Here is a 56,711-nt window from a genome sequence, read left to right as displayed (position 1 = left end):
GTGCGCCAGCATTGGCCCGCCCTGATGCGTGGCGAGCGCATCTCGCTGCCGTTCCTGGTTCCGGGGCGGCAGCGCTATTTCCCTGTACAGGTTCGCCGCACTGGCTCCCTGCGCTGGCAGGGGGTGGCCGCGCAGCAGATCGAGGTCAGCCTCGACACCTGGTATGGCAGCATCGCACCGCGCCTGCAGCTGGTCTATGCCGATACCGACCGACGACTGCTGGAGTTCCAGGGCACCAGCAACCTGCGCGATGCACGGGGCCACTATCCGCAGGTGGTGGTTCGATTCGCCGCTGCTGCGCGCGCGAGCAGCGCGAGCGAATGGCAGCAGGCCTGGGCGCAACCGCTCGTTGCCGGCTGCGGCGTGACGCCCGGGTGAAGCAAAACTAACAGCGGCAGCACGCATCCAGTGGGCATTGTGCTGCGTAGAGAGAACACACGACCCCCTTCGAGACCCCTCATGGCCTCTGCAGCGCCCCTCCCCCGTCGCCGTTGGCGCCTGCTGCGCACAGTGCAGCGCTGGGTCGACACCGGCAGTGCTGCAGACAGCGCCGTCGACCGCCCCGGGCGGATCGACTGGCTGCGCGCGGTCCCCTTCGCCTTGATGCATGTGGCGTGCCTGGCGGTGATCTGGGTGGGCGTGTCATGGACCGCAGTGATCGTTGCGGCGGCGCTCTATGCCGTGCGCATGTTCGCGATCACCGCGTTCTACCACCGCTATTTTTCGCATCGCACCTTCCAGGCGTCGCGAGCGGTGCAGTTCGTATTCGCTGTCATCGGGGCCGCCAGCGTGCAACGCGGACCACTGTGGTGGGCCGCGCACCATCGCCACCATCACCGCCACGCCGACCAGCCGCTGGACCCGCACTCGCCGCGTGAAGGCGGCTTCTGGCGCAGCCACATGGGCTGGTTCCTGACCCGCGAGGCCTTCGCCACGGACCTGTCGCGCATCCCCGACCTGGCGCGCTTCCCTGAACTGCGTTGGCTGGATCGCTTCGACACCGCGGTTCCCATACTGCTCGCCGCGGCGCTGTATGCCCTCGGCGCCGCGCTGGAGCGCTGGGCGCCGGGCCTGCACACCTCGGGACCGCAGTTGCTGGTCTGGGGCTTCTTCATTTCCACCATCGTGCTGTTCCATGCCACCGTGACCATCAACTCGCTGGCGCATCGATTCGGCCGCCGCCGTTTCGAGACCCGCGATGACAGCCGCAACAACCTCTGGCTGGCCTTGCTTACCTTTGGCGAAGGCTGGCACAACAACCACCACTTCTTCCCGGGAACCGTCCGCCAGGGCTTCCGCTGGTGGGAGGTGGACCTGACCTGGTACGGCCTGCGCGTGATGGCGGCCCTCGGCCTGGTAAAGGGCCTCAAGCCGATTCCCGAGTGGGTGCTGGCCAAGGCGAGGTACTGACATGCGCATAGCGATCATCGGCTCCGGCATTGCGGGCCTGGCCAGCGCCTGGTGGCTGGACGGCGAACACGAGGTCACGCTGTTCGAGGCCAACGACTATCTGGGTGGCCATACCCATACCCACGACGTGCAGGTGGATGGCCTGCAGATGGCGGTGGACACCGGCTTCATCGTCTTCAATCCGTTGCACTATCCGCTGCTGACGGCATTGTTCGACGAACTGGGCGTGGTGTCCCAACCGACGACGATGAGCTTCTCCCTGCACAGCGAGCGCAGCGGCGTGGAGTACAACGCCACCTCGCTGGACGGCCTCTTCTGCCAACGCCGCAACCTGCTGTCACCCCGGTTCTGGGGCATGCTGGCCGACCTGCGCCGGTTCTACCGGGACGCGCCCCTGCTGCTGGCCGAAGATGAAGGCCCCACCCTGGGCCAGTACCTGCATGCCCAGCGCTACGGCGAGGCATTCATCGAAGAGCATCTGCTGCCGATGGCATCGGCGCTGTGGTCCTCCCCTACCCGCTCGGTGATGGAGTTCCCGGCCCGCTACCTGGCCCAGTTCATGGCCAACCACCAGATGCTGCAGATGACCGGGCGCTCGCCCTGGCGCGTGGTGAGCGGCGGCTCGGCGCGCTATGTCGACGCGTTGCGCGCCCGCTGGCGCGTGCGTGAGCGGCTGCAGTGCCCGGTGCATTCGGTCGAGCGCATGCCGTGGGGCGCGCGCGTGCACAGTGCCGCCGGCGTGGAGGGCTTCGATGAGGTGATCCTGGCGTGTCACAGCGACCAGGCGCTGGCGCTGCTGGGTGACGCAGACCCTGTCGAACGCGAGGTGCTCGCTGCCATCCGCTACCAGCCCAACGAAGCGGTGCTGCACACTGACGCAACGCTGCTGCCGCGCAACCGCAAGGCCTGGGCCGCATGGAACGCGCATGTGCCGCGTGACCCTGCCGCGCCCTGCACGGTCAGTTACTGCATGAACCTGCTGCAGGGCCTGCCCGGTGACACGCCGCTGGTGGTGACGCTCAACCGCAGCGAGGCGATCGACCCGACCAAGGTCCTGCGCACGCTGTGCTACGCCCACCCGGTGCACGACCACGCAGCCGTCCGGGCCCAGCAGCGCTGGCCCGAGCTGCAGGGCCGTCGCCACACCTGGTTTGCGGGCGCGTACTGGGGCTGGGGCTTTCATGAGGATGGAATCCGCAGTGCACGGCGCGTGGTCGATGCGCTGCGTGCCTGCGAGCCACACCGGCTGCTGCCGGCGGCCGGCGAGGTCGCGGCATGAGCGCCAGCGCGCTCTATTTCGGGCAGGTGATGCATCGGCGGCATCACCCGCACCCGCATGCGTTCCGCTACCCGATCGCGCAGCTGCTGCTCGACCTGGACGAGCTCGATACGGTGTTCGCTGGCCGCTGGCTGTGGTCGATCAATCGGCGCAACCTGGCCGAATTCCGCCGCAGCGACTACTTCGGTGATTCCACGCGGCCACTGGCCGATGCAGTACGCGACCATGCCGCGGCCACCCTTGGCTTCCGGCCTGCCGGCCCGGTGCGCCTTCTTACCCACCTGCGCTTTGCCGGGCATGTGTTCAATCCGGTCAGCTTCTACTACTGCTACCAGCCCGATGGCAGCACCCTGGACTGCATCGTGGCCGAAATCACCAACACCCCGTGGAAGGAACGGCATGCCTATGTGCTGCCGGTCTCCACGGCCACCCATGAAGGCGCCTCGCTGCGCTGGCAGTTCGACAAGGGCTTCCACGTCTCACCCTTCATGCCGATGGACTGCTGCTATGACTGGCGCTTCAACCTGCCCGGCGATGACCTGCGCGTGCACATGCAGGTCTGGCGCGACGGTGTCCGCCAGTTCGATGCCACCCAGGCCATGCAGCGCCGCGTACTGGATGGCCCCGGCCTGGCGCGGGTGCTTGCCCGCTATCCGCTGATGACGCTGCAGGTGGTGGCCGCCATCCACTGGCAGGCCTTGCGCCTGTGGCTGAAGCGCAACCCCGTCCACGACCACCCCAACCTTGCCGGGAAACCGCGATGAACTCGATGACTCCTTCGGTCGCGCTGCCGCGCCCCGGCGCACTGGATGCCTTCCTGCGCCGCCGCCTGCTGGCCCAGCTCGCCCCGCTGCGCGAGGGCCGGCTGTGTGTGCGCGACGCGCTCGGCGAAGTCTGGCTTGGCGATGCCCGGGGCGAACTGCATGCCACCGTCACCATCTACGACCCGGCGTTCTACAGGAAGGTCGCCGCGCAAGGCAGCGTCGGCGCAGGCGAGAGCTACATCAACGGTGAATGGCGCTGCGACGATCTGGTCACGCTGATACGGCTGCTGGTACGCAATCGCGATCTTCTCGACAGCATGGAACACGGCCCGGCCCGCGTCGGCGGTTGGCTGCTGCGCGGCTGGAACCGCCTGCGCCGCAACAGCCGTGAAGGCAGCCGCCGCAACATCGCCGCGCACTACGATCTCGGCAACGACTTCTTCGCCCTGTTCCTGTCGCCGGACCTGATGTATTCCTCGGCGCTGTTCTCCGATGAAAGCGAGCCGCTGGAATCGGCCTCGCGGCGCAAGCTGGACCGCATCTGCCAGCAGCTGCGGCTCAGCCCTGGCGATCGCGTGGTGGAGATCGGCACCGGCTGGGGCGGCTTCGCCGTGCATGCCGCTACGCACTATGGCTGCCACGTCACCACCACCACCATTTCCGCCGAACAGCATGCGCTGGCCGCAGAGCGCGTGCAGGCCGCCGGCCTGCAGGACCGGGTCACCCTGCTGATGCAGGACTACCGCGACCTGCAGGGCCAGTTCGACAGGCTGGTCTCGATCGAGATGATCGAAGCCATCGGCGCCGAGTACCTGGACACCTATATGGCGACGTTGCAGCGCCTGCTGAAGCCGGACGGCGTGGCCCTGCTGCAGGCGATCACCATCGAGGATCACCGCTACGAGCAGGCCCGGCGCAGCGTCGACTACATCAAACGCTACGTCTTCCCGGGTAGTTTCATTCCATCGATCAACGCGATCATGGCGGCCAAGACCCGATCCAGTGACCTGCAGCTGATCGCCCAGCAGGATTTCGGGCACTCCTATGCGCTGACCCTGCGCGCCTGGCGCCAGCGCTTCCTGGCGCAGTTGCCCGCGGTGCAGGCACAAGGCTTCGACGCGCGCTTCTGCCGGCTGTGGGAGTTCTACCTGGCGTACTGCGAGGGCGGCTTCCTCGAGCGCTCGATCGGTGTCTCGCACCTGCTGCTGGCGCGCCCCGGCCATCGGCCGATCCAGGATGCGGGCGGTGGGCACTGAGATGCGCCGCTTCTGGGCCAACCTGCTCGGCAACCAACTGGTCTGGCTCAGCGCCGTGGCCGGCGCCGGTCGCGGCTGGCAATGGCCCGCACTGCTGGCTGCGTCGCTGTACATCGGCAGCCAGCTGCTCACTTCGCCGCAGCCGAGGCTGGACCTGCGGCTGCTGGCGTGGGCGCTGGCCTGCGCCTGGCTGGTCGACGCCAGCGCAGCGGCCAGCGGCACGGTGCGTTATGCCGCCGCCGCGTTCGGTTGGGCGCCACCGCCGTGGATCATGGCGCTGTGGGCGGCGTTCGCGATGACGCTGACTACCTCGATGCGCTTCCTGCAGCGGCATGCCGCGCTGCCGATGCTGTTCGGCCTGCTGCTGGCCCCGCTGGCCTACCTCTCTGCTGCGCGCGGCTTCGACGCGGTGCGGTTTGCAGCGCCGGCATGGCACGGCTTGCTCGTGCTCGGCGTTGGCTGGAGCATCGCGCTTTCCCTGCTGTGCAGCCGTGCCCGGCGCGGATCGCGCGGCACGCCGCAGCCACCCCTCGCTGGAGCGCCGTCATGATCGACCTGTTATGGGTGCTGTTGTACGCCGTGCTGATAATGAGCTGGGGCTGGGCCTGGCAACGCCGCCACACAAACATCGGTGTAGTCGATGTGCTGTGGGCCAAGGGCGTCGGTGCATCTGCACTGTTGCTTGCGTTGCTTGGCGATGGCGCGCAGCTGCCACGGATGGCGCTGGGCGTGCTCGGCGGCGTGTGGGGCAGCCGCCTCGCCCTGCATCTGTGGCATCGGGTCCGTCACGAAGCGGAGGACGGACGCTATCGCTACCTGCGCGAGCACTGGCACGGCCACCAGGGAAAGATCTTCGGTTTCTTCATGGCCCAGGCCCTGCTGATCAGCCTGTTCGCCCTGCCCTTCGTCGCGGTGGCGGCCAACCCACGGCCGGGGCTGACGATCTGGATCGTGGTCGCTGCGGGGGTCTGGCTGCTCAGCGTGGGGGGTGAAGCGCTGGCCGACCGCCAACTGGCCCGCTTCCGCGCCAACCCGGCCAACAAGGGCCGCACCTGCCGGGATGGCCTGTGGCGCTACTCGCGGCACCCGAACTATTTCTTCGAATGGCTGCATTGGTTCACCTATGTGCTGTTGGCCGTGGGTTCGCCACTGTGGTGGATGTCCTGGGTTGGGCCGCTGCTGATGTATGTGTTCCTGCGCTACCTCAGCGGCATCCCGTTCACCGAAAAGCAGGCCCTGCGCAGTCGCGGCGATGACTATCGCGAGTATCAGCGCACGACCCCGATGTTCTTCCTCTGGTTCCCCCGGCCTTCCAAGGAGCATTCCGCATGAACGCGATCCCGTCACAGAACCCCACCGAAGCGGGTGAGAGCGGTCTGATCGCCTGGGCCGAGCGCGGCTGGGTTCCGGATGCAGCCTTGCGCGCTGGCATCCGGCGCCTGTGCGCGCAGCGCCTGCACGAGGAAGCCGAGGGCGGCATCGAGGGCCAGTCGGCCCGCTTCAACCGCCGCATCGCCGAATTGGCCGACAGCCCACTGGCGCTGCATGCCGATGCCGCCAACCGCCAGCACTACGAGGTGCCCGCCGCCTTCTTCCAGGCTTGCCTGGGCAGGCAGCTGAAGTACAGCAGTTGCTACTACCCGACCGGCAACGAGACGCTGGACCAGGCCGAAGACGCGATGCTGGCCCTGTACGGCGAACGTGCCGGGCTGGCCGATGGCCAGCACATCCTGGAGCTGGGTTGCGGCTGGGGCTCGCTGACCCTGTGGATGGCCGAGCGCTATCCGCTCGCGCGGATCACCGCCGTGTCCAACTCGAACAGCCAGCGCCAGCACATCCTGGCGCAGTGTGCGTCGCGTGGGCTGCACAACGTCGAGGTGCTCACCCGCGACGTCAATCAGCTGGAACTGCCACACGCGCAGTTCGACCGCTGCGTCTCGGTGGAAATGTTCGAACACGTGCGCAACTACCAGCGCCTGCTCGCGCGCATCGCGCAGTGGCTGAAGCCGGACGGCGCGCTTTTCGTGCACATTTTCGCGCACCGCACGCTGATGTATCCGTTCGAGACCGACGGCGGCGACAACTGGATGGGCCGGCATTTCTTCACCGGCGGGCTGATGCCTGCCGCCGATACCCTGCTGCACTTCCAGCGCGACCTGCAGCTGGAGCAGCGTTGGCTGATCGATGGCACCCATTACCAGCGCACCGCCGATCATTGGCTGGCCAACCAGGATGCGGCCCGCGACCGCGTGATGCCGGTGCTGGTTGCTACCTACGGCGAAGCGGCCGCACGGATCTGGTGGCAGCGCTGGCGCATGTTCTGGATGGCCTGCGCCGAGCTGTTCGGCTACGACGATGGCCAGCAGTGGCTGGTGGCCCATTACCTGTTCCGTCCCCGCTGAGGTGTCGCATGCGCATTTTCCCGTTGCTCCCGCTGCTGGCGGTCGGACTGTTCGGTACCGGTTGCAGCTCCAATGACACACGCCCCCTGCCACGCCCGCCATCGGTGGACGTGCCTCGATTCATGGGCGACTGGTACGTGATCGCCCACATTCCCTCGCGTCCCGAGCGCGAAGCCTTCGATGCCGTCGAGAGTTACGCACTGCGGCCCGATGGGCGCATCCAGACCACCTTCACCTATCGCAAGGGCAGCTTCGACGCGCCACAGAAGTCGATGCACCCCATCGGCCGGGTCGAAAAGGAAGGCAACGGCGCGGTGTGGGGCATGCAGTTCATCTGGCCGATCCAGGCCGAGTACATCATCGCCTGGCTGGCCGATGACTACGGCCAGACCATCGTGGCGCGCAGCAAGCGCGACTATGTGTGGTACATGGCACGCACGCCACAGGTCTCGGACAGCGACTACCAGCAGGCGGTGCAACGCATCGCGGCAATGGGCTATGACACCCGGAAGCTGCGACGGGTACCGCAGTCGGTGCGATGACCCCTGCTGCGGCCCTGCGCGGCCGCTCGGCCAGCCTTTCGCACCAGGCTGACACTCCGCATCCACGGTGTTGATGCGGCAGCTCGCACACTGCGGTTCCCCACGTGAAACAGGCACCATCGGCATGCATCCCGAATCCCGCCCGCACACCTGCAGCCTGCTGCTGGTGGAGGACCAGTTCGACCTGGCCACACTGATGGAGCAGGCGCTGCAGCAAGAGGGCGACCAGGTCACGCATGCCTACAGCGTGTTCGATGCACTGGGCCTGCTCGACACCCGGCAGTTCGACGGCGCCGTGCTGGATATCGAGCTGCGCGACGGCGTGGTGTTCCCGGTCGCCGATCGCCTGGCCGCGCTCGGCGTGCCCTATCTGTTCGTGTCGGCGGTCTATGACCAGCTGGTGCCGGCACGGCATCGCGGCGCCCCGTTCGTTGCCAAGCCATTCCATCTCGAAAAGCTGCAGCGAGCCGTGCAGCAAGCCATCAGCGGCAGCCCCGCCATTGCATCGCCGGGGCCGGAAGGCGCCCCTCGCAATCCAGCGCACCCACAGGAGGCAGCCGCTCCCGGCACTCAATCCAGCGCGAACCCCGCAACCCTGCCTTCTTCGTCGGGGCGGATCATGTAGGGCATGAAGACGCCGGCGCCGAACGTCGCCACGTAGCGGTACATCGTGCCCTTCTCGCTGGCCTGCGTGCCCTTGAAGACCAGGGCGTCCGGCTTGCCATAGGGCCCGACCGCCTTCGCCAGCCCGGCACCCAGCCCCGCCTCCAGCCTTGTACGCAGGTTCGCGCTGAAATCGGCATAGCCGTGCCCGGCCTGCAACTGTTCAAACGTGGCCCGTGCCCGTGCCGTCACGGCGGCGTCTTCGCCAGGCGCGGGCTGGCTCCACGCAGCGACGATGGCGGGATGAAGCGCACTGAAGACCGCATTGGTCAGCGTGATGCCGGCCTCCGGCGTCTTGTCCCCCAGATTGGTGAAAGCAATGATGCGCAGCCCAAGCGCGGGGAAGTACTCGTCGGCGGTGGTGAACCCCTGCGAGCCGCCGGTATGGCCGATCCTGGCCTGGCCGTAGACCGCATTGACGAACAACCCGAGCCCATAGTCGGCGCTACCGCCCTCAGCGGTGTGAACCGGCGTGATCATTTCGCGGTAGCCGGCCTGGCTGACCACCCGCCCCCCGCTCAGGCCACGATCCCAGCGCGCGAGATCGTCCAGCGTACTGACCAGAAAGCCGGCAGCGCCACTCCAGTCCGGGTGGAAATAGGGTGATTGGCGCAGGACGCCCGCCTCGTGCCGGTACCCCACCGCCATGCCCTGCAGTCGCTCCGTATCGGCCAGGGTGAAGGTGTGCCGCATGCCCAGCGGCTCCAGCAGATGCCGGCGCACGTAGTCGACGTAACGCTCGCCCGATACCACCTCGATCACCCGGCCGAGCAGGATGTACCCGGTATTGGAGTACGACCAGCGGCTGCCCGGCGCGGAATCAAGAGGACGATCGCGGATGCGCGCGATCAGCCGATCAAACGCAATCGGCTGCGTCACCAGGGCATCGACCTCCTGTTCGGGCCCGTCGAAATAGTCGTGCAGGCCGCTGGTGTGGGACAGCAGCTGGCGCAGGGTCACCTCATGCGCGTGCGGGGCGTCCGGCAGGTACCTGGCCAGCGGATCATCCAGGCTGAGCTTGCCGGCCTCCTGCAGTTGCACGACCGCAGCGGCGGTGAACTGCTTGGTGATCGAGCCGATCTCGAAGGGCGTGTCGGTGCGCACCGCCAGGCCCCGCGCCAGGTCGCGCTGGCCATAGGCCTTGGCGTGAATCAAGCGCCCGTCCTGGAGCACCATCACCGCCGCACCGGGAACACTGAAGCGGCGCATGACCTGGCCGACGCCGCGGTCGATCCCCTGGATCGCGGCCGCATCCAGTGGGGCGCTCGCCCTGCTCGCGGCATCGCCGCGCGGCCCTTCCGTGGCAACAGCGGGCCGGGCACTGCCGATCGTCACCAGCAGCAGGCCCGCCAGGGCCATCCAAAAGCGTGCCGTGCGCATTCCCGCCCCTATTATTCAAATTTGAACTATAGTTTGAATTATGAAATCCGCCACTGCAAGCCACTCCAGCCCAGCACCGCTCAAGCTGACACCCGCCCAGCTTGCCGCGATGGCCTCGCCCGCACGGATGGCGATACTGCAGCGCCTGGACGCGGAGGGTCCGGCCAGCATCCGCGAACTGGCCGAGCGCCTGGGCCGCCCCGCCACCGCGCTCTACCACCACCTGGCGCACCTGCAGAAGCACGGCCTGGTGCGCATCACCGAACATCGCGACACCGGCCGCCGCCCCGAAGCCGTCTACGCGGCGGCCTCAACACGGCTGTCCTCCCGCGACGCGGTGCGCACCCCATCCGGCCGGCGGAGCCTTGTCCGCGTGGCGACACGCGTGGTCGCCGCCACCCTGCGCGCGTTCGCCTCGGCCGCCACCCAGGCCGCCGCCCGCTTTGAAGGGCCACAGCGCAACTGCGCGGTCAGGCACCTGTCCTTCCGCGCCGATGACGAGCAACTCGCCCGCATCAACGCATTGATCGAAGCGCTTGAGGCCACCGCGCTCCACGCCGGCACGCAGGGCGACCCCCTGCTGCTGACCGTACTGATGGCGCCCGCCGCACACAGGCCGCGCGGACCCTCGACCTGACCGTCCATGCATCGCTACCATCAATGAACATTGCCAAGTTCGATATTCATTGACGATCGAAACTTAGGAATAATCGCAAAAATCCGACAAATTCAATGTGCGGCATGACAACGGCGCCAGAATGATCGCCACGCCCGCGGGCGCTGACCACCTCTGTGCGCATGAATGGATATCCTGCACCGCGCCTGTTGCGCCTGGCACTATTGGACGATCACGAAGTGGTCCGTCGCGGTACCGCACTGCACCTGTCCCAGGACGCCCGCTTCAGCATTGTTGCCAGCCACGGCCACAGCGACGCGTTCATCCAGGACCTGCATGCAACGCCAGTGGATGTGGCCATCATCGACCTCACTCTGGCGCGCGGGGACCGCGACTGCATGGCGCTGGTGGAGCTGCTGCGCGCGACGTTCCCCGCCATTCCCCTGCTGGCCTTCGCCACCCTGTCACCCAGCATACATATCGGCCCCCTGATCGACGCCGGCGTCAGCGGCGTGGTCAGCAAGGCCGAGCCGCTGCCACTATTGTCCGAGGCAATAGTACGCGTGTCGCTGGGGCTGGACCGGCTGCCTCCCGACTGCCGGCATCCGGCAGACGGCGAAGATCTCAGCCGCAACGAACGTGAAGTGCTTCACCTGCTGCTGGCCGGCCTTACCGTCTCGGAGATCGCCCAGTTGCGCCATCGCAGCATCAAGACGGTCAGCACGCAGAAGAAGTCCGCGCTACGCAAGCTGGGCCTGCGCAACGATGCAGAGATCTATGCCATGCGACATCAGCTGGAGGCACTGTGAGCCGGCGCCATCGCCCGCACTTCGCCCCTGTCCTGCTGCTGGCCCTGCTCCTGTTGCCGACGGTCTCGGCCGGGGATGCACCGTCGCAACGATGGGTGGCGGGCCGCGAGGTCCGCGTGGCCACCGCGCCCTCGCTGCGCCCCTTGCCACCGGCGCTGGCTGATACGGCTCCGCTGCCCACCCTTGCCCATGGCTACGCCACGCTTGTGGCACGCCACTCGCAACTGCGCTTCACCGAACACCCCTACCCCAGCACGGGCTCCTCGGTAGTCGCGGTATGCCGGGGCGATGCCGACCTGGTACTGGTCATCGGCGCGGTCAGGCCACTGCACCAGCCCTGCGCCAACCTTGTTGCCTCCACTCCCTTCCGCGGCGGCAGGACCGTCCTGGCCGGCCGGAACGGAGGGCGCCTCCCGCACGATGTTGCACAACTGGAAGGACGCACACTGGCCGTCGTCAATGGCGGGCCCTACGCCGAGTGGCTGCAGGCGCATCATCCACACCTCCGCCTGCTGCACCTGCCCGATCGGCACGCAACACTGGTGGCCGTTGAAACAGGTGCCGCCGATGTCGCAATTGGCCTGGAATCGACGCTGCAACCGATGATCCGGCGACACTTCGGCGGCACGCTGCAACTGCAGCCCTTCGAAAGCGCGTTCTCCACCGACCTGTACCTGCTGGTGCGCAGCATTGACCGCCAACTGCTGGCGCGCATCGACCAGGCACTGCAGGACATCACGCTGGAAGAGCATGCCAGCCTTCTGCAGCTCTGGGCCCGGCAGGCTCTGCCCGCCTCGATCCAGCGCATGTTCGATCAGATGCGCATGCCACCGCCGCACTGGCTTCTGGCCTTGATTGCAGTGCTGGCCGGCCTGCCGATCCTGTGGCACGTCGCGGCCCGTCGCACCAGGCGCGAACGCCGTCGCCATGCCCGCGCGGCAGGCATGGTCAGCCATGAGATGCGCAATTCGGCCCAGGCGATGCTGATGTCGATCGACCTGCTGGGCCGGTCCCCCCTGGCCAGCGGTCAGCGCGAACTGCTGGCGGCCGCCACGGCGGCCGGGCGCTCGCTGCGCAGCCTGCTGAACCGGTCACTGGATTTCTCGCGCCTGGCCGGCGGCGGCTTCAAGCCGCATGTGGGCGCCTGCGATGTGGCGTCTCTCTGCCAGCAATCGCTCGACGCGATCCGACCACAGGCCCGGCTGAAGGGATTGCAGCTTCGATTCGACTCCAGCCCCGACCCTGCGCCGACGATCGCACTCGATGCAGAAGCACTGCGGCAGATTGTCGACAACCTGCTTGGCAACGCGGTGAAGTTCACCGATGTGGGCGGCATCGATCTGCGCGTGCAACTGATGCCGGCGGTCCAGCCGCGGGCACTGGTGCTGGACGTGATCGACAGCGGCATCGGCATTGATGCCCGGCACGCCGGGCGGCTGTTCCGCGCCTTCCAGCAGGGCGAGGACGGCCAGATGCGCGGCGGCAGCGGCCTGGGCCTTTCCATCGCCCGCGAACTGGCCCGCGCCATGCGTGGCGACCTCACCGTGCACAGCGTCGTGGGACGCGGCAGCCGCTTCACCCTGTGCCTGCCGATACAGGCCGCCGGCGACGATGTTGCGCCCGCAGAGGACCCTGCCGCCGGCCGTCCGCTTGCCGGCCTCGACCTTCTGCTGGTTGAAGACCATGCATTGAACCGGCAGATCATCGCCGAGCAGTTGCGTCGGTTCGGTGCGAGCGTGCGTGCCGTTGCCGACGCGGCAGGCGCGCTGGACGAGCAGAGCCGCAGCCCGCGCCGGATCGTGCTGCTGGATATCGGCCTGCAGGGCATGGATGGCTACGCACTGGCGCAGCAACTGCGCAGCCAGGCCAGTGGGCCGCTGCGGCTGGTGGCGCTGTCCGCCCGTACCGGGCGCAGGCACCTGGCGCGCTCGCGCAAGGCCGGATTCGACGCCGTTCTGACCAAACCCCTGCAGGTTGCGCACCTGCTGCAGGCGCTGCAGCTGACGCCCATCACCGGTATTGCAGCCCGCACGCCCCTGGCAGCGCTGGACCACGTCCATCTGGCCGATATCCGCGGCGAACTGGAAGGCATCGAGCGGGCGCTGGCCGATCACGATGCAAGGGCCATGCGCCATCATGCGCACCGCCTGCAAGGGACACTTCAGATCTGTGGCGCCGCTGCCCAGGCCGACATCGCGGCCGATCTGTGGGAACTGGGTCATGATGCCGCGACGGACTGGATCGACGCGCGGCGACTGCTGCAGTTGCTGTGGCACTGGCATGGCTCCCGCACTGCGGAAGCCATGCCTGCCAACTGATCAGGCGGCCAGGCGCTCGACCTGGCGACGGGTCAGGTCATTGAAGCGACCCAGCGACATCAGGTGCTGGTGGATCAGCGCCAGCCAGCCGCTGCGGTGCCACTCGACCACGGTGGCTTCCGGCAGCGCAACGAACTTTTCGACGTCGACCACCTGGAAACCATTGAGGTTGAACTCGCGGCCATCCGGGGTACGCACGGTGGCGTTGCGCTCGACCAGCAGGCCGTTGTCGATCAGGGCCTTGGAGAAGGCCTGGGTCTGCTCGTGCTCACGGGTGAACTGGCCGCAGAATTCCAGCGCCTGCTGCACCATGTCGGTGGCCTTGCCGTCGACGAACAGCGGCTGGCCTTCGTCACCGCCCTTGACCACGCGCGGGCTCTCTTCATCGATGCCCAGCAGGAAGTCGTTGTCCGCACCGGTGTCGATGAAGATGAAGGGATGGCGACGCAGGTAGGCCGGGATGTAGGCCTCGTCTTCCCACAGGCCGTCCTTGATGAACAGGTTCTCTTCCGACACGCCGACGGCAGCCATCGGCACTGCGGTCGGGCCGGCGAACAGGATCGGGAAGTGGTGCAGCGCCAGCGAGAACTCGCCCAGCACCAGCGGAATGGCGTTGTTGCCGGCGGCGAACTCGAGCTTGCCCGGCAGGACGCGCAGATCGGCGTGCACATCGGCCTGCAGCGGCACCGGACGGGTGTAGAACAGGGGAGCGCCGCTCGGCGCCGCTTCGGTGGTGGTGTCGCTGGTGGTGGTCATCTTGGGAACCGTTCGATCATGCGCGCCTGCCATCCCGGGCGCGCCAGCGGGAACAACCTGAATCCCGCATTATCAACAAGCTCGATGACAAGGGCCACCCCGGTGAGGGCCTATTTCAGCTGCAGGGGGTATCGCTGCCACAGCACGTGGACGAGAAAACCGGCCAGTTCGGTATCACGGGCGCTCACCGCAGCGCGGATCTTGTCCAGCAGCACCATGTCCGAGCACGAGCGCACATCGGCGTGATTGGCCTGCCCTGCCCTGCGCGCACGGTAGCGCGCAGCCCGCTGTGCATCACTCATTGCGTACCCGAACTTGGGCGGACGACCGCGCTTGCGCGGCAGGGTCAGCTCCAGGGTTCCGGGGTCTTTGTCATCACGCATGGGCGGGGTGCGGGCGGCGGCGAGCAACGGGGGGTGCGCAATTTATCGTGAGGCATCACTTTAATCCAGCTTTTTCTGCAGTTTTGTTGCAATGCAGTGCAAATGCATCACGCCTCCGGCAGCAGAACCACACCACGCGTGGATGCCTCACCAAGGCCCACGCAAAAAGGGAGCCCGCGAACGGGCTCCCTTCACCTTCCTCATGCAGCGCGTACGGGCTCGTAACCGTGCAGATGCGCCTCGCTGCTGGCCCGCCCCTGGCTGAGCGAACGCAGCGAGGTGGTGTAGCCCACCAGCTGCGCCAACGGTGCGAATCCGCTGACCTCGGCGCGACCGTCCTGGTCCTCGATGCGGGCGATGCGGCCGTGACGGCGATTGAGGTCGCCGACCACGTCGCCCACCGACGCCGAGGGCGAATGCACCGTCACCGCCATCACCGGCTCCAGCAGCTGCGTGCCGCCTTCTGCCAGTGCCGCCTTGATCGCCTCGGCGCCGGCGCGATGGAACGCCATTTCCGAGGAATCCTTGGCATGGGTCTGTCCATCGACCAGGCTGACCTCGATGCCGACCACCGGATGCCCCTGCGGGCCTTCCGACAGCGCGGCGCGCACGCCCTTCTCCACCGCCGCGATGAAGCTGCGCGGCACCACGCCACCGACGATGCGATCGTTGAACACGACCTCACCGTCCTCGCGCGGCGCCACGTCCAGCACCACCTGCGCGAACTGACCCTGGCCGCCGGTCTGCTTGACCAGCCGGCCGACCACGCCGGCCACTGCACGCATCGGCGTCTCCTGGTAGGCCACGCGCGGCGCGCCCACGCCCACCTCGACCTTCCATTCGCTGCGCAGGCGCTCGACCATCACCTCCAGGTGCAGTTCGCCCATGCCCCAGACCAGGGTTTCGGCCGTATCGCGATCGGTTTCGACGCGGAACGACGGGTCCTCCTGGGCCAGGCTGGCCAGCCCCTGCGCCATCCGGATCAGGTCGGCGGCACGCGCCGGCTCCAACCGCCATGCCAGCACCGGCGCCTGTGCCTGGATGTTCTCCAGGCGCAACGGCTGCGCACGGCCGCTCAGCGTTTCGCCACTGACCGCATCCTTCCAGCCCAGCACCGCGACGATGTCACCGGCCACGGCCTGTTCAATGTCGTGGGTCTGGTCGGCCTGCACCCGCACCAGGCGGCTCACACGCCGTCCCTGCGGATGCTGCGAACTGGCCACCACATCGCCGACCTTCAAGGTACCCGAGTACAGCCGCACGAAACTCAGCGCACCGTGCTGCTGGTGGGTGATCTTGAACAGCAGGCCCGCCAACGGACCGTCCGGATCCGGCGGCAGCACCACCTCGCGGCCCTCGCTTTCAGCGACCACGGCCGGGCGATCCAGCGGCGATGGCAGGTAATCGACCACCGCGTCCAGCAGCGTTTCGATGCCCTTGTCCTTGAACGCCGCGCCGGCCAGTACCGGCACACCGGCACCGGCCAACGTTGCGCGCCGGATGGCTGCACGCAGCTGTTCCGCATCGATCACGCGACCTTCCAGCCAGGCATCGGCAAGTGCTTCATCGTGGTCGGCCACGGCCTCGACCAGCGCATCGCGTTGCGCCTGCCACTGCGTGCGCGCTGCGTCGTCCCACGGGGTGATCGTCGCCGCAGCACCTTCGTGCCACTGCAGCACCCGCTCATCGACCAGATCGACCCAGCCGTTGAAGTCGCTCTCGCTGCCCAACGGCACGCCCAGCGCCCACGGCCGCGCGCGCAGCTTGTCCTGCAGCTGCTCCAGCACGCGCTCGAAGGAAGCACCGACGCGATCCATCTTGTTGACGAACGCAATCAGCGGCACGCGGTGGCGGCGCGCCTGGCGCCACACGGTCTCGGACTGCGGCTGCACGCCATCCACCGCCGAGAACACGGCCACGGCGCCGTCGAGCACGCGCAGCGAACGCTCGACTTCAATGGCGAAGTCGATGTGGCCGGGGGTGTCGATCAGGGTCAGCCGATGCGACGGCAGGTCGCGCGGCGACCATTGCGCCTGCACGGCAGCGGCGCCGATGGTGATGCCACGTTCGCGCTCGATCGCCGAGAAATCGGTGGTCGCATTGCCGTCGTGCACTTCGCCGACGCGATGGATCTCGCCGCTCTTCCACAGCAGACGTTCGGTCAGCGTGGTCTTGCCGGCGTCGATGTGGGCAATGATGCCGAGGTTGCGGCGACGGGAAAGGGTCTGGGTGTTCATGAAGAGATTCCTGCAAAGCCAACTTCGGGGGCCGCGCACCCCGGTTGGCGACAGGGCGCGCGGCTAGCGTTCGGTCTCGGCGATCTGGTGCATGGCACGTTCTCCTTGCGGTACATCGGGTTACGGGGAATGGAACTGCGGAAACGAAAAGAGCGCCCCGGAGGGCGCTCTGTCGAAGGTCCAGCGATGGCCGTCTCAACGGCCTCGTGGGGCTCCAGGCAGACACGCCCGTTCCGCGCTTGCGCGGGTCAGGGTGAAAAACTTCAGGAGCGGCATCCGGTTCATGGGGCGCATTCTAGACCTGCCAATCTGGCGCGCAAGTGAATATTGCACACATTAATGGAACGATGCGCACCACTGCAGACCCACCCCAGGGGTGGCTGCAATCGGTCCCTGGCGCCTTACTTGCACCCATGCAGCGTGCGAGCCTCCGCCACGGTCGCTGCACGGTCATCCCCCATCGAGACCCATCCTTTCAGCGACATCGCCGGATCCACCTGCGCCTGGCGCGGGCCGCCATGGATCACCACCTCGGTCCAGCTGCCGACCGGCACCAGCTCGGACAATCTCGCCGCTTGGTCGTCTTCGGTGCTGAACATGTCGTCCGGCGACGCGGGCTTGGCGTTGTTCACGGTCTCGGTCTTGCGCACCCGGACCCGCAGCGCGCCATCCGGCATGCGCTGGGTCATAACCTCATGGCGTTCGACGCCGTAGGCCCACGTGTTCTCGCCAACGCCACGGGTTTCGCTGCCGTCATCCGCGACCGCCACCACCTCGCCTGCCGGCCCGATCACTCCTGCCACCGCACCCAATCCCGACATCAGTGCCTGGTAGACAATCATCTGCCGCTGCTCGGTCGTCAGCGAACCGGCATCCGCCTTGCCCGCAGACAACTTCAGATAGGCCGCTTCCTTGCACAACACCAGTACCTGCTGGTCATCCCAGCTCACCGAAATTTCCTCGTTGGCGAAGTACTGCGTCTTCAACGACGTAACGGTGCCACCCTTACCCTCTGAATGCCGCGTCTCGATCAACGAGGCGTTCTCGGCTGCATCGGTCAGTGATACCGGAGAGGTGGCCGCCGCATGGGCGGCGCATACGGAAGCAAGCAGGGCGGCAAGCAGCACGCCGCGCGGAGCGGTACGGAACATGGGGTCAGTCCATTGAGGGATTCGAGCACGCCATGATATGCCAACGAGACTCGACAGCCCCATCCCAACCCCGGATCAGCTCATCTCGCCATAGGTACAGCCTACCGTCACCCACCCCGGCGAATAGGACAGATCGACAATCAACCGTATGTGTCGATTGTCCGGAAGCGTTCTGTAGAGATTGAGGCCTTTCCAGCCATGTTCTCTTTCCATGGCCTCGGCATTCCAGCGCGATGACATGCGGCCAATGCGCTTGGCAATGGACATCCCCCGTGCCATCTCCTCGCCGATCGGGACCGGTATGGCAAGAAGCATCTCCTGGCGACCCGACACATGCACTAGCGACGACGACTCTCCCCACGCCGTCGTGGACGTCCGGGTTTTCCAGAGCATCAGTGCCGCGCCAACGCCCGCATCGCTCTGGGTGAAATCGGCGAGGTCGCCCGCTGCGATCCGGCCAGTGAAAGCGTCCAGCTCCCGGTGAGTCAGCTGACACTGCAACAAGCGGGAAAGAATCGATGACGTGTCCTGTTGCGCCTGGGCTGAGAATGAGAGGCCGACAGCCACACAGAAAGCAGCCAGCCGCTTACCCCAGAACCTGTCCATCACCATGCCCACGTTCAACACCTTCTACGAATTTTCGATGAAGGCCCATCAATGCGGCAGTGCATCCAAGAAGTAAAGCCGGTGCACGGACTTCCGCGGCCTCCTCGTTGGGCGGTGTGCGTCCTGCCGTTGCAGCAACTGCTGACAGGAAGCCAGATACGTCACGGGCAGCATGGAGATGACGCCTGATCGTACGATTTTCGTACTTCTTGTATACCGCCAATGACAGCGGCAAGTGAACATGCGCCGACCCTATCCCGAGGCGGCGCACATGAGCAAACCGACAGAAAAGTTCCCCAATGACCCATCGCGGCTTGCATGGGCGTCACTTCTGCTGGGCAACTGACTGACTGCAATCGTTGCCATCGTCTACGCAAACAAAGCCGCTTCACTTCATCTCGCGGGCCAGACTCAACTCAGCCTGGCGGCCGCACGCAGATCCCGGGCCTGGGCTTATGCATCATTTGCCCTGCTGTGGATTCCGTTCGCCATAATAGTTGCCGCCGGCATGTACCTGCGTCTCACGGGATCGCGGTAGCCCCCGTCTCAGGTCACCACCACCAGCGGCACCCCGCGGCGCGGATGCTGCAGCACCACCACATCCTGCTGGTAGACCCGCTGCAGGTTGTCCTCGGTCAGCACCTGCAACGGCGTGCCATCTGCGGCCACCCTGCCCTGCTCCAGCAGCACGATGCGGTCGGCATAGCCGGCCGCCAGATTCAGATCGTGAAGTACTACGATCACGCAGGCCCCGGCTTCGGCGCAGGCACGCACGCTGCGCAGGGTGCGCTCCTGGTGACGCAGGTCCAGCGCGGCGGTCGGCTCATCCAGCAGCAGCAGCGGCGTTTCCTGCGCCAGTACCCGCGCAAACGTGGTGCGGGCGGACTCGCCACCGGACAGCTGCTGCACTTCGCGCAGGCGCAGCGCCTGCAGTTCGGCGGCATCGATCGCCGCTTCCACCTGGGCATCATCGGCAACCGGGTCGGGCGGATGCGGCAAGCGCCCCATCGCCACTACCTCTTCCACGCTGAAGGCGAAACGCACGCCATGTTCCTGCGGCATCACCGCGCGCTCGCGTGCCAGCGGCCCCGCCTTGTAGCCTGCCAAGGGTTTGCCGCGCAGGCTCACCTCGCCCGCATCGGCGCGAAGATCACCGGCCGCCACCGCCAGCAACGTGGATTTGCCCGCGCCATTCGGGCCCACCAGCGCGGTCACCGTCCCCGGCTCGAATGCGAGCGAGATGCCATGCAGGATCTCGCGCTGCTGGCGGCGCACCACCACCTCGTGCAGCTTCAACAGCACACTCATGGTGCGGCCTTGCGGCGCTGCTGCAGCACCAGCCAGAGGAAGAACGGCGCGCCCAGCGCAGCCGAGAACAGGCCCAGCGGAATCTCCGCCGGCGGGTCGAGCGTGCGCGCCGCGGTATCGGCCACCACGATCAGCAGTGCGCCCAGCAGGCCGGACAACGGCAGCAGCCAGCGATGGCCGGGACCAACCAGCAGGCGCGCCACGTGCGGCACCACCAGGCCAACAAAGCTGATCGAACCGGCAAAGGCCACCGCCGCGCCCACCAGCAGCGCACTGAACGCGACCAGGCGGCGACGGGTGCGGGTCACGTCCAGCCCGAGGTGCTGCGCCTGGCGCTCGCCCAGCGCCAGCATGTCGAGGGGCGTGGCCAGCCGTTGCAACGCGAACACGCCGATCGCGAACAAGGGCACCACCGCTGCCACATCGGCCCAGTTGGCGCGTGCCAGCGAACCCATCTGCCAGAACACCAGCGATTGCAGTTCGCTCTCGCTGGCAATGTAGGTCAGGAAGCCGATCAGCGCCGAGCAGAACGCCGCCATCGCTATGCCGACCAGCAGCAGCGTGGCATTGCCACTGCCCTTGCCCGGGCGCGCCAACGCATAGGTCAGTCCGATCGCCAGCGCGCCGCCAACGAACGCGGCGACCGGCACCAGCCAACCCGCCGCACCGGCAGCGCCGAGCACGATGGCGGCCACCGCACCCAGCGCCGCGCCCTGGCTGACGCCAACGATGCCCGGATCGGCCAGGGGATTGCCGAACAGGCCCTGCAGGCTGGCCCCGGCCATCGCCAACGACGCGCCGACCATCGCCCCCAGCAGCGCACGCGGGATGCGCAGCTGCCAGACCACGGCCAGGTCACGACTGCTGACCGCCTGCGGATCAAGCAGGCCCAGCTTCACGCCCAGCGCCTGCAGCACTTCCAGTGGCGGCAACCGCAACGGACCCACGGCAAACGACGCCAGCACCGCCCCCAGCAGTGCCAGCAACGCCACCATCAACATCATCCGCCCGCGACGGCGGCGCCGATCCGCCGGACTCATGCCTTCGGCAACGCCGCCAGGGCCTTGGCCAGCGCCAGCGCACCGGCACCGGAACCGACGCTGGTGTACTTCAGCTGCACGTCCGGCATCACCCAGACCCGATTGGCCTGCCCGGCCGGGGTCTGCTTCAGCGTCGGATAGGACTTCCACAGGCCTTCGGCCCCGCCGAACAACTGCAGGTCATGCTCGGTCACCAGGATCACCTCCGGGGCTGCCGCGACCACGCCCTCGTTGCTCAGCTGCGAGTAGTTCTTCACCCCCGCTTCGGTACCGATGTTGACGCCACCGGCCAGCGCAATCAGCTGCGCCGAGGCGCTGTCGGCACCAGCCACGGTCGGCGCGCCGCCGGCGCCGGTTGCCGATACGTGGATCACCCGTGGCGCATGGCCCAAGCCCTTGCCAATCGCTGCAGCCTCGTCAAGCTGACGCTGCACCTGCGTGGCAAGCGCCTGCCCTGCCTCGGCCAGCCCGAGTGCAGCGGCGACCTTGCGCACCTTGTCAGGTGCCGGCTGCAGATCGTCGATGACCACCGCCGGCTCGCCCACTTCGCGCAGCTTCTTCGCCAGCTCGGTATGGCGGCGCAGGCTGTTGCCCAGGAACAGCGAGCCCTGCAGGCTCAGCACGCCCTCTACGCCGGTGGTGCGGTTGAACAGGAACTGGTGCGGCGCGGCCAGGCCCGCCTGGGTGGTGGTGTTGGTCGGCGCGGCGAAGATCTGCTTGCCAAGGCCCAGCGCCTCGATCACCGCAATGACATCGTCGCCACCGGCGATGATCCGGCTGGTGTCGGCCACCTCGATATCGGCGCCGTCATCGGAATGCACCTTGGCCGGCAGCACCGCCTTCTGGTCGTGCACGGCCGGCATCTCGGCACCGGCCACGCGCTGCCAGCCTGCTGGCAACGCACCTTCAGCCGCAGCGGTGGCGGCCGGCGCCTCGGCAGGCTTCTCGCCCTCGGACGGAGCCGGCGCGCCACCGCAGGCGGACAGCACCAGCGAGACAGCCAGGGGAAGCGCACACAGGCGCAGACGGGACGCGATGATCATGGAGGTTCTCCTTGCTGGCCGGGCGGCACACGCGCCGCCCGGCCCGGTGGCTTACTGCTTCGGGGTGATGCGGGTGATGCGGTCACCCTTCGGGTCTTCGGCGCCGCGCGACTTGTTCACCGCGAACACATTGCCCTTGCCATCGGCGCGGACGTGATTCGGCAGCGTGCCGCCATCAAGGTTGGCGACCACCTTGCCGTCGCCATTCACCACGGTGACAGTGCCGGCGCCGCGGTTGCTGACGTAGGCCAGGCCGGAGGCATCGTCGAAGGCGACGTTCAGTGCACCGGCACCGACCGGCACGTCGTGCAGCACCTTGCCGGCGGCCACATCGACGATCAACAGGTTGTCGGTGCCCTGCGAGGCCACGTACAGGCGGTTGCGTGCTGCATCGAAGGCGACGCCGGAGGCGCTGATCGAATTGCCCAGGTCGATGACCTTGTCGACCTTGCCGCTGGCCACGTCGATCACCGCCGCTTCCGGCGTACCGATGCTGACGGTGAACAGCTTGCCGCCCTTCTCGTCCAGCACCAGGCTCATCGGGGTGAACTTGCCGTCATCGACGCCGGACTCCAGCGTCACCGCCGGCAATTCCTTGAAGGTCTTGGCGTCGAACACCGACAGGTGGTCCTCACCCGTAGCCGAGGCGAACACCTTGCCGTGGGTACCATCGACCACCACGTCGCGCGCGTGCGGCACGGCATCGACCGGGAACTGGTGGACCAGTGACAGATCCTTCTGGCGATAGACCGCGATCGAGTTCTGGCGGGTATTGGTGACCCAGACGTTGCCGTTGGTGTCATCCACGCCGACGCCGTAGACCGCATACACCGCGCCATTGGTGCTGCCCGGCACCTGCGCCGGGGTGATCGCCTTGGTCACCTTCAGCGTCTTCGGGTCCAGCTTCAGCAGCTGCGACTGGGTCACCGGCGGGCGGCCCACCGCCGAGGTCACGAACACCGCGTTGCTGGCGGCGCTGTAGGCGGACTGGTACAGGCCCGGCACCAGCTTGTTGGACTGGGTGGCGAACTGCGCCTGGCCCGACAGCGGCAGCTGCGGCGAGACCCGCAGCTTCAGCACCGTGGCTGCGGCCGGCTGGCTGGCACGCACCACCACCGGGTGGGTGCCCGGCACCGCATCGGTCGGAATGCTCAGCTGGGTCTTGAAGTTGCCATCGGCATCGACCACCAGCGGCTGCGCGTTGAGCACGCTGTCGCCACGCAGCAGGCTGACCTTCTGGCCCGGTACGAAACCGCGACCGACCACGTCGGCGGTACTGCCGGGAACCACGTTCTCACCGCGTGAGACGACCTGGCCCTTGAAGGTGGCATTGGCCGGCTGGTCGAATACCGGCTGCGCGGTGGCGGTCACCGCCAGCAGCAGGCCGGCGGCCAGGGAGGTGAGACGGAAAGACGGACGGAACGACATGGAAGGCTCCTTGCACACGTAGGCCGCGCCACGTGGCGCGGGAGTCATCGGTTGCCTGGGCCGCTGCACGTCGGCAGCCTCGCCTGGGTAGTGGGGTCGCACGGCATCGCGTGCGAGGGAATTCATTCGGTGGCGTTGTCACCGCCATTGGCGGCGCCGTCACCGGCACTGCGATCGGTGACGCCATACAGCTCATGCAATGCAGCGTGGAACGAGGCCGGCAGCATCGGACCGTGGCCGAGGCCGTCGAACTCGCGGTAGTGCACGCTCAGCCCGGGCACCTTGCCCAGCCGCTCGGACAGCTGCATCGCCGCGTCCGGCGTGGCGCCGCCGATGCGGCGCAGGTGCGCGACCACGCGCGGGTTGTTCATGTCGCGCTTGCCGCGATCGCCGACGCGCTCGGCACCGCCCAGCATCAACCAGAGCTTTGCGTGCTGGCCGTGCACGTTCTGCACGAACTGCTGTTCCGGATCGCCCAGCGCCGCACCCTGGCTCCACCACAGCGACGGGCTGGCCGCCAGGTAGTACTGGAACGCCGCCGAACGGGTGTACAGCGCATTGAGCACGAACAGGCCACCCAGCGAGTGGCCCCACAGCGCTTGCTGCTGCGCATCGATGCGTGCGCGGCGCTCGACCTCAGGCTTGATCCGCTGCTCGATCACATCAAGGAACGCTGCAGCGCCTCCTCCTACCGCCTGGGTCGTGCCGCTCTCGTCGTCCGCGCGATCGATCCACGCGGTGTAGTCGCGGGTGCGCGCCTTCGAATCGATGCGCAGGTCGTTGTCGTAGCCGATCAGCACCAGCACCGGTGGTGCCTTGCGTGCCGCCAACTCGGCCAGAATCGGCTGGTCCAGCACCATGGCCACGGCATTGCCGTCCAGCGCGTACAACACCGGCAGCGGCGCCTTGCCAGCCTTTGCCGGAATCGCCACGTTCACCCGCCAGCGGCGTTGCTGGTCGGGGCTGTCCACCACGAAATGCTCGAAGCGATAGCTGGCCGCCGGCTCGTCGAGCACGGTGTGGCCGATTTTCTGCAGCGGGTTGCGCTGCTGCGCATGGGCGTACGGAGTAGCCAGGAGCAGACCCATCATCAAGGCGGCCAGGCCGCGGGCCAGCGGGCCCCGGCGCGAAGGCAGGACGAAATGCTTCATCAGCGGCAGCAGAAGCGGCCCACGGCCGCCGGTTCACAAGGGACCGCAGTCTACCTCAAACGCGAATGATTATCACATCGATCACACGTCACACTGTGTATCACGCGCGCGCATGCCCGCTTGCACAGGGGGCGGAATTTCCCCTATTTTGCCGGCCACCGGGGCATTGGACCGCCCCGCTTCCAACGCTGCCATGGAGGGTGGGCAGTCTGCCGCCGTCCGGGCCGCGTTCATCCGCGCCACGACCGCCATGGGATCGGATCCCATGATTGTGAGACCCCTTGAAGCACACCGCACTGATCACCCTTACCCTCGGCCTGTTCGCACCGCTGGCCGCCCACGCCGCGCAGGATCTGCCCACGCTCTACCAGGCCTTTGAAGAGGCCGGCAATTCGACGCTGAGCATGGATCAACTGAACCAGACGGTGACCTTCACCGCCGTGGCGCTGGGCGTTTCCAGCAACATGGCGGGCGAGCCGCTCATCGAGGCCGGCGATGACCAGGGCAATGTCCTGGCCCGGCTGACCAGCGATGATGAGCAGCAGGCGGCCAAACTGGGCGCACTGGAAGAAGGCGCTGTCTTCACCGCCAGCTGCACGCTGCAGTTCAGCTCCGGCACGGACTACCTGTCTTTCGGCGATTGCACCATCAAGTAATGACGAAGCCGGCGAAACGCCGGCTTCTTCTCTTTGCCTCTGTAGCGTCGAGCCATGCTCGACTCGTGCAGCATCACGGCCCCGTGGGCACCGGGCCATACGGATTTTCCTGCGGCGTGCCCGGCAGCAGCGCGAAGATCATGATCACGATGCCACCGCCCGGCACCAGCGCCAGCAGGAACAGCCAGCCCGACTGGTTGCAGTCATGCAGGCGGCGCACGGTCACGGCAATCAACGGCACGATCGTGGCCAGCCACATCACGCCCAGCAGCACCACCATGCCGATCAGGATGCCGGCCAGTGCATCGGCACTGTTGCGCAGGAGGATTGCCAGCACGCCGGCCAGCACCATCACCGCTGTTGCGACCAGGAACAGGAACAGCTGGTACATCCAGTACTCGCGGCGGTTGGCGCGGCCCTCGAACTGGGCGTAGCGCTTCAACGGCAGAATCATTTCCTGCACGGCATCGATCCTTGAAAAGAGAAGCCGCGCAGTGTGCCAAATGCACGCGCACGCGACAATGCAGCGTCGTGCCCTGCCCGACTGCCATGCCCCTGTAGAGTCGAGCTATGCTCGACTCAATACGCGCAAAGCAGTCGAGCATGGCTCGACTCTACACAAGCGGGCTCAACGGCCTTTTGCGGCGCGCGCCGCCTCACGCTCTGCACGCAGTCGATCCAGCTTTTCCTTCAGCTTGATCTCCAGGCCGCGTGGCACCGGGTTGTAGTACACGCGCTCGCCCATCGCATCCGGGAAGCCGGTCTGATCCAGCGCGATGCCACCCTCGGCGTCATGGTCGTACTGGTACTCCGCGCCGTAGCCCAGTTCCTTCATCAGCTTGGTCGGCGCATTGCGCAGGTGCAGCGGCACCTCCTCGGTACCACGCTCGCGCACATCGGCCTTGGCCTGGTTGAAGGCCGCATAGCCGGCATTCGACTTGGCGGTGCTGGCCAGATAGAGCACCAGCTGAGCGAAGGCAAGCTCACCTTCCGGGCTGCCCAGCCGCTCGTAGATGTCCCAGGCTTCCAGCGCCATGCTCTGCGCGCGCGGATCGGCCAGGCCGATGTCCTCGATGGCCATGCGGGTCAGCCGGCGCGCAAGGTAGGACGGATCGCAGCCGCCATCGAGCATGCGGGTCAGCCAGTACAGCGCGGCATCGGGATTGGAGCTGCGCACGGACTTGTGCAATGCCGAGATCTGGTCGTAGAACTGCTCGCCGCCCTTGTCGAAGCGCCGGGTGCGATCTGCCAGCACCTGGGTCAGGGTCTGCGGGGTGATGCGGCCACCCTCGCCGCCCGCCAGCTCGGCGGCGATTTCCAGCAGGGTCAGCGCGCGTCGCACGTCGCCATCAGCTGCGGTGGCGATTTCCAGCAGCAGCTCGGGAGCGACCTCGATACCCTCGTCGCCCAGGCCGCGCTCACGATCACCCAGCGCACGCTCCAGCGCTTCGACGATGTCGGTGGGCGAGACGCCCTCCAGCACATGCACGCGGCAGCGCGACAGCAATGCCGAATTCAGCTCGAACGAAGGATTCTCGGTAGTGGCGCCAACGAACAGGATGGTGCCCCGCTCGATGTGCGGCAGGAACGCATCCTGCTGCGCCTTGTTGAAGCGATGCACCTCGTCCACGAACAGCACCGTGCGGCGACCTTCGGCGAACCGTTGCGCAGCCTCGGCCAGCACCTGACGCACTTCCGGCAGGCCGGACAGCACGGCGGAGATGGCACGGAATTCGGCGTCGGAGTACTCGGCCAACAGCAGCGCCAGCGTGGTCTTGCCACAGCCCGGCGGCCCCCACAGGATCATCGAATGCACGCGACCGGATTCGACCGCGCGGCGCAGCGCGCTGTCCGGCGCCAGCAGGCGCTTCTGCCCGACCATTTCGTCGAGGGTGCGCGGGCGCATGCGCTCGGCCAGCGGGCGCAGATGTTCCCGATCAACGCTCAGCAGATCGGGGCCGGGGAAGGAAGTTGAACGATGTCTTGCCACCCGTCCATTGTACCGCGAGAGCGTGCCAACCAAGGTTGGCACCCACCAAGGCGGTCGGGCCATGATCGGTAGTGCCGGCCGCTGGCCGGCAACCCCGCAATCTGTCGGAAATGGGCCGGCGCGGGTGCCACCAATACATCGGTAAGCCGCTGATTCACATGGAGCATGCTTTCGCGGGACCCATGCATCCTCATCAGTAACCGAGAATTTGAAGCTCAACCATTCAGGACTCACCCGTGCGCGATCCCGAGTCCAATGCCCTTGAGTTCGTTGCCGGCTGCGCCGTCGACGCGGACATCTACTACCTGGCTGCAAGGATTGGCCCGGGGCACGAATGCTATGACCCTGATCCCGGCCCGCCCTCCCGGATGTTCTTCTATCAACATCAAACGGATGAGAAATGGTTCTATCACGACCTGTCCGACTGGCAGGTCGAGTCCGCCATCTTCATCCCTGAACAACAGGACGGGCGGGAGCGCCGTGTACTGGCCCTGGACTTCTACGGCCACCTTGAAGACCTCGCTCGATCAGGCACGAAATGCGAGCTCATTCCACCTGAAGGTGATCACTTCTGCGGGGGCCTGACCCGAGTTCGGCAACTGGGCAAGGATCTGTTCTGCTGTGGCGTGCACGGGATGATCTATCACCGTAGCGAGACTGGCTGGAAGCAGCTTCCCACCCACTTCCCCGCACCCGAACGCGGGAGTCTCAAGGACGATCTTGAGTCGATTGATTTCGACAACTGGCTTGCCTGCGTTGGCCATCTGTTCGAACTGGACGGTGTGCCACCACTACCCGCTGACCCTGCAGAGCGCGACGCAGAGCTTCGGCGAAGATTTGAAGAATCACGCGCCGATCTGGCGCAAATCGGCAAGAATCAAGTGGTCAAGCAGCTACTCGCTGAGTTGGATCTGGCCAGCGTGAATGACCTCTGCGGAACCGGCCTTACCGATCTTTATGCGATCGGTTCTGACGGCCTGATTGCGCACTGGGATGGGGCCACCTGGAATATTCCGGAGCCGATCACCTCCGCCGAACTGCTGCATGCATCCAGAACGGATTCGGGCGAACTGTTCCTGGTCGGTACCGAGGCAACAATCTTGATGGGGCAGATCAATACGGGTTTCACGCCGATCCGGCATCAGATCAGCCCCGAAGTCCCGTTCTACTGCGCTTGCATGTACGGGCAAGCCATCTACATCGGCTCAGAGAATGGACTCTATCTCTACAACCCCAACTCTGGAGTGGTTGAACGCCTGAAGGCGGGCATTCCTGAAGAACTGATGGATGCTGCAATTAACGACATAAGTTCCGTCGATGGCGTGTTGTGGGTGCTGACGCCCTGGGATCTGATTCGATTTGATGGCACCGCGTGGCGGGTGATCGTTCATCCGGACAACGGATGAGCCGACCGAGAGCGTGCCAACCAAGGTTGGCACGCGCCACGGCGGCCGGGCCATGATCGGTAGTGCCGGCCGCTGGCCGGCAGATCAAAAGCGTGCCAACCAACGGTTGGCACCCACCAGAGCAGGTAGCGCCGGGCCATGCCCGGCGCCCCCGATCAGTTACCGATGACGTCGGTGCCCTTCGGCGGGGTAAAGCTGAAGGTGCCAGCGGCGAAGCCCGGGTTGCGCTTCCAGCCAGTAAAGCTGATCACGGTGCGCTGGCCGACGGCGTCGGTGATCTCCATCTTCGCCAGGCCCTGGGCGTTGAAGCCCAGCGCGGCGTACTGGAAGCTGGCTTCGGTCTCGCGCTTCGGCGACAGCGACAGCCACTGCAGGCCGTCGCGCTGTGCGGCCTCTTCGCTGACGTCATACTGCTGCTCCAGCAGCGCCGGGTTGATCAGTGCGGTCAGCGGGCTGTTCTGCTCTTCCTTGCCCTGTTCGCGCACGGTGGCCTGTTCCAGGTCCGGCTCGTACATCCAGACCTTCTTGCCGTCGGCCACGATCAGCTGTTCGTGCGGGCGCACGTACTCCCAGCGGAACAGGCGCGGCGCCGACAGCGCCACACGGCCACTGGTCGATTCCTTCACCTTGCCGCGGCTGTCGAACACCTGCTGGCTGAACTGGCCATCCAGGCCCTTCAGGCCACTGGTGAAGCTCTTCAGGTCATCGCGGGCACCGGCCCAGGCGCTGCCGGCTGCTGCGCAGGCGACGGCCAGGGTGGTGGTGGCAAGGAAACGACGGAAGCGGAAGTTCATGCAGGAATCCTGTGGGCGCATGCGCCAGGAAAGGTGGTAGCCAGTGTGCCCGGGCAAAGATGAATGGGCGATCAGGGCGACATTATGCCGCCCTGAACGTCCATCGGCGATTCAGCCGCCTGCCGCCGGCAGCTTGCCGTACAGCACCTGCCCGCGGAAGCCACGGCGTACCTCGCGGTACAGCGCGCGGAACGCGGTGTAATCCTGCGGCTGGCACAGCGCCTCCGGGCCACGCACCGCCTTCTGCTGCAGGCGGTGCCGCACGACCACGTCCTGGCCGTCACGGCTCCAGTCCACCCGGTACTCGCCAGCGGCGTTGCTGAAACGCTGGCTGGCCGGGATGGCGATGATCGGTGCATTGGCCGGGAACTGCAGGCGATAGGTTTCCTCGCGCAGGCTGGCGTTGCAGTAGAACGGGGTCTCGTTGGCCGGCGCCGATGCGGTGGCGTACAGCCCGCGCACCGATTCGCCACCCGGCGGGTCCGGCACGGCCATGCCGCCGGCCACGCTGAAATCGGCGTAGTCCTCGGCCTGGAACGCCATGCGATAGCCGAATGGCCGGGTCAGGTCGACCGGCACGCCCTGGATCTGCAGCTGCCCTCGCCCATCGAAGCCGGACGCGGCCATGATCTGCTCTTCAGCGCGCGCACGGTTCTGCGCGTTGAGCTGGGCGAACTGCGCACGCATGCCGATTTCGGCGTTCTCGCCCAGCTTCGGAATCGTTTCGCCACGCAGGTTGCCATTGGCATCGAAGGTGAAGCGCACTTCCATGGACGTGGCATTGCGCTGCGGCGTGTTGGCCGGCGTGCGTGCCAGCGTGGCGTCGCGGGTACGCATCACCGGTGCACCGAGGTCGCCCTCGGGCAGCTGGCCGAAGCGCGCCCACGCAGTGGTCGAATCCAGGTACAGATCAAACTCGGGAATGTAGGTGATGGCGTGGTTGAAGCGGCCCAGTACCGGAATCTTCGGCAGGGTCGGGCCACCGCCCGCTCCGATCAGCACCGGCGAACTGGCGATGCCCTTGGCCGCCAGCAATGCCTCCAGGATCGTTACGTGGTCCTTGCAGTCGCCATAGTGGTTGTCGAGGATGCTCTGCGCGCTGTTCGGCTCCAGGCCACCGTTGCCCAGGTACACCGCCACATAGCGGATGTTCTGCGCCACCCAGCGGTACAGCGCATCGGCCTGCTCGCGGCGGTCGCTGATGCCGGCGGTCACCTGGTCGGCCAGTGCCTGCAGCTCCGGGGTGACCTGCGCCGCCGGGCCAGCCTTGAGCTGATAAGCGCGGCCCATCTGCGACCAGTCACGATAGGTGCTGGCCATGATGTTCGGGCCGAACTCCCAGCCTGCCGCCGACCAGTTCTGCGCCGGCATCGCCTCGCGACGCTGGTAGCGCCAGCGCCACTGCGCCTGGCCGTTCTTCACCGTCGGGCGATCACTGCCCTGCACGCCGCGACTGTCCACGAACATCGGCAGGTTGGTCGGCGCACTGAGGGTGACCTCGGCGTCCTCGTATTCGGTGAACACATTGAAGGTTTCCCACAGGCCGAAATAGCCCGGGAAATACGGGGTGGTCTGGGTCCGGCGCACCTGGTAGTACAGCCGGGTGCCGGGGGCCAGGTTCGGGAACACGATCACCCGCACCTTGCGGTCGGCGTACATCGCCGCCGAGGCGCTGGAGTAGCTTTCCTGGGTGTAGATGCGGTCGGCCGGCACGTCGCGGCGCTGGCCGTCGGCGGTGATGGTGTAGGCGCCGAGCACTTCCAGCGTCTCCATCTTCTCGCTGTAGCTCAGCCGCACCTGGCTGAACTGCTCGACGGAGGCCTTGGTCTTGAGCAGGACTTCGTAGGTTTCGGTCTGCACATTGCCCGCATCGGGCCGCACCTGGTAGTCGGCGCGGTAACGGACAATGCTGAAATTGTTGCTGGCTTCGGTGTCGCCGCTGGTGGAAGGCGGCGCCGTAGCGGGCGCGGAGGTGGCGGTGTCTGCCAGTGCCGGGCCGGCAGCCAGGAAGGCTGCCAGCGCCAGTGCCAGCGCGCTGGGTACGGGGTGAAGCATGCGTCGGTTCCTTGGACGTCGTGGGGGATACGTCGGGTCTTACTTCGGCGGCGGCGGTGCCAGCACCGTGCGGTCGCCGTTGTGCTCGGGCGGGCTGACCACGCCGGCCGCTTCCATGGCCTCGATCAGTCGCGCTGCACGGTTGTAGCCGATCTTCAGTCGGCGCTGCACACCGGAAATCGAGGCACGGCGGGTCTCGGTGACCACCCGCAGCGCTTCGTCATACAACGGGTCGGACTCATCGCCGGCAGAGCTGTTCTCGGGCAGGCCGGTGGCGCCGACGACTACGCCGTCACCCATCGTCTGCACTTCGTCCAGCACGCCGTCGACATAGTCGGCCGGGCCCATCGCCTTGAGGTGTTCGACCACGCGATGCACTTCCTCGTCGGAGACGAACGCGCCGTGTACGCGCTCGGGCATGGCGGTGCCTGGCGGCAGGTAAAGCATGTCGCCGTGGCCCAGCAGGGTTTCCGCACCGGACTGGTCGAGGATGGTGCGCGAGTCGATCTTGGAGCTGACCTGGAAGGCGATGCGGGTCGGGATGTTGGCCTTGATCAGGCCGGTGATCACGTCCACCGACGGGCGCTGCGTGGCCAGGATCAGGTGGATGCCGGCCGCACGCGCCTTCTGCGCCAGGCGCGCGATCAGCTCTTCCACCTTCTTGCCGACGATCATCATCATGTCGGCGAATTCATCGATGAAGATGACGATGAACGGCAGCGTCTCCAGCGGGCGCGGCGCCTCGCCCAGTTCCGGGTTCGGCTTGAACAGCGGGTCCATCAGCGGCTGGCCAGCGTCCTGCGCTTCCTTCACCTTCTTGTTGAAGCCGGCCAGGTTGCGCACGCCCACCGCGCTCATCAGCTTGTAGCGGCGCTCCATCTCGGCCACGCACCAGCGCAGGCCGTTGGCGGCCTCCTTCATGTCGGTGACCACCGGCGCCAGCAGGTGCGGGATGCCCTGGTAGACGCTCAGTTCGAGCATCTTGGGGTCGATCATCAGCATCCGCAGGTCTTTCGGCGAGGCCTTGAACAGCAGGCTCAGCACCATCGCGTTGACCGCCACCGACTTGCCCGAACCGGTGGTACCGGCCACCAGCAGGTGCGGCATGCGCGCCAGGTCAGCCACGGTCGAACGCCCGGCGATGTCCTTGCCCAACGCCAGGGTCAGCACGCTGGCCGACTTGTCGTATTCCTTGGAGCGCAGCAGTTCGGACAGGTAGATCATCTCGCGGGTGACGTTGGGGATTTCCAGGCCGATCACCGACTTGCCCGGAATCACGTCGACCACGCGCACCGATTTCACCGACAGGCCGCGCGCGATGTCCTTGTCCAGCGAACTGATCTGGCTGACCTTGATGCCCGGCGCAGGCTCGATCTCGAAGCGGGTGATGACCGGGCCGGGATTGGCACCGACCACCTGGGCGTCGATGCGGAAATCCTTCAGCTTGAACTCGATCTGCCGCGACAGCGCGTCCAGGGTTTCCTTGTCATAGCCCACCGGCTGCGGCTTGGGATCGTCCAGCAGGGCCAGCGGCGGCAGGTCCGAGCCATCGCCATTGACGCCACGGAACATCGGGATCTGCGTGTCGCGCTTGGCCCGGTCGCTCTTCTCGATCACCGGCTCGGGGCGCGGCTCGATCTTCACCGGCTCGCGCTTGGCGCGCACCTCGGCATCGGCCTTGCGCACTTCCTGACGCTCCTCGCGCATCACCCGGGTCTGCTGCCACTCGGTGACCTCTTCCTTCTTGCGCGCCAGCAACGGTGCCAGCGACATCACGCCGCGTCCGATCTTCTCCATCACCGTGAACCAGGACAGCCCGGTGGCCAGGGTGATCGAGGCCAGCAGCAGCACCAGCACGAACAGGTTCGCACCCAGCGCACCGAAGCCCACCGTGAGCGAATTGCCGACCAGCTTGCCGAGGATGCCGCCGGCGCTGGACACGTCGCCACTGAACAGGCGCACATGCAGGAAGCCGGTGCCGGCGATCAGGAAGCCGACCAGGCCGACCAGGCGCAGCGCCGGGTCCAGGTCGTTCTCGCCCTTGCTCTCGCGCTTGAGGCCGAACATGGCGATCCACGCCAGGGCGCCCAGCACCACCGGCAGGAGGAAGGCGACGTAGCCGAACAGCTGCAGCAGCACGTCGGCGATCCAGGCCCCGGCGCGACCGCCCAGGTTGTGTACCGGCGCGACCACGCTGCCGGTATGCGACCAGCCCGGGTCGGTGGCTGAATAGGTGAACAGACTGGCCGCCAGGTACAGCAGGGCCGGCGCGATGGCGATCAGGCCAAGGTCGCGCCAGAGGCGTTGGCGGCGTGGATTGTCGGTCGTCGCCGCCGCGGCCGTGCGACGTGACGCCTTGCTGTCGTCGGACTTGGAGCGTTCGGGGACCTGCTTCGCCACCTTAGACCATACCTTTGGAATGCGCTGTTAGTGATTGATAATAAATGAGACGGCGTCAGTTTTCAGTTATGCGACGTTTCACGGGGCATCCGGGGCGCCGCAACTACCGCTGGATGACGGCGTTCTGTTCATCGGCTTGAATCGCCCTGCCCCAGCCGCCACTCTATGACCAGCCACGGATGCTGCGCAAACATCGCCAGCGCCTTGTCCCATCTACCTTTTCGCGAGTCTACATGAGCACCAGCCTGCCCTCCCGCCACCAGCGCCTCGTCATCCTCGGTTCCGGCCCGGCCGGCTGGACCGCCGCCGTCTACGCCGCCCGCGCCAACCTGAAGCCGGTCGTCATCACCGGCCTGCAGCAGGGCGGCCAGCTGATGACCACCACCGAGGTGGACAACTGGCCGGGTGACGCCCACGGCCTGATGGGCCCGGACCTGATGGCGCGCATGCAGGCCCACGCCGAGCGCTTCGAGACCGAGGTCATCTTCGACCACATCCACACCGCCGACGTGTCGCAGCGCCCGTTCAAGCTGCTCGGCGACAGCCACGAGTACACCTGCGATGCCCTGATCATCGCCACCGGCGCCACCGCCAAGTACCTGGGCATCCCGACCGAGGACGAATTCAAGGGCCGCGGCGTGTCCGCCTGCGCCACCTGTGACGGTTTCTTCTACCGCGACCAGGACGTGGTCGTGGTCGGTGGCGGCAATACCGCCGTGGAAGAGGCGCTGTACCTGTCCAACATCGCCCGCAAGGTCTACCTGGTCCACCGCCGCGACACCCTGAAGGCGGAAAAGATCATGCAGGACAAGCTGTTCAAGAAGGTGGCCGAGGGCAAGATCGAGACCGTCTGGCACCACCAGGTGGAGGAAGTGCTGGGCAACGATGCCGGCGTGACCGGCGTGCGCGTGAAGTCCACCCTGGACGGCAGCACCCGCGACATCGACGCCCACGGCTTCTTCGTGGCCATCGGCCACCACCCGAACACCACCCTGTTCGACGGCCAGCTGGCGATGAACAACGGCTACCTGGAAATCCGTTCGGGCCTGGGCGGCAACGCCACCCAGACCTCGGTGGAAGGCGTGTTCTCGGCCGGCGACGTGGCCGACCAGCACTACCGCCAGGCAATCACTTCGGCCGGCTTCGGCTGCATGGCCGCACTGGATGCCGAGCGCTACCTGGACGCACAGGGCAAGGCCAGCTGAAACGCTGACCGGGTTCTGCGGCGTCGGGCCAGGCTCGACCCATGCAAAAGGCCGGCGCCACAGCGCCGGCCTTTTCTGTTGCGGAAGGCAGAGTTGAACCCTTACTCGGCCGCCAGGTACTCCACCTTTGCGGTGAGCACACCCTCGCCCGCCGGGCCGCCATCAGTCGAGTACACGAACAGCGGCTGATCTTCCAACGCCACCACCGTCGGCAGATGGTCGGCCAGTGCGATGTAGCGGTACTCGACGTCCATCGAAATGGTGTTCGAGTACGACTCCTGGTGGCTCCACTTCCTGTAGTAGCTGGACTCGATCGCGATCACGAACGACTCGCCATTGCCCTTGATGTCGTGGGCGGTGCCAACGCTGTCGTGGATGCGGTACTGCACGCCAATGCCCGAGTGCGACGTGCTGAAGGTGGTGTAGCCGTCGATCTTGCCGACCGGGTGCTCCTGGGCCAGCAGATCGCCGCGCAGGGAGACCACCATCGGCTTGCAGTCACGGAAGGCGGCCAGCGAGTTGCCTGGCTTCTGCCAACCGGTCATCGGCTGGCCGACGCCCTTGAACTGGTACCCCTGGCTGATGCGCCACAGCGCGGTGTTGCCGCTGGCCTCGCAGAGCTGCGGCGTGGTACCCGCCTGGGCGGCAGTGGCCGGCGCTGCGGCAGTGAGTGCGGAAAACGCGACGACAGCAGCCAGCGCGCACGACAACGGGTCGAACGTTCGGATCATGTAGTACTCCAATAGGTAGAGGGGCCGACCGGCCCCTGTGCGGGCGTCGGCGGACGGAAAGCAGTCTTTCCACCAGCGATGCTAGGAACGCACCGGCTACCTCGAAATAGGACAACGCCCAAATCTGTGCCGTGCCCACCGACCGCCCCTCACCGTTGTAGCGTCGAGCCATGCTCGACTCAGGGCGCTCGCGAAGGTCATGCCATCGCGAACGCCTCATACCCCTCCATTCTCATATGCCAGCCAACCTTGCCGGCGGGGATTCCTGGCCACCGTTGCCTGCGGAGTCATCCGGATACTGCTCATCGAAATCTCTGCCGTTGTAGAAGAACTTCGTTCCTGTAGCTGGGACAATGGGTCTGGCGGCTTCAAGAGCACCATTCGAAATGAATCCTTGCAGGTCTTCCAATTCTGCGCCGCCCTCCCCAGGCAACTCCCCTCCCCTTAGATCGATTCGGATCAGCCCGGTCGCTACGTCGTACACAGCAACGGCTTCCAACGGACTTTCCCCATGATTCTGTAGACGGTAGGCATCAAGCGCGTCCTGGCTTGCGCGAGTGACGATGGCATTCATTGCGGAATCCGAATCAACAGGACCTCGCCGGAACGCAGGCTGCTCGGCCTCGACCTGGCCTGTCAACGCAAGCATTGCGGTCAACGCGGTTGCAATCATGTTGCTCTCCTATTCGGTAATGGCTGGACGACCCAACGGTCGCCCCTATTACTATCCGTATGTGAAACCAAATGGCGCTGCACAGGGTCTCCTTTGCTGTGATTCCGTGTTTTTCTCATCGCCTTCAAAGCCGTCTAGGGCAATCGGCCCCCATCTGGCCTATCCTTTCCCCTCATGCCCTCCACCCGCTTCCTCGACTCCCTGCAGGCCATTCGCGCCACCGATTGGGACGCCCTGCACGATGGCCACAACCCCTTCGTCAGCCACGCGTTCCTGTCCGGACTGGAAGAACACGGCTGCCTGCGCGAGGACTGGGGCTGGCAGCCGCAGCACTTCACGCTATGGGACGGCGACGTCCTGATGGGCGCCATTCCCGGTTACCTGAAGACCAACTCGCACGGCGAATTCGTGTTCGACCACGCATGGGCCAACGCCTATGCCCGGCATGGTCGCGACTACTACCCGAAGTGGCTGGGTGCGGTGCCGTATTCGCCGGTCACCGGCCCGCGGTTGCTGGCCCGTCACGATTCAGACCGGGCCACACTGCTGGCGGCACTGTGCGCGCAGCTGCCGTTGCTGAATGTGTCTTCGGCCCACGTCAACTTCCACAGCGCCAGCGACGAAGCCCTGTTCGGCGATGACTGGCTGCTGCGCGAGGATGTGCAGTTCCAGTGGCAGAACCCGGGCGACTGGGCCACGTTCGAGCAGTTCCTCGGCGCGATGGACCACAAGCACCGCAAGAACATCCGCCAGGAGCGCGCAAAGGTCGCCCGCCAGGGCATCACCTTCCGCGTGGTGCACGGCGACGAGGCCAGCCGCGCCGATCTGCAGTCGATGTACCGCTTCTACCTGCAGACCTTCCTCGAATACGGCAACGCGCCGGCACTGACCGAGGCATTCCTGCGCCATCTGGCGATATCGCTGGGGCGCGGGCTGGTGTTGTTCTTGGCCGAGCAGGACGGCGAACCGATTGCCGGCGCACTGTGCCTGCGCGGGGGTGACACGCTCTATGGCCGCTACTGGGGTGGCGCCGCCCTGCCCGGCCTGCATTTTGAGGCGTGCTACTACCAAGGCATCGAGTACTGCCTGCGCGAAGGGCTGGCGCGCTTCGAGCCGGGCGCGCAGGGCGAGCACAAGCTGGCGCGCGGCTTCCTGCCGACGCGGGTGCGCAGCCGGCACTGGGTGGCCGATGCGGAGTTCGCAGAAGCGCTGCAGGACTGGTGCCGGCAGGAGCGTCGCGATGTGCGGCGTTACCAGCAGGAACTGCAGGGGCATGGGCCGTTCCGCGAGCGTGCCAACCAAGGTTGACACCCACCAGAGCAATAGCGACAGCCGCACGCATCCGTAGAGTCGAGCTTGCTCGACTTGGGCGATGCCGAAAAGCGCGCCAACCAAGGTTGGCACCTACCAGATCAATAGGCCTACGGTTGCCACCCGCCAAAGCGCTGGCGGGAATGCTGCGCTCAGGTGCACTGCCAGAAGTGCCCGCTCACCCGGCACTTCGCGCACCAGAACGTGTAGAGCATGCCACCGCTGCCCCACAGCAGCGTGCTCTCACCCGTGGTCGGCAATGTCGAATCCAGCTGCATCACGAACGGCATGTCCTGGCCACAATCGATGCACGCCGGGTACCAGGCGCTCTGCACCCAGCTGGGCGGGCCACCCACGCGCGAGAGATTCTGCCGATGATTGGACTGGCCCCAGTCCTGCTGCCGCCAGCGCGCGCTGTCCAGGGACGCCAGGCCGACATCGGCCGGCATCAGATCGCCACTGTCGGTAGGCGTGCTCGGCACGTCGCGGTACTGGCGGGGATGGCAGCTGGGCCGGCCTGCGCCATCATGGCGATAGAAGCGCACCGGCGGCTCCTCCCAGCCACAGCAGTCCAGGCAGACGCCCAGTGTGATCTCCCCTTCCGCGTCCGGCTGCAGCACGGCGGCGTCGGTCTGCAGCAGGCGCTGCAGTGGTGCATGGCAGCTCCCGCACAGCGCCTCCAGCCGCCCACCCATATGACCGGCGTGATGAACCTGCCCGCCGCTCCAGGTGGGGTGCAGGCGCCAGATGCGCTTGCGCCAGCCCGGCTCGTCGGCCAGCTGGGCGCGATGCTGCGCACCGCCGAAACGGATGTGCAGCGGCCGCTCTCCATGCAGGCGCCGCGGATGCGGCCCGTCGGCAACGCCGGCCCAATGTGCCCAGGCCTCGGCGTCCAGCTGCCCCCAGCCGGCCAGATAGCCGCGCGCGGCGGCATAGGTCGCGGGCTGCGCGGCCAACAACAGCGCCCGCGCCCGCGGCATTTCGCGATCATCATCGGCCTCGGCCAGGACCTGCGCCCAGCCCGCAGCCACCGCAGGCGGCAGCGCCCGCCACAGCTGCGAGGCCAGTTGAAGCTCATCTTCGATGGCCACGGCCAGCAGCGCATCCCAATCGTCCTGCAGCACCTTCGGTGCCTGGTAGCTGGCAAACTCGATCACGCTGGCCAGCAGTTCGCCGCGCTCGCCGTCGCGATAGCGCCGCCAGGCATCGGTGGCAACCGCGGGCACCACCTCATCCGGCATCAGGTCCAGTGCCATGTCGAGGAAGGCCGAGCCCGGCGAGCGCCGCGCCAGGGCCTGCAGCATCAGCTCGCCCAGCTGGCGCGGCTGCTCAGCAGCCAGCGACAGCAGCATGCCCAGGCTGTCGTTGCGTGCGCGCGGGCTGTCGTGCACATCGAGAACGGCGCTGATCGGGTCGCTCATGCATAGGCTCCTTGCCGCGGGAAGGTGATGGTGCCAGACATCGCGCATGCCTACCGCGAATACAATTGCCTGCATGACCCGCCCGCTCCCCTGGCGCCTGGCCGATGCGCCGGACGCCCCCTTCCCGCCGGCCGAGACCGCGCTGCGCCAGCCCGATGGCCTGCTCGCGGTAGGCGGCGACCTGCACCCGGTGCGACTGCTGAACGCCTATGCCGGCGGCGTCTTTCCATGGTTCAGCGAGGGCGAGCCGATCCTGTGGTGGTCGCCGGACCCGCGCATGGTGTTCCGCACCGAGGGTGTGCACCTGTCCAGCCGCTTCCGTCGCCAGCTGCGCGGCAGCACGTGGGAAGTCACCGCCGACACGGCCTTCAGCCGGGTGATGCAGGCCTGTGCCGCCGCGCCCCGCCCTGGCCAGGATGGCACCTGGATCAGCCCGGCGATGATCGAGGCGTACAGCCAGCTGCATGATCTCGGTTTCGCCCACTCCTTCGAGGTCTGGGACCGGCAGACCCTGGTCGGGGGTATCTACGGGGTGGCGATCGGGTCGATGTTCTTCGGCGAGAGCATGTTCAGCGGCGCCAGCGGCGGCTCCAAGATCGCACTGGCGGCGCTGGCGGCCACCCTGCGCCGCTGGGGCTGGGCGCTGATCGATGCGCAGGTGGAGAATCCGCATCTGCTGCGGATGGGGGCCGAGCACCTGCCGCGCGCCGAATTCCTGGCGCATGTGCGACAGGCCGTGCGCGGCAACGGGCGCGAAGGCCCGTGGACCAGGGCGGTCGGACGGCTGCCGGCACGGGATTTGGCCGGGGGTTAACACAAACTTTGCAAGCTGGCCCGGTCACGCGTAAAATACTGCGCCTTAGGCCCAGCGTGGCCGTTTTCTGAACCGCACAGGACTACATGTCGAAAGACGATTCCATCGAGTTCGAGGGCACCGTCAGCGAGACGCTGCCGAACACCACTTTCCGCGTTCGTCTGGAAAATGGGCACGAAATCATTGCCCACATCTCCGGCCGCATGCGCAAGAACTACATCCGCATCCTTACCGGTGACCGGGTCAAGGTTGAAATGACCCCCTACGACCTGACCAAGGGTCGTATCACCTACCGCATGAAGTAAGCGGTCGGCGCCTGGCGCCACTCCGACAAGGCCAGCCCTGGTTGCTGGCCTTTTGTCATGCCTGCAATCCGGCCCTGCCGAAGGTCATCGTGACCGAACTCACCGTGACGTCGGTCAGCCCCGCTTGCGGCAGATTCGCATCTGCAACGACGACGGCAATCTGCAATCCGGTCCAGTCCGGATCGCTACCCCCCTCGCACCGCCATGAAGATGCCCTCCCTGCTCACCGCCCTCGCCCTGGCCGTGACCGGCCTGCTGGCGCCGACCGCCCAGGCCGCCGACACCACCCCCGCCCAATGCGTACCGCTGGCCGGCGAGCAGCAGATCGTGCGCGCCGGCGCAGACAAGAACGTGTTGCTGCGCACCGGCGACGACCACTACATCGTGCACTTCCGCAGCAGCTGTCCTTCGGCCGTGCTGGCCACCCGCCTCGGCTTCAGGACCGACGGCAGGAAGGAGGCGGATCAGTTGTGCGGTGAAGGCCGCAGCCAGCTCGACACCGGCAATGCCACCTGCGACGTGTCGCGCATCGAACCGATCGATGCCGGGCAGTTCAAGCGCGAAGTGCGCCGTCGCAGCCGCTGACCGCAGGCACGACAAGGGCGGCCGAAGCCGCCCTTGCCCCTGCTTGTTGCCGGGTTGCGCCCGGCGCCGGCTTTACTCCACCGTCACCGGCAACAGACGCTCCGGTTCGGCCTGGGTTTCGACCACCAGCTCGTCGTCGCGGACGTCGATGCTGACCTTGCCACCGTTCACCAGCTTGCCGAACAGCAGTTCGTCGGCCAGCGGACGCTTGATCTTGTCCTGGATCACGCGGGCCATCGGACGGGCACCCATCAGCGGGTCGAAGCCGTGGTGGGCCAGCCAGTCGCGCGCGGTCGGGGTAGCCGACAGGCTGACGTGCTTGTCCTGCAGCAACATCTCCAGCTCGATCAGGAACTTGTCGACCACGCGCAGGATGTGCTCGAAGCCCAGTGCCTGGAACTGCACTACCGCGTCGAGGCGGTTGCGGAATTCCGGGGTGAAGGCGCGGCGAATGGTCTCCATCGCGTCGGTGGCATGGTCCTGCTTGGTGAAACCGATAGAACGCCGCGAGGCCTGCGCCGCGCCGGCATTGGTGGTCATCACCAGCACCACGTTCTTGAAGTTGGCCTCGCGACCGTTGGTATCGGTCAGCACGCCGCGGTCCATCACCTGCAGCAGGATGTTGAAGATGTCCGGGTGCGCCTTCTCGATTTCGTCCAGCAGCAGCACGCAGTGCGGCGTCTTGACGATCTTTTCGGTCAGCAGGCCACCCTGGTCGAAGCCGACGTAGCCCGGGGGCGCACCGATCAGGCGGCTGATCGAATGCGGCTCCATGTACTCGGACATGTCGAAGCGGACCAGCTCGATGCCCAGCTGCAGCGCCAGCTGCTTGGTCACCTCGGTCTTGCCGACACCGGTCGGGCCGGCGAACAGGAAGTTGCCGATCGGCTTTTCCGGGTTGCCCAGGCCCGAGCGGGCCAGCTTGATCGCCGAAGACAGCGTCTCGATGGCCGGATCCTGACCGAAGATCACCATCTTCAGGTTGCGCTCCAGGTGCTGCAGCACATCCTTGTCGGTGGCACTGACCTGCTTGGTCGGGATGCGCGCCATCTTGGCGACGATCGCCTCGACTTCCTCGACGTCGATCAGCTCCTTGCGCTGGCCTTCCGGCAGCAGGCGCTGGCGGGCGCCGGCCTCGTCGATCACGTCGATGGCCTTGTCCGGCAGCAGGCGGTCGCCGATGTGCTTCACCGACAGGTCCACCGCCGCCTGCAATGCCTCGTCGGAATAGGTCACGCCGTGGTGCAGTTCGTACTTGGACTTCAGCCCCTGCAGGATCTCGTAGGTCTCGCCGACGGTCGGCTCGACGATATCGATCTTCTGGAAGCGGCGGGCCAGCGCCCGATCCTTCTCGAAGATGCCACGGTACTCCTGGAAGGTGGTCGAGCCGATGCAGCGCAGCTCACCGGAGGCCAGCGCCGGCTTGATCAGGTTGGACGCATCCATGGTGCCACCCGACGCCGAACCGGCACCGATGATGGTGTGGATCTCGTCGATGAACAGCACCGCATTGGGTACCTTCTTCAACGCGGTCAGCACGCTCTTCAGGCGCTTTTCGAAGTCACCCCGGTACTTGGTGCCGGCCACCAGTGCGCCCAGGTCGAGCGAGTAGATCACGGCATCAGCCAGCACGTCGGGCACCGAGCCCTCGACGATGCGGCGGGCCAGGCCCTCGGCAATCGCGGTCTTGCCCACGCCGGCCTCACCCACGTACAGCGGATTGTTCTTGCGGCGGCGGCACAGCACCTGGATGGTGCGCTCGATCTCGTCGGCACGGCCGACCAGCGGGTCGATGCGACCGGCCCGGGCCTGTTCGTTGAGGTTGCTGGCGAATTCGGTCAGGGCGTCGCCCTTCGGCTCACCCTCCCCGCCCTCGATGCGGCCCTCGCCCTCGGAGGACGAGGACGGCTGCTCACCCTCCTCACCCAGCTTGGCGATGCCGTGGGACAGGTAATTGACCACGTCCAGCCGGGTGACATCCTGCTGGTTGAGGTAATAGACAGCGTGGGAGTCCTTCTCGCCGAAGATGGCGACCAGCACGTTGGCGCCGGTGACCTCCTTCTTGCCCGAGGACTGCACGTGGTACACGGCCCGCTGCAGCACGCGCTGGAAGCCCAGGGTCGGCTGGGTGTCGCGGCCGTCATCTTCGGCCAGGCGCGACACAGAGGCCTCGATGGCCTGCTCCAGCTCCTGACGCAGGCGTTCGGCGTCGGCCCCACAGGCCTTCAGAACGGCCTGGGCGGACGGGTTGTCGAGCAGTGCCAACAGCAGGTGTTCGACCGTCATGAACTCATGCCGGGCCTCACGGGCGCGCTTGTAGCACTGGCCGATGGTGTGTTCGAGGTCTTTGCTGAACATGGATTACTCCGGCGGCAGATGGGGACAATATGCGGCCTGACTACGCGTTTTCCATCACCCTAGCGGATTGCTGCGTTCAGATGGCGTTAGCAGTAGACATTGCTTGATCTTCATTCACTCCAGGACAGCCCGCCCAGCATGAGCGAACCCTACCTGAGCCGCTGGCGATTGCGGCGTGATGGCGCATCCATCAAGACGCCCCATGCCCAGCTCTGGCCGGTGCTGACCGCCGCCGGCGAGCCGGCGATGCTGAAGGTCAGCAGCGAAACCGAGGAGCAGAACAGCCATCGCCTGCTGCGCTGGTGGGACGGTGACGGCGCCGCCCGCCTGCTGGCCCACGAGGGGCCGGCGATCCTGATCGAACGCGCATGCGGCGACTCGCTGCGGCAACGCTCGATCGACGGCAACGATGACGCCTGCACCACGATCCTGTGCCAGGTCCTGCAGCAGCTGCACCGGCCACGGAGCGCGCCGCCAGCGGAACTGGTCTGCCTGCGTACATGGTTCGCCGACCTGCTGCAGCCAAGGGCTGCGCTACCGCCATTATTGGAACAGTGCAGGTCAATGGCGGAGGAGCTGCTGCAGGACGAACAGGAGATCCGGCCCCTGCACGGTGACCTGCACCACGACAACGTGCTGGATTTCGGCCCGCGCGGCTGGCTGGCGATCGACCCGAAGCGGCTGCTGGGCGACCGGGCCTTTGATTACACGACGCTGTTCAGCAACCCGGACCTGTGCGGCCCGGGTATCCATGTGGCCACGCGCCCGGAGCGGTTTGCCGTCCGGCTGGAACAGGTGAGCACGCTGGCCGGCCTGGAACGGGCGCGCCTGCTGCGCTGGATCGCAGCCAGCATGGGGCTGTCGGCGGTATGGTTCCGCGATGACGGCGACCCCGCGGACGTCGACGAGGCAGTGGCGCGGATGGCGCTGGAGGCACTGGCGGAAGGGTGAACCGCGCTTGGCAGGTGCCCACCCTGGTGCCCCCCCCATCCGGGATCGATACAGGCCCGTGCCCTGGCAGGTGCCCACCTTGGTGGGCACGCCCCGTCCGGGATCGAAACAGGCCTGCGCCCTGGCAGGTGCCCACCTTGGTGGGCACGCCCCGTCCGGGATCGATACAGGCCTGCACCTGGTAGGTGCCCACCTTGGTGGGCACAACGGGTCCGGAATCAATGTGCCCGGACGAGAATCAGTAGCCGGTCAGGCCTTTTCCATCGTGCACAGCAACGGATGCTGGTTCATCCGCGAGTACTCGTTGACCTGGGCGACCTTGGTCTCGGCCACTTCGCGGGTGAACACCCCGCACACGCCGCGGCCACGGGTATGCACGTGCAGCATCACCTGCGTGGCCTTGTCCAGGTCCATGCTGAAGAACTGCTGCAGCACGTCCACCACGAAATCCATCGGGGTGTAGTCGTCGTTGAGCAGCATCACCTGGTAGAACGGCGGCGGCGCCACTTCCGGGCGCGCGGGCTCCACGGCAACGCCGTGCTCGTGATGGGAATCGGGGGAAGACTCATGGGGCATCCACCCATTATAGAGGTTGCGCCCGGCCTGCGTCGGCCTGCCGCGGATTGGACGGCACGGACGCCCACCGTCACAATTGCAGCTTCTTTCAAATCTGCTTCACAGGATCTTCATGAAAAGGACCCTTCTGCCTGCCCTGCTGATCGGCCTGGCCGCCGCCGGCTCTGCCGCCGCCGCGACCGAGGCCGACAAGGCCGTGGCCCGCCACCTGGACAAGCTGGGTTACACCTATGAGGTGGACGAGGACGGCGATTACCGCATGGTATTCGACGTCGAGGGTGACCGCACGCAGATGGTCTATGTGCGTTCGTCGGTGGAAGATTTCGGTACCCACAACATCCGCGAGATCTGGTCGCCGGCCTACATCGCCAAGACCAAGCAGTTCCCGGTGGCCGTGGCCAACCGCCTGCTGGAGGATTCGCAGGATGCCAAGATGGGCGGCTGGGTGAAGCAGGACACCACCGCCATGTTCGTGGTGAAGATCGACGCCGATGCCAGCGCCGACCAGCTCAGCGACGCGATCGATGCGGCCATCCGCACTGCCGATGCGATGGAGCTGGAACTGACCAAGAAGGACGAATTCTGAGGTGAACGCCACGCCGGACCCGCGCTGGGCACCGCACGCCACCGTCGCCACCGTCGTGGTCGACGGCGGCCGCGTGCTGCTGGTCGAAGAGACCATCGAGGGCCGGCAGGTGCTGAACCAGCCCGCCGGCCACCTCGAGCCGGGCGAAAGCCTGGCCGAGGCGGCCCTGCGCGAGACCCGCGAGGAAACCGGCTGGACGGTACAGCTGACCCATTTCATCGGCTGCTACCAGTGGACCGCCGGCGACGGCACCGCCTTCCTGCGCTTCTGCTATGCGGCACACCCGCTCTCGCATGACCCGGCGCAGCCGCTGGACATCGGCATCGACCGCGCGCTGTGGCTGACCCCGGCCGAGCTGCAGTCCGCTGGCGAACGCCTGCGCAGCCCGCTGGTCTGGCAGGTGGTGGCTGATTTCCTGGGTGGCCAGCGCCATCCCCTTTCGCTGGTCAGGGAGGTCGCATGAGCACTCCGCGGGTGATGGTGGGCGTCTCCGGTGGCGTCGATTCCTCGGTCGCCGCCTGGCGCCTGGTACAACAGGGCGAAGCCGTAGCCGGCCTGTTCATGCAGAACTGGGCCGACGACGGCAGCGGCGACTGCCGCGCCGAAGATGACCGCCGCGATGCGGTGGCGGTCTGCGGCCTGCTCGGCATTCCGTTCCACTTCCGCGATTTCTCCAGCGAGTACTGGCAGGGCGTGTTCGAGCACTTCCTGGCCGAGTACGCCGCCGGCCGCACCCCGAACCCGGACGTGCTGTGCAACCGCGAAGTGAAGTTCAAGCACTTCCTGGACGCGGCCCGCGAACTGGGTGCCGAGCGCATCGCCACCGGCCACTACGCGCGGGTGACCCAGCGCGGCGGCCAGTGGCTGCTGCTCCGTGGCGCCGACCGCTCCAAGGACCAGAGCTACTTCCTGCACCAGCTCGGCCAGCAGCAGCTGGCGGCCACGCTGTTCCCGATCGGCGATCTTGAAAAGAGCGACCTGCGCCGGATCGCGCGCGACGTCGGCCTGCCGACCCACGCCAAGAAGGACTCCACCGGCATCTGCTTCATCGGTGAGCGCGACTTCCGCGAGTTCCTCGGCCGTTACCTGCCGGCCAAGCCAGGCCAGATCCTCGACCCGGCCGACGGCAGCGTGATCGCCGAACACCCGGGCGTGTTCTATTTCACCCTGGGCCAGCGCGAAGGCCTGAACATCGGCGGCGTACGCGGCCGTCCGGCCGCGCCGTGGTACGTGGTCGGCAAGGACGTGGCCAGCAACGTGCTGTACGTGGACCAGGACCGCGACAGCCGATGGATGCTGTCTGACCGCCTGCGCTCGGAGACCGCGCACTGGATTGCCGGCTCGCCGCCGGCGCGGCGCTTCGAATGCACCGCACAGACCCGCTACCGCCAGCCCGACGAGCCGTGTACGGTCGAAGTGCTGGACGATGGCAGCGTGCTGGTCAGCTTCGCCCGCCCGCAACGCGCCGTCACCCCCGGCCAGTCGCTGGTGCTGTATGACGGTGATGTGTGCCTGGGTGGCGCGGTGATCGCCGCCACCAACGCACCGCTGGAACAGCGCCTGCGCACCACCCCTTCTCCTTTTGAGGTAATCGCTGCATGAGTTTCACCGTCGACGACCGCGTCCTGGCCCTGGCCGGCATTGCGCAGGCCCTGCAGCAGGTACGCCGCATCGCCGATACCGGCCATTCCGACGCCGCCGCCGTGCGCACCGCCGTGGACAGCGTGTTCCGCGTCGACGCGTCCTCGCCGCAGGAGGTGTTCGGTGACCGCGACGCGCTGAAGGCGGGCCTGCGCCTGCTGCACAACTACTTCCGCAGCCAGGGCCAGGACCCGATCCTGCCCAAGCTGGCGCTGTCGGTGCTGCAGCTGGAGCGGCGCTTCGTGCAGGACGGGGCGACCGTGAACAAGGTTGCCTCGGGCATCGAGCGCGCCCAGCGCCAGGCCACCGAACTGGGCGACAGCGGCCACCCGGACGTGCTGGCCAACCTGGGCGGCCTGTATGCCGACACCATCAGCCACCTGAAACCGCGGGTGATGGTGCAGGGCAACCCTCACTACCTGGGCCAGGCCGGCGTGGTCGCCGAAATCCGCGCCCTGCTGCTGGCCGCGGTACGCTCGGCGGTGCTGTGGCGGCAGCTGGGCGGCAGCTACTGGGACTTCCTGTTCAGCCGCAAGGCGATGATCGAGGCCGTGGACCGTCAGCTGGCCTGACCTTCACCCACATTCGCCGGGCATCGCCCGGCGAGCGCGCAACGCAACGACGCGCCAGGCGCCGGAAAACCGGCGCATTCAGAATGCACTTCAAGGCACATCGACGTTAAAGAGAAAGGGGGTACGGCCGATACATCCTCCGTGCACCTCCCGAGAACGTCCATGTACTCACGCATTTTCATCCGTCTGGCCGCCCCCCTGGCTCTGACCCTGCTGCTCCCCTTCGCCATCGGTTTCGAATGGCCGGCCGCCCTGCGCTGGGCGATCCTGACCACGATGACGCTGAGCTGGCTCGGCTTTGCGTGGTGGACCACCCGCGCCCAGGCGCACCGTTCCCCGGAACATGCCCGCGTGCTGCGTGAGCAGGACCAGCTGCTGACCGAACTGCGCAATTTCGTCGGCAACGAGATCGACGGTTCGCGCGGCGAAGTGGAACGTGCCCGTGACCTGATCCGCCAGGCCGTTTCCAGCCTGGGCGGCAGCTTCGATGCGATGAACCGCAAGTCGCGCCAGCAGAGCCAGGCCCTGTCGCGCATCGTTGACCGCGCCGGTGATGAAGGCAGCGCCGGCCTCGACGTTGCCCGATTTGCCCAGCACGCCAGCCATCGCATGGAGCAGCTGGTGGAAGCGCTGGAGCAGGTCAGCGGCCAGAGCAGCACCACCGTGCAGCACATCGACCAGATGGCACAGCACCTGGATGGCATCTTCGCGCTGCTGGAAGACGTCAAGTCGATCGCTGACCAGACCAACCTGCTGGCCCTGAACGCTGCCATTGAAGCCGCGCGTGCCGGTGAAGCCGGTCGTGGCTTCGCCGTGGTCGCCGACGAAGTGCGCAACCTGTCCGAGCGCTCGACCACGTTCAACGAGCAGATCCGCAAGCTGGCGCACAGCTCCAAGGACGCCATCGCCAAGGTGCGCGAGACGGTCTCGCACATGGCCTCGCGCGATATGGACCGCTCCCGTGAAGCGCGCCAGGAAGCGGCGGCCATGCTCGACAACGTCGCTCAGATCAACGCCTCGCTGGGCGACGGCATGCGCGAAGTCTCCGAGTGTGCCCGTTCGATCGATGGCAGCGTGGCCGAGGCGGTGCGCGCCCTGCAGTTCGAAGACATCGCCACCCAGGCGCTGGGCGGCGTGCACACCCACCTGGACCGGCTGACCGCGATCAACCGCGAAGCGGTGGCCCTGCAGGAGCTGCTGCACCGCAATGGCGGCGTGTTCGACGAAGAGATCGCCACCGCCCTGCAGCGCACTGGCAGCCGCCTGCGCGAACTGCGTAGCGAATGGGAGCGCCCGCCGCACAAGCCGGTTGCCCAGCAGAGCATGGGCGCCGGTACCGTCGAGCTGTTCTGATCCTGATGTCCGCTGCCGCCACCGGCAGCCCGCAAGGCCCCGGTTCGTCCGGGGCCTTTGCCTGTGACCCGCCGTTGGATGCATCCTGTACGCGCACCATGACTCTGATCCGCGCCCTGCCCTCCCTCACCGACACCGAGCGCCCGCGCAACGCGAGCGTGCGTGAGCAGCTGCAACAGCTGGAAGACGTGGCACGCGAGGAGATCCGCGAACTGCAGCAGCTGGCCGATGCGCGCCCTGCCCCGACCCGTGCGGACAACGAGCTGCTGGGCCTGGCGTGGGACCTGGGCCTGGATGGGGATTCCCTGTAGATCCACGCCATGCGTGGATGATTGCGGGCGCAGGCATGCGTGCCGACCAAGGTCGGCACCTACCAGAGCGGGATTCTGATGCGTGGATGCTCGCGCTCACAGGCATCCGTGCCGACCAAGGTCGGCACCCACCAGAGCAGGATTCTGATGCGTGGATGTTCGCGGGCGCAGGCATCCGTGCCGACCAAGGTCGGCACCCACCAGAGCGGGATTCTGATGTGTGGATGTTCGCGCATGCAGGCATCCGTGCCGACCAAGGTCGGCACCTACCAGAGCGGGATTCTGATGCGGGGATGATCGCGAGCGCGGGCATCCGTGCCGACCAAGGCCGATGCGTGAAGTAGATCCACGCCATGCGTGGATGATTGCGCATGCAGGCGTCAGTGCCGACCAAGGTCGGCACCCACCAGAGAAGGTCGGCACCCACCAGAGCCGGTCCAGATGCGGTCAGCGCACCAGCACCACTTCGCCGCTGGCGTCGGTGCGCATCGGTGACGGGTGCTGCTGGCGCAGCCACTGCGCCAGGTCACGCGGGCTGAGCGGGCGCGAGTACAGGTAGCCCTGGATCTCGTCGCAGCCCTGGCGGCGCAGCATGTCTTCTTCCTGGTGCGTTTCCACGCCTTCGGCCACCACCTTCATGCCCAGCGCGTGGCCCAGATGCACGATGGCCTGGGTCACTTCGGCCGTGCCCGAGTCATGCAGCATGCCCTGCACGAAGCTGCGGTCGATCTTCAGGCGCCCCACCGGGAAACGGTTGAGATAGTTGAGGTTGGAGAAGCCGGTGCCGAAGTCATCCACCGCCAGGGGCACGCCGTGCCGTTCCAGCACGTCGAAGCAGTGGCGCAGGATGTCGGTGTCACGGATCAGCGCCGACTCGGTCAGTTCCAGCTCCAGCCGTTGCGGCGGCCAGCCGTGTGCGTGGCAGATTTCGATCACACGCTCGGCGAAACCACGGTCACGCAGCTGCACCGCCGACACATTGACTGCGATGCGATCGAAACGCAGGCCAGCGTGGTCCCAGGCTGTCGCCTGCCGGCAGGCCTCGTTCAGCACCCAGTCGCCGATGCGCACGATCTCGCCGCATTTTTCGGCAATGGGGATGAACTCGGCCGGGCTGCAATAGCCGATGCCCGGACGATGCCAGCGCAGCAGCGCCTCGATCGCCGGCGGTTCGCCCTGGTGCGCGTGCAGCAGCGGCTGATAGGCCAGGCTGAACTCTTCGCGCTCGATGGCGCCGTGCAGCGCATGCTCCAGTTCAAGCTTGCGCTGGATCCGGGCCAGTGCGTCCTGGCTGTAGTACTGATAGGTGTTGCGCCCGGCTTCCTTGGCCGCGTACATCGCGGCGTCGGCCGCGCGCAGCAGCGAATCGAAGTCGGTCTGTGCATCACCCAGCATCGCAATGCCGACGCTGGCACCCACCTTCAACGTGGTCTCGCCACGGCGCAGCGGCTCGGCCAGCGAGGCAATCAGCTTGCGTGCCACGTGGCCGGCGTCTTCCGGCTCGGCCAGGTCGCGCAGCACGACGATGAACTCATCACCGCTGAAACGCCCGAACAGATCGTTGTTACGCAGGTTCTGGTGCAACCGGGTGGCCGCCGCCTTCAGCAGCGCATCGCCAGTGGCGTGACCGAAGCTGTCGTTGATGGTCTTGAAGCCGTCCAGATCGATGAACAGCATTGCCAGCGAGGTGCCGCGGTCGCGCGCTTCCTCGATGGCTTCGGCGGTCTGCTCGCCGAGCAGCACACGGTTTGGTAGGCCGGTGAGCAGGTCGTAATGCGCCAGCAGCTCGATGCGCTCGTTGGCTTCGCGCTCGCGGGTGATGTCACGGAACAGCACCACGAAGCGCGGCGGCAGCCCATCCCGGCGGTCCAGCTCGACCAGCACCTGCACCCAGACACGCAGGCCGGACTGGCGGTAGAAGCACAGGTCCAGCTGCTCGGGCAGCCCGCCATTGGCGATCCGCACCAACGCCGCCTCGAAGGCGCTGCGCGAATCCTCGGTGTACAGCGCCAGCGCCTGGTCGAGGGTGATGGGCTCCTTGCGCAGGCCGTGGATGCGATAGCACTCCTCGGTCCACTGCATGTGCCGGGTCTGCACCTCGATCTCGCAGCCGCCGATGCGGCCCAGTGCGGAAACGCGGTTCAGCAGTTCGGTGCGCCAACGGATCAGCGCATCGGTCTGGTGCTGTTCGGTGATGTTCTGGACCTGGCCGAGCAGTCGCTTGGGCTGCCCCTCCATGTCCATCAGCGGCTGCATCCACAGCCGCAGGTGCTGCGAGGGCTCGTTGCCGCGGGTCAGCTCCAGCTCGAGGTTGGCGGCGCGACCATCGCGCCACAACCGCCGCCAGGCCGCGCGCAGGGCGCCGCGCGAGCGCGGGTGTAACTGCTTGAGCCAGCGCCGCTGGCCGGGCACGGCGCCCTGCTCCAGCGCCAGCAGCGAGCGCAGTTCCGGCGACCACCAGAAATGACCGGTGGTCGGATCAAACGACCAGCTGCCCATGCTGGCGATGCGCTGCGCCTCGCTCAGGTGCAGCTGCTGTTCCTGCAGCAGCGATTCCAGCTGCTTCTGCTGCTCGATATCGGTATGCGTGCCGACCATGCGCAGCGGCTGGCCATCGGCCGTACGCGCGACCACGCGCCCCCGGTCCAGGACCCAGCGCCACTGGCCATCGGCCTGGCGGAAGCGGAACTGCGCGCTGTACTGCTCGCTCTGCCCGCGCAGATGCTGGTCCAGTGCCGCACGCACCTGGCCGATGTCCTCGCTGTGGACGCGTGACAACATCTCGGTGGCGGTCTCATCGCCGAGCGCCGGGGTTCGCGCCACGCGGTCACTGGGAATATCCCAATCCCACAGGCTGTGGCCGGCACTGTCCAGCGCCAGCTCCCAGCGCCCGCCGCCATCGATCGGCGTTGGCTCGGGAACGCTCAGCGTGAACGCCAGCAGGTTGCCGGCGCCATCGTGCACGGCGCGCAGGTGGCCGTCGTAGTGACCGCGCGGGCCGCCGGGCAGCGTACAGGCCACGATGCCGCCATCGGCGGCCATCAGGCGCAGATCTTCCAGCATCGGCGCATAGGCGGCCACAGTGGCCGGCAGGCCATGCTCGCGCGCAGCCGGATTGGCCGCCAACGGGCGTCCCGTACGGTCGACGATGACCAGCGCCGACGCAAGCGGGTGCTGCAGCAGGCTGGCGATGATCCCTTGGTCCACGCGATCTTGCTCCGGATGACACGCCCGTCAGCGGGGCACGCAGTGGTTAACGGCGCCTGCGGCGGATAATTGAGTGGTCAGGGCACACCCGCGCGGTAAGATGGCCGGCGCCCCTTTCATCCCTCCCATCCATGCCCGCAGACCCTACCGGCAAGGCCCCTGTTTCCGACCCGCGGATGGCGCAGGCGCTGAGCCGCGACCGGCGGCGGGTGGTGCTGAGCTACCTGGTGATGGCGCTGGCCTGGATGATAGCGACCGACGGCGCGGTGCAGGCACTGGTGCCCGACCCGCAGCAGGCCGCGCTGTGGCAGGGCCTGAAGGGTGCATTCTTCGCCCTGGCCAGCGCCGGGCTGCTGTACCTGCTGTTGCGCCCGCTGGCCGAGCACGTGCTGCAGACCCATGCCCGGCAGCAGGCGTCGGAACTGCGGCTGCGGCAGATGTTCGAGGGCAATCCCGGCCCGATCCTGGTCTACGACCTGGATACGCTGGCCATCCTCGATGCCAACCCTGCCGCCTGCGTGACCTTCGGCTGGGAACGCGACGAATTGCTGGAGCAGACCATCGATGCGCTGTGGCCGCCAGGCCAGGACCAGGCCCTGCAGACCAAGCTGGAAGCGATCCGCGAGGCGCCGGAGGAACTGTGCATCCTGCGCACGCAGCTGCAGTTGCGTGACGGCAGCCTGCGGCAGATGGAACTGCGTTCCAATGCGATCAGCTACGACGGCCACAATGCCCGCCTGCTGATCGCCATCGACCGCACCGCCGAGGACCTGGCCCAGCTGCGCCGTGACCAGGCACTGGCGCGGGTGGAAGAGGCGCACGAGCTGGCCCGCATCGGTGCATGGGAACTGGATCCCTCCACGGCCCTGGGCCGCTACTCCAACCAGGTCTATCGCCTGCTCGGCCGCCGCCCGCCCGAGGCGCGCCGCTGGCACCGTTTCGACGAACTGCTGGTGCCGGCCGACCCGGCCACCGCCACCCAGACCGAACAGCTGCTGTCCGAGCTGTGCTCCGGCGACCCGGTGCAGGTGGACGTGCTGCTGCCATTGCTGTCGATGGACGGCCGTGCATTGATGGTGCACCTGCGCGCCGCCAGTGGCATTGATGAGTCCGGCCGCAGCCGCGTGCTGGGCACCCTGCAGGACGTGACCGAGCGCGAGCAATCGCGGCGCCTGCTGCGCGAGCGCGAGGAGCAGTTCCGCGAGCTGGTGCGGGTGTTGCCCGATGGCGTGGTGATTCTGTCCGACGAGCACGTGCTGTACGCCAATGCGTGGGCCGCCAGCCTGTTCGGCTATGGCAGCCACACCCTGCTGGGCGAGCCGCTGTCAGCGCTGGTCGCTGCAGGTGACCTGGCGCGGGTGCGCAGCCAGCTGCGCGCCGGGCAGCCGCACCTGGGCCCCGGACACAGCAGCGTGGTGGCGATGCAGCGCGCCGACGGCCGCAGCTTCCATGCCGGGCTGGCGGTGGGTGAAGTGCGCTATGGCGGCCGCGACTGCAAGCTGTTGATCGTGCGCGACCTCAGCGATTCCGAGCGCACCCGCAGCGCACTGGAAACCAGCAACCGCGAGCTGCAGGCGATGGCCGGCCGCCTGTTCTCGCTGCAGGAAGACGAGCGCCGCGCGATCTCGCGCGACCTGCACGACGACATCGGCCAGGCGATCACCGCGATCAAGCTGTCGGCCTATGCGGCGCAGGACGAGGATGACCCGCAGCGTCGCGCCGAGGACCTGGCGCAGATCGTCAGCCTGGCCGACACCACCGTGGCCAAGCTGCGCGATATCTCCACCCTGCTGCGCCCGCCGCAGCTGGACGCACTGGGGCTGGAGGCCGCGCTGAGCTGGCAGGCACGCGTGCTGTTCCGGTCCTCGCCGGTGGAACTGCTGGCCGAGATCGAGCCGCTGCCGCATCGTCCGGACAACAGCATCGAACAGGCCTGCTTCCGCATCGCGCAGGAGAGCCTGACCAACGTGCTGCGCCATGCGCGCGCCAGCCAGGTGCAGCTGCAGCTGCGTGACGTCGGGCAACGCGGGCTGCATCTGCAGATCCGCGATGACGGCGAAGGTTTCGACCCGGATGGACCGCGCGGGCTTGGCCTGATCGTGATGCGCGAGCGCGCGCAGAGTGTCGGTGGCCATGTACGGATCGAGTCCGCGCATGGCGAAGGCACCCTCGTCGACGTCCACCTCCCCTACCAGGCGGCCGGCATGGCCGCCGTCGAGTCACCGGAATACTGAGCCTATGTGGAATCCCAACCTGCCCCCGGTCAGCATCGACGATGCACCCGACCGCCTTGGCGCCGGCAATCCCGAGCTGCAGGCGATGGTCGCCGACGCGGCTTCGGGCGGTACCGCGCTGATGCTGATGCATGTGGACATCGACCACTTCGCCTCGGTGAACGAGAACATGAGCGCGGAAGTGGGCGACCAGGCCCTGGTGCTGGTGGCGCAGCGCCTGCAGTCCTACCTGCGCGGGCGTGGCAAGTTGTGGCGCCACGGCAGCGACGAATTCCTGATCGCGGTACCGCGCACCGCCGACGTGCCGCTACCGGAAGACTTCGCCGAGGAGATCCGGCAGCAGATGGAGCTGCCGCTGTCGGTGCTGCCGTACACGCTGTTCATGACCGGCAAGCTGGGCGTGAGTCTGTGCCCCGAACATGCCAGCAGCACTTCGCGCCTGCTTGACCACGCCGAAGACGCGCTGTACCAGGCCGCGCGCGAAGGCGGCAACGCGGTGCGCATCCACGCGGTGGATACCCCGCCCAGCGCGCACAGCGAGAGCATCATCGCGCGGCAGATCGTCGATGCGATTCCCAACGGCGAGCTGAAGCTGCGCTACCAGCCGCTGGTCAGCGCCCGCGACGGCCACGTGGTGGGCATGGAGGCGCTGCTGCGCTGGCAGTCGCCCACGCTGGGCATGCTGGTGCCCGAGCGCTTCATGCGTACCGCCGAGCGGCTGGGGATCATCGTGCAGATCGGCACGTGGGTGCTGGAAGGCGCGTTGAAGCAGGCGCGCATGTGGCGCGACCAGGGCTTCGATGACTTCACCATCGCGGTGAACGTCTCCACCCTGCAGCTGCTGCGGCCGAACTTCTTCGCCGAGGTGATGTCGCTGATGCAGGCTGCCGGTGTTCCGGCGCACATGCTGACGCTGGAGATCAACGAAAGCGCACTGACCAACAACGTCAATTTCGTGCACGAGACACTGGCCAACCTGCGCAATGAAGGCATCAGCCTGAGCCTGGACAACTTCGGCACCGGTGATTCCAGCCTGAGCGCGCTGGTGCGCTACCCGGTAGACAAGCTGAAGATCGACCGCAGCTTCATCAAGAGCGCGCCGGCCGGCAACCGCGAGGCCGCCATCGCCCGCGCGATCATCGCCATGGGCCACCAGCTGGGTATGACCGTGATCGCCAATGGCGTCGAGTCACAGGCGCAGCTGGGTTTCCTGCGCCGCAACGACTGCGATGTGTTCCAGGGCTACCTGTTCGGCGAACCGATGTCGGCCGATGCCGCCGGCATGACCCTGCGCCGCCGTTACCTGCGCCCGGAGGCGTTCGCCGAGACCCGCCCCGACCGCACCCTGCTGCTGCTGGACGACGAAGAGAACGTGCTGCGCTCGCTGGTGCGGCTGTTCCGCCGCGACGGCTATCGCATCCTCGCCGCCGGCAACGTGCGCGATGCGTTCGACCTGCTGGCGATCAACGACGTGCAGGTGATCCTGTCCGACCAGCGCATGAGCGACATGAGCGGTACTGAATTCCTCGGCCGGGTGAAGATGCTGTACCCGGATACGATCCGCCTGGTGCTGTCCGGCTACACCGATCTGAACACGGTGACCGACGCGATCAACCGCGGCGCGATCTACCGTTTCCTGACCAAGCCGTGGAACGACGACGAGTTGCGCAAGCACATCCACCAGGCATTCCGCACCTACGAGGAACAGCGCCGCAGCAACGCCGGGCCAGCGCCGGTTGAAACCGGCGAAGGTGGCGAGGATCGCCCGCAGCGGTAACCGGCTTTGTAGAGTCGAGCCATGCTCGACTCCACTTGGGGCCCCGCAAAGAGCAGTCGAGCATGGCTCGACTCTACAGAATCGCCTTATCGCGGCTGCTTCACCGGCAGCACCACGCGGAAGCGCGAGCCGACGCCCGGGGTACTGTCCAGGTCGATGCGGCCGTGGTGCTTGTTGATGATGCTGTAGGAGATCGACAGGCCCAGCCCGGTGCCACTGCCCACCGGCTTGGTGGTGAAGAACGGATCGAAGATGCG

Annotated in this window: 52 protein-coding genes and 1 pseudogene (2 of these 53 running past the window's edge); 30 read left to right on the top strand and 23 right to left on the bottom strand. The window is 66.8% G+C overall.

Going from position 1 to position 56,711, the window contains the following annotated elements:
- The 10 genes and pseudogenes from K5L94_RS11460 to K5L94_RS11415 all read left to right on the top strand — a co-directional run.
- Positions 1–378, top strand: partial view of a hypothetical protein gene (locus tag K5L94_RS11460; RefSeq protein WP_274510438.1) — the 3' end only. It extends 390 nt beyond the left edge of the window; 378 of the gene's 768 nt are visible here — the last part of the coding sequence; its start codon lies off the left edge, out of view; its stop codon occupies positions 376–378.
- Positions 379–459: 81 nt separating this feature from the next.
- On the top strand, positions 460–1,410 hold the full coding sequence (locus K5L94_RS11455; RefSeq protein WP_274510437.1) for an acyl-CoA desaturase: 951 nt from the start codon (positions 460–462) through the stop codon (positions 1,408–1,410).
- Position 1,411: 1 nt separating this feature from the next.
- Positions 1,412–2,689, top strand: a complete 1,278-nt coding sequence (locus K5L94_RS11450; protein ID WP_274510436.1) for an NAD(P)/FAD-dependent oxidoreductase — start codon at positions 1,412–1,414, stop codon at positions 2,687–2,689.
- On the top strand, positions 2,686–3,453 hold the full coding sequence (locus tag K5L94_RS11445; protein WP_274510435.1) for a DUF1365 domain-containing protein: 768 nt from the start codon (positions 2,686–2,688) through the stop codon (positions 3,451–3,453). Before K5L94_RS11450 ends, K5L94_RS11445 begins: the two co-directional genes overlap by 4 nt.
- The gene (locus tag K5L94_RS11440) at positions 3,450–4,709 is read left to right on the top strand and encodes an SAM-dependent methyltransferase (RefSeq protein WP_274510434.1); all 1,260 of its coding nucleotides are present in this window, start codon (positions 3,450–3,452) and stop codon (positions 4,707–4,709) included. Before K5L94_RS11445 ends, K5L94_RS11440 begins: the two co-directional genes overlap by 4 nt.
- A 1-nt stretch (position 4,710) precedes the next feature.
- Entirely contained in the window at positions 4,711–5,259 is a 549-nt protein-coding gene (locus K5L94_RS11435; RefSeq protein ID WP_180878438.1) for a DUF2878 domain-containing protein, read from the top strand.
- Complete coding sequence (locus K5L94_RS11430; protein WP_274510433.1) at positions 5,256–6,041, top strand: DUF1295 domain-containing protein; 786 nt, start codon at positions 5,256–5,258, stop codon at positions 6,039–6,041. The genes K5L94_RS11435 and K5L94_RS11430 overlap by 4 nt, the downstream gene beginning before the upstream one ends.
- Positions 6,038–7,111 (top strand): SAM-dependent methyltransferase, encoded by a 1,074-nt coding sequence (locus K5L94_RS11425; RefSeq protein WP_053449718.1) that lies wholly within the window; start codon positions 6,038–6,040, stop codon positions 7,109–7,111. The genes K5L94_RS11430 and K5L94_RS11425 overlap by 4 nt, the downstream gene beginning before the upstream one ends.
- A gap of 8 nt (positions 7,112–7,119) precedes the next feature.
- Entirely contained in the window at positions 7,120–7,653 is a 534-nt protein-coding gene (locus K5L94_RS11420) for a lipocalin family protein (protein WP_164085798.1), read from the top strand.
- Positions 7,654–7,777: 124 nt separating this feature from the next.
- Positions 7,778–8,164, top strand: a pseudogene (locus K5L94_RS11415) (response regulator); the annotation flags it as partial.
- A 59-nt stretch (positions 8,165–8,223) separates the two neighbouring features.
- Here K5L94_RS11415 and K5L94_RS11410 read toward each other — a convergent pair.
- Entirely contained in the window at positions 8,224–9,696 is a 1,473-nt protein-coding gene (locus K5L94_RS11410) for a serine hydrolase domain-containing protein (RefSeq protein WP_274510432.1), read from the bottom strand.
- A gap of 40 nt (positions 9,697–9,736) precedes the next feature.
- Here K5L94_RS11410 and K5L94_RS11405 point away from each other — a divergent pair, with 40 nt between their 5' ends.
- The 3 genes from K5L94_RS11405 to K5L94_RS11395 all read left to right on the top strand — a co-directional run bounded on the left by K5L94_RS11405 (position 9,737) and on the right by K5L94_RS11395 (position 13,439).
- Positions 9,737–10,333, top strand: a complete 597-nt coding sequence (locus tag K5L94_RS11405; RefSeq protein ID WP_274510431.1) for an ArsR/SmtB family transcription factor — start codon at positions 9,737–9,739, stop codon at positions 10,331–10,333.
- A 161-nt stretch (positions 10,334–10,494) separates the two neighbouring features.
- The gene (locus tag K5L94_RS11400) at positions 10,495–11,121 is read left to right on the top strand and encodes a LuxR C-terminal-related transcriptional regulator (RefSeq protein ID WP_053451300.1); all 627 of its coding nucleotides are present in this window, start codon (positions 10,495–10,497) and stop codon (positions 11,119–11,121) included.
- On the top strand, positions 11,118–13,439 hold the full coding sequence (locus K5L94_RS11395) for an ATP-binding protein (protein ID WP_274510430.1): 2,322 nt from the start codon (positions 11,118–11,120) through the stop codon (positions 13,437–13,439). Before K5L94_RS11400 ends, K5L94_RS11395 begins: the two co-directional genes overlap by 4 nt.
- Here K5L94_RS11395 and K5L94_RS11390 read toward each other — a convergent pair whose 3' ends face one another.
- The 10 genes from K5L94_RS11390 to K5L94_RS11345 form a co-directional block, all read right to left on the bottom strand.
- Complete coding sequence (locus K5L94_RS11390; protein ID WP_040007760.1) at positions 13,440–14,195, bottom strand: SapC family protein; 756 nt, start codon at positions 14,193–14,195, stop codon at positions 13,440–13,442.
- A 110-nt stretch (positions 14,196–14,305) separates the two neighbouring features.
- Positions 14,306–14,578, bottom strand: coding sequence for a hypothetical protein (locus K5L94_RS11385; protein ID WP_005409616.1), 273 nt, complete (start codon positions 14,576–14,578; stop codon positions 14,306–14,308).
- A 200-nt stretch (positions 14,579–14,778) separates the two neighbouring features.
- Positions 14,779–16,815 (bottom strand): elongation factor G, encoded by a 2,037-nt coding sequence (gene fusA / locus K5L94_RS11380; protein WP_274510411.1) that lies wholly within the window; start codon positions 16,813–16,815, stop codon positions 14,779–14,781.
- 401 nt (positions 16,816–17,216) lie between these two features.
- On the bottom strand, positions 17,217–17,966 hold the full coding sequence (locus K5L94_RS11375; RefSeq protein ID WP_274510410.1) for a hypothetical protein: 750 nt from the start codon (positions 17,964–17,966) through the stop codon (positions 17,217–17,219).
- 75 nt (positions 17,967–18,041) lie between these two features.
- On the bottom strand, positions 18,042–18,584 hold the full coding sequence (locus K5L94_RS11370; protein WP_274510409.1) for a hypothetical protein: 543 nt from the start codon (positions 18,582–18,584) through the stop codon (positions 18,042–18,044).
- Positions 18,585–19,118: 534 nt separating this feature from the next.
- Positions 19,119–19,880 (bottom strand): heme ABC transporter ATP-binding protein, encoded by a 762-nt coding sequence (locus tag K5L94_RS11365; RefSeq protein WP_274510408.1) that lies wholly within the window; start codon positions 19,878–19,880, stop codon positions 19,119–19,121.
- On the bottom strand, positions 19,877–20,920 hold the full coding sequence (locus K5L94_RS11360) for a FecCD family ABC transporter permease (protein ID WP_164085806.1): 1,044 nt from the start codon (positions 20,918–20,920) through the stop codon (positions 19,877–19,879). The genes K5L94_RS11365 and K5L94_RS11360 overlap by 4 nt, the downstream gene beginning before the upstream one ends.
- A complete protein-coding gene (locus tag K5L94_RS11355) occupies positions 20,917–21,963 on the bottom strand; it encodes a heme/hemin ABC transporter substrate-binding protein (RefSeq protein WP_274510407.1) in 1,047 nt (348 codons plus the stop codon). Before K5L94_RS11355 ends, K5L94_RS11360 begins: the two co-directional genes overlap by 4 nt.
- 51 nt (positions 21,964–22,014) lie before the next feature.
- On the bottom strand, positions 22,015–23,391 hold the full coding sequence (locus K5L94_RS11350) for a YncE family protein (RefSeq protein ID WP_271261274.1): 1,377 nt from the start codon (positions 23,389–23,391) through the stop codon (positions 22,015–22,017).
- 122 nt (positions 23,392–23,513) lie between these two features.
- On the bottom strand, positions 23,514–24,542 hold the full coding sequence (locus K5L94_RS11345) for an alpha/beta hydrolase (protein WP_274512612.1): 1,029 nt from the start codon (positions 24,540–24,542) through the stop codon (positions 23,514–23,516).
- A gap of 281 nt (positions 24,543–24,823) precedes the next feature.
- Here K5L94_RS11345 and K5L94_RS11340 point away from each other — a divergent pair, with 281 nt between their 5' ends.
- Positions 24,824–25,198 (top strand): hypothetical protein, encoded by a 375-nt coding sequence (locus tag K5L94_RS11340; RefSeq protein ID WP_274512611.1) that lies wholly within the window; start codon positions 24,824–24,826, stop codon positions 25,196–25,198.
- Between the two features lie 73 nt (positions 25,199–25,271).
- Here the strand turns inward: K5L94_RS11340 and K5L94_RS11335 are convergent, their stop codons facing one another.
- A complete protein-coding gene (locus tag K5L94_RS11335; protein WP_274512610.1) occupies positions 25,272–25,661 on the bottom strand; it encodes a DUF805 domain-containing protein in 390 nt (129 codons plus the stop codon).
- 165 nt (positions 25,662–25,826) lie between these two features.
- The gene (locus K5L94_RS11330) at positions 25,827–27,104 is read right to left on the bottom strand and encodes a replication-associated recombination protein A (RefSeq protein ID WP_274512609.1); all 1,278 of its coding nucleotides are present in this window, start codon (positions 27,102–27,104) and stop codon (positions 25,827–25,829) included.
- A 320-nt stretch (positions 27,105–27,424) separates the two neighbouring features.
- Between K5L94_RS11330 and K5L94_RS11325 the strand changes: the two genes are divergently transcribed.
- Entirely contained in the window at positions 27,425–28,594 is a 1,170-nt protein-coding gene (locus tag K5L94_RS11325; protein WP_274512608.1) for a hypothetical protein, read from the top strand.
- 155 nt (positions 28,595–28,749) lie between these two features.
- On the opposite strand, the gene lolA is transcribed toward K5L94_RS11325, so the two are convergent.
- From lolA to K5L94_RS11310, 3 genes are all read right to left on the bottom strand, one after another.
- A complete protein-coding gene (lolA, locus tag K5L94_RS11320; RefSeq protein WP_008266887.1) occupies positions 28,750–29,388 on the bottom strand; it encodes an outer membrane lipoprotein periplasmic chaperone LolA in 639 nt (212 codons plus the stop codon).
- A 111-nt stretch (positions 29,389–29,499) separates the two neighbouring features.
- Positions 29,500–31,443, bottom strand: a complete 1,944-nt coding sequence (locus tag K5L94_RS11315) for a DUF3857 domain-containing protein (protein WP_274512607.1) — start codon at positions 31,441–31,443, stop codon at positions 29,500–29,502.
- Positions 31,444–31,482: 39 nt separating this feature from the next.
- Positions 31,483–33,843: a DNA translocase FtsK gene (locus K5L94_RS11310; RefSeq protein WP_008267405.1), complete on the bottom strand. Its 2,361-nt coding sequence runs from the start codon at positions 33,841–33,843 to the stop codon at positions 31,483–31,485.
- Positions 33,844–34,076: 233 nt separating this feature from the next.
- Between K5L94_RS11310 and trxB the strand changes: the two genes are divergently transcribed.
- Positions 34,077–35,048: a thioredoxin-disulfide reductase gene (gene trxB, locus K5L94_RS11305; protein ID WP_274512606.1), complete on the top strand. Its 972-nt coding sequence runs from the start codon at positions 34,077–34,079 to the stop codon at positions 35,046–35,048.
- A 101-nt stretch (positions 35,049–35,149) separates the two neighbouring features.
- On the opposite strand, the gene K5L94_RS11300 is transcribed toward trxB, so the two are convergent.
- A complete protein-coding gene (locus K5L94_RS11300; protein WP_274512605.1) occupies positions 35,150–35,779 on the bottom strand; it encodes a hypothetical protein in 630 nt (209 codons plus the stop codon).
- Between the two features lie 232 nt (positions 35,780–36,011).
- Complete coding sequence (locus K5L94_RS11295; RefSeq protein ID WP_053449699.1) at positions 36,012–36,452, bottom strand: hypothetical protein; 441 nt, start codon at positions 36,450–36,452, stop codon at positions 36,012–36,014.
- Between the two features lie 174 nt (positions 36,453–36,626).
- On the opposite strand from K5L94_RS11295, the gene K5L94_RS11290 reads away from it, so the two are divergent.
- On the top strand, positions 36,627–37,760 hold the full coding sequence (locus K5L94_RS11290) for a GNAT family N-acetyltransferase (protein WP_053449698.1): 1,134 nt from the start codon (positions 36,627–36,629) through the stop codon (positions 37,758–37,760).
- Between the two features lie 155 nt (positions 37,761–37,915).
- Here the strand turns inward: K5L94_RS11290 and K5L94_RS11285 are convergent, their stop codons facing one another.
- Positions 37,916–39,184, bottom strand: a complete 1,269-nt coding sequence (locus tag K5L94_RS11285; protein ID WP_053449697.1) for a hypothetical protein — start codon at positions 39,182–39,184, stop codon at positions 37,916–37,918.
- A 73-nt stretch (positions 39,185–39,257) separates the two neighbouring features.
- Here K5L94_RS11285 and aat point away from each other — a divergent pair, with 73 nt between their 5' ends.
- The 3 genes from aat to K5L94_RS11270 all read left to right on the top strand — a co-directional run bounded on the left by aat (position 39,258) and on the right by K5L94_RS11270 (position 40,888).
- Positions 39,258–39,998 (top strand): leucyl/phenylalanyl-tRNA--protein transferase, encoded by a 741-nt coding sequence (gene aat, locus K5L94_RS11280; RefSeq protein WP_053449696.1) that lies wholly within the window; start codon positions 39,258–39,260, stop codon positions 39,996–39,998.
- A gap of 86 nt (positions 39,999–40,084) precedes the next feature.
- Entirely contained in the window at positions 40,085–40,303 is a 219-nt protein-coding gene (gene infA / locus K5L94_RS11275) for a translation initiation factor IF-1 (RefSeq protein WP_005409596.1), read from the top strand.
- Positions 40,304–40,507: 204 nt separating this feature from the next.
- Positions 40,508–40,888, top strand: a complete 381-nt coding sequence (locus K5L94_RS11270; RefSeq protein WP_053449695.1) for a hypothetical protein — start codon at positions 40,508–40,510, stop codon at positions 40,886–40,888.
- Between the two features lie 72 nt (positions 40,889–40,960).
- Here K5L94_RS11270 and clpA read toward each other — a convergent pair whose 3' ends face one another.
- Positions 40,961–43,246, bottom strand: coding sequence for an ATP-dependent Clp protease ATP-binding subunit ClpA (clpA, locus tag K5L94_RS11265; RefSeq protein WP_053449694.1), 2,286 nt, complete (start codon positions 43,244–43,246; stop codon positions 40,961–40,963).
- 138 nt (positions 43,247–43,384) lie between these two features.
- Between clpA and K5L94_RS11260 the strand changes: the two genes are divergently transcribed.
- Entirely contained in the window at positions 43,385–44,197 is an 813-nt protein-coding gene (locus K5L94_RS11260; RefSeq protein ID WP_180878307.1) for an APH(6) family putative aminoglycoside O-phosphotransferase, read from the top strand.
- A 249-nt stretch (positions 44,198–44,446) separates the two neighbouring features.
- Here K5L94_RS11260 and clpS read toward each other — a convergent pair whose 3' ends face one another.
- The gene (gene clpS, locus K5L94_RS11255) at positions 44,447–44,773 is read right to left on the bottom strand and encodes an ATP-dependent Clp protease adapter ClpS (RefSeq protein WP_006444529.1); all 327 of its coding nucleotides are present in this window, start codon (positions 44,771–44,773) and stop codon (positions 44,447–44,449) included.
- Positions 44,774–44,885: 112 nt separating this feature from the next.
- On the opposite strand from clpS, the gene K5L94_RS11250 reads away from it, so the two are divergent.
- From K5L94_RS11250 to K5L94_RS11220, 7 genes are all read left to right on the top strand, one after another.
- Positions 44,886–45,359 carry a hypothetical protein gene (locus K5L94_RS11250; protein ID WP_040007777.1) on the top strand — a complete coding sequence of 158 codons (474 nt, stop codon included), beginning with the start codon at positions 44,886–44,888 and terminating at the stop codon, positions 45,357–45,359.
- A gap of 1 nt (position 45,360) precedes the next feature.
- Positions 45,361–45,822: an NUDIX hydrolase gene (locus tag K5L94_RS11245; RefSeq protein ID WP_274512604.1), complete on the top strand. Its 462-nt coding sequence runs from the start codon at positions 45,361–45,363 to the stop codon at positions 45,820–45,822.
- Positions 45,819–46,961 (top strand): tRNA 2-thiouridine(34) synthase MnmA, encoded by a 1,143-nt coding sequence (gene mnmA / locus K5L94_RS11240; RefSeq protein WP_274512603.1) that lies wholly within the window; start codon positions 45,819–45,821, stop codon positions 46,959–46,961. The genes K5L94_RS11245 and mnmA overlap by 4 nt, the downstream gene beginning before the upstream one ends.
- Positions 46,958–47,572: a high frequency lysogenization protein HflD gene (gene hflD, locus K5L94_RS11235; RefSeq protein WP_008267693.1), complete on the top strand. Its 615-nt coding sequence runs from the start codon at positions 46,958–46,960 to the stop codon at positions 47,570–47,572. The genes mnmA and hflD overlap by 4 nt, the downstream gene beginning before the upstream one ends.
- Positions 47,573–47,734: 162 nt before the next feature.
- The gene (locus K5L94_RS11230; RefSeq protein ID WP_049446363.1) at positions 47,735–48,925 is read left to right on the top strand and encodes a methyl-accepting chemotaxis protein; all 1,191 of its coding nucleotides are present in this window, start codon (positions 47,735–47,737) and stop codon (positions 48,923–48,925) included.
- Positions 48,926–49,023: 98 nt separating this feature from the next.
- Positions 49,024–49,236 carry a hypothetical protein gene (locus K5L94_RS11225; protein WP_274512602.1) on the top strand — a complete coding sequence of 71 codons (213 nt, stop codon included), beginning with the start codon at positions 49,024–49,026 and terminating at the stop codon, positions 49,234–49,236.
- A 39-nt stretch (positions 49,237–49,275) separates the two neighbouring features.
- Positions 49,276–49,533 carry a hypothetical protein gene (locus tag K5L94_RS11220; RefSeq protein ID WP_274512601.1) on the top strand — a complete coding sequence of 86 codons (258 nt, stop codon included), beginning with the start codon at positions 49,276–49,278 and terminating at the stop codon, positions 49,531–49,533.
- Positions 49,534–49,683: 150 nt separating this feature from the next.
- Here the strand turns inward: K5L94_RS11220 and K5L94_RS11215 are convergent, their stop codons facing one another.
- Entirely contained in the window at positions 49,684–52,443 is a 2,760-nt protein-coding gene (locus K5L94_RS11215) for a bifunctional diguanylate cyclase/phosphodiesterase (protein WP_049457667.1), read from the bottom strand.
- A gap of 131 nt (positions 52,444–52,574) precedes the next feature.
- Between K5L94_RS11215 and K5L94_RS11210 the strand changes: the two genes are divergently transcribed.
- Both K5L94_RS11210 and K5L94_RS11205 read left to right on the top strand, forming a co-directional pair.
- Positions 52,575–54,677, top strand: a complete 2,103-nt coding sequence (locus K5L94_RS11210) for a sensor histidine kinase (protein ID WP_053449687.1) — start codon at positions 52,575–52,577, stop codon at positions 54,675–54,677.
- A 4-nt stretch (positions 54,678–54,681) separates the two neighbouring features.
- Entirely contained in the window at positions 54,682–56,454 is a 1,773-nt protein-coding gene (locus tag K5L94_RS11205; protein ID WP_008265945.1) for an EAL domain-containing protein, read from the top strand.
- An 86-nt stretch (positions 56,455–56,540) separates the two neighbouring features.
- Here K5L94_RS11205 and K5L94_RS11200 read toward each other — a convergent pair whose 3' ends face one another.
- Positions 56,541–56,711: the final stretch of an ATP-binding protein gene (locus tag K5L94_RS11200; RefSeq protein ID WP_006444180.1), read on the bottom strand. Its footprint extends 1,050 nt past the window's final position; the window shows 171 of its 1,221 coding nt (coding positions 1,051–1,221); the start codon falls outside the window, past its right edge; it ends in the stop codon at positions 56,541–56,543.

This window comes from Stenotrophomonas forensis (assembly GCF_028752115.1).
Lineage (GTDB): Bacteria > Pseudomonadota > Gammaproteobacteria > Xanthomonadales > Xanthomonadaceae > Stenotrophomonas > Stenotrophomonas forensis.
This window is presented reverse-complemented; position numbering and strand designations above follow the sequence as displayed.

What these genes read in the sequence shown, in the direction of transcription:
- K5L94_RS11455 (WP_274510437.1), top strand. Translation starts at nt 460, where the DNA reads ATGGCCTCTGCAGCGCCCCTCCCCCGTCGCCGTTGGCGCCTGCTGCGC.
- K5L94_RS11450 (WP_274510436.1), top strand. Translation starts at nt 1,412, where the DNA reads ATGCGCATAGCGATCATCGGCTCCGGCATTGCGGGCCTGGCCAGCGCC.
- K5L94_RS11445 (WP_274510435.1), top strand. Translation starts at nt 2,686, where the DNA reads ATGAGCGCCAGCGCGCTCTATTTCGGGCAGGTGATGCATCGGCGGCAT.
- K5L94_RS11440 (WP_274510434.1), top strand. Translation starts at nt 3,450, where the DNA reads ATGAACTCGATGACTCCTTCGGTCGCGCTGCCGCGCCCCGGCGCACTG.
- K5L94_RS11435 (WP_180878438.1), top strand. Translation starts at nt 4,711, where the DNA reads ATGCGCCGCTTCTGGGCCAACCTGCTCGGCAACCAACTGGTCTGGCTC.
- K5L94_RS11430 (WP_274510433.1), top strand. Translation starts at nt 5,256, where the DNA reads ATGATCGACCTGTTATGGGTGCTGTTGTACGCCGTGCTGATAATGAGC.
- K5L94_RS11425 (WP_053449718.1), top strand. Translation starts at nt 6,038, where the DNA reads ATGAACGCGATCCCGTCACAGAACCCCACCGAAGCGGGTGAGAGCGGT.
- K5L94_RS11420 (WP_164085798.1), top strand. Translation starts at nt 7,120, where the DNA reads ATGCGCATTTTCCCGTTGCTCCCGCTGCTGGCGGTCGGACTGTTCGGT.
- K5L94_RS11410 (WP_274510432.1), bottom strand. Translation starts at nt 9,696, where the DNA reads ATGCGCACGGCACGCTTTTGGATGGCCCTGGCGGGCCTGCTGCTGGTG.
- K5L94_RS11405 (WP_274510431.1), top strand. Translation starts at nt 9,737, where the DNA reads ATGAAATCCGCCACTGCAAGCCACTCCAGCCCAGCACCGCTCAAGCTG.
- K5L94_RS11400 (WP_053451300.1), top strand. Translation starts at nt 10,495, where the DNA reads ATGAATGGATATCCTGCACCGCGCCTGTTGCGCCTGGCACTATTGGAC.
- K5L94_RS11390 (WP_040007760.1), bottom strand. Translation starts at nt 14,195, where the DNA reads ATGACCACCACCAGCGACACCACCACCGAAGCGGCGCCGAGCGGCGCT.
- K5L94_RS11385 (WP_005409616.1), bottom strand. Translation starts at nt 14,578, where the DNA reads ATGCGTGATGACAAAGACCCCGGAACCCTGGAGCTGACCCTGCCGCGC.
- fusA (WP_274510411.1), bottom strand. Translation starts at nt 16,815, where the DNA reads ATGAACACCCAGACCCTTTCCCGTCGCCGCAACCTCGGCATCATTGCC.
- K5L94_RS11375 (WP_274510410.1), bottom strand. Translation starts at nt 17,966, where the DNA reads ATGTTCCGTACCGCTCCGCGCGGCGTGCTGCTTGCCGCCCTGCTTGCT.
- K5L94_RS11365 (WP_274510408.1), bottom strand. Translation starts at nt 19,880, where the DNA reads ATGAGTGTGCTGTTGAAGCTGCACGAGGTGGTGGTGCGCCGCCAGCAG.
- K5L94_RS11360 (WP_164085806.1), bottom strand. Translation starts at nt 20,920, where the DNA reads ATGAGTCCGGCGGATCGGCGCCGCCGTCGCGGGCGGATGATGTTGATG.
- K5L94_RS11355 (WP_274510407.1), bottom strand. Translation starts at nt 21,963, where the DNA reads ATGATCATCGCGTCCCGTCTGCGCCTGTGTGCGCTTCCCCTGGCTGTC.
- K5L94_RS11350 (WP_271261274.1), bottom strand. Translation starts at nt 23,391, where the DNA reads ATGTCGTTCCGTCCGTCTTTCCGTCTCACCTCCCTGGCCGCCGGCCTG.
- K5L94_RS11345 (WP_274512612.1), bottom strand. Translation starts at nt 24,542, where the DNA reads ATGAAGCATTTCGTCCTGCCTTCGCGCCGGGGCCCGCTGGCCCGCGGC.
- K5L94_RS11330 (WP_274512609.1), bottom strand. Translation starts at nt 27,104, where the DNA reads ATGCGCCCGCGCACCCTCGACGAAATGGTCGGGCAGAAGCGCCTGCTG.
- lolA (WP_008266887.1), bottom strand. Translation starts at nt 29,388, where the DNA reads ATGAACTTCCGCTTCCGTCGTTTCCTTGCCACCACCACCCTGGCCGTC.
- K5L94_RS11315 (WP_274512607.1), bottom strand. Translation starts at nt 31,443, where the DNA reads ATGCTTCACCCCGTACCCAGCGCGCTGGCACTGGCGCTGGCAGCCTTC.
- trxB (WP_274512606.1), top strand. Translation starts at nt 34,077, where the DNA reads ATGAGCACCAGCCTGCCCTCCCGCCACCAGCGCCTCGTCATCCTCGGT.
- K5L94_RS11300 (WP_274512605.1), bottom strand. Translation starts at nt 35,779, where the DNA reads ATGATCCGAACGTTCGACCCGTTGTCGTGCGCGCTGGCTGCTGTCGTC.
- K5L94_RS11295 (WP_053449699.1), bottom strand. Translation starts at nt 36,452, where the DNA reads ATGATTGCAACCGCGTTGACCGCAATGCTTGCGTTGACAGGCCAGGTC.
- K5L94_RS11290 (WP_053449698.1), top strand. Translation starts at nt 36,627, where the DNA reads ATGCCCTCCACCCGCTTCCTCGACTCCCTGCAGGCCATTCGCGCCACC.
- K5L94_RS11285 (WP_053449697.1), bottom strand. Translation starts at nt 39,184, where the DNA reads ATGAGCGACCCGATCAGCGCCGTTCTCGATGTGCACGACAGCCCGCGC.
- aat (WP_053449696.1), top strand. Translation starts at nt 39,258, where the DNA reads ATGACCCGCCCGCTCCCCTGGCGCCTGGCCGATGCGCCGGACGCCCCC.
- infA (WP_005409596.1), top strand. Translation starts at nt 40,085, where the DNA reads ATGTCGAAAGACGATTCCATCGAGTTCGAGGGCACCGTCAGCGAGACG.
- K5L94_RS11270 (WP_053449695.1), top strand. Translation starts at nt 40,508, where the DNA reads ATGAAGATGCCCTCCCTGCTCACCGCCCTCGCCCTGGCCGTGACCGGC.
- clpA (WP_053449694.1), bottom strand. Translation starts at nt 43,246, where the DNA reads ATGTTCAGCAAAGACCTCGAACACACCATCGGCCAGTGCTACAAGCGC.
- K5L94_RS11260 (WP_180878307.1), top strand. Translation starts at nt 43,385, where the DNA reads ATGAGCGAACCCTACCTGAGCCGCTGGCGATTGCGGCGTGATGGCGCA.
- clpS (WP_006444529.1), bottom strand. Translation starts at nt 44,773, where the DNA reads ATGCCCCATGAGTCTTCCCCCGATTCCCATCACGAGCACGGCGTTGCC.
- K5L94_RS11250 (WP_040007777.1), top strand. Translation starts at nt 44,886, where the DNA reads ATGAAAAGGACCCTTCTGCCTGCCCTGCTGATCGGCCTGGCCGCCGCC.
- mnmA (WP_274512603.1), top strand. Translation starts at nt 45,819, where the DNA reads ATGAGCACTCCGCGGGTGATGGTGGGCGTCTCCGGTGGCGTCGATTCC.
- hflD (WP_008267693.1), top strand. Translation starts at nt 46,958, where the DNA reads ATGAGTTTCACCGTCGACGACCGCGTCCTGGCCCTGGCCGGCATTGCG.
- K5L94_RS11230 (WP_049446363.1), top strand. Translation starts at nt 47,735, where the DNA reads ATGTACTCACGCATTTTCATCCGTCTGGCCGCCCCCCTGGCTCTGACC.
- K5L94_RS11225 (WP_274512602.1), top strand. Translation starts at nt 49,024, where the DNA reads ATGACTCTGATCCGCGCCCTGCCCTCCCTCACCGACACCGAGCGCCCG.
- K5L94_RS11210 (WP_053449687.1), top strand. Translation starts at nt 52,575, where the DNA reads ATGCCCGCAGACCCTACCGGCAAGGCCCCTGTTTCCGACCCGCGGATG.
- K5L94_RS11205 (WP_008265945.1), top strand. Translation starts at nt 54,682, where the DNA reads ATGTGGAATCCCAACCTGCCCCCGGTCAGCATCGACGATGCACCCGAC.